This window comes from Methylobacterium mesophilicum, from assembly GCF_022179445.1.
In the GTDB taxonomy this organism is placed as follows: domain Bacteria; phylum Pseudomonadota; class Alphaproteobacteria; order Rhizobiales; family Beijerinckiaceae; genus Methylobacterium; species Methylobacterium mesophilicum.
In genome coordinates, this window is record NZ_BPQU01000022.1 from 1 (window position 1) to 53,485 (window position 53,485).

Genomic DNA, 53,485 nt, shown 5'->3' on the forward strand with positions numbered 1-53,485 from the left:
TATCCCAAGCGGCCGGACATCCCCAGCTTGGCGTCCTCTTTTCACACAGCCTCCACCCCAAGCTGAAGTTGCCGGAAGGCTGACGAACGTCCGCTTCGGAGAAGCGATGACGGCGGCCTAAGCGTCTGGGTTGGGTCGAAAGCTGTCACCCTAAGCTCAAGCTTATCGGGCGCAGACCCACAAAATGCCGCATCACGGCCAAACGTGGAGCGCCGCCAGATTGCTTCGCTTCGCATAGCCGGGATGGCCCCGAATCGATCAACCCAGCGCCGCGCGCAGGATCGGCCGGATGCGCGGGTCGATGCAGTGGGCGACGTTGAAGCGCATGTAGCCGTTCCAGTCGTCGGAGAGGCTGAAGGCGGTGCCCGGCGCCAGGACCATGCCCTGCGCCAGCGCCCGGCGCGCCACCTCGGCGCCGTCGCGCCCGTCCGGCAGGCGCATCCACAGGAAGAAGCCGCCCCGAGGCTGCGCCCACGGCTCCAGCCCGCAGGCGCCGAGCTCGGCCGAGGCCTGGACCATGGCGCCGGCGAGCCGCCGCTTGGTCTCGGCGAGGTGCCGGCGATAGCAGCCCTCGGTGATCAGGCTGTGCACCAGAGCCGCGGTGACGTGGCCGTTGCCGAGGCTCAGCGCCAGCTTGAGATCGACCAGCGGCTCGACCCAGTCGGCCCGCAGCGCGATCCAGCCGCAGCGCGCCGCCGCCGACAGCGTCTTCGAGAAGCTGCCGATCTGGATCACCCGCTCCAGCCCGTCGAACCCCGCGAGCCGCGGCGCCGGCTCCGGTTCGAGATCGCCAAAAATCTCGTCCTCGACGATCAAGGTGTCGTGCGCCTCGCACAGCTTCAGCAGCCGGTGCGCGATGGCCGGGGCGAGGCTCGCACCGGTCGGGTTCTGGAGCGCCGCGTTGGTGAGATAGAAGCGCGGACGATGCCGCTCGAGCAGCGCTCCGAGGGTGCGCAGGTCCGGCCCCTCCGGGGTCAGCGGCACGCCGACCACCGCGACCCGGTGCGCCCGCAACAGCGCCAGGAAGTTGAAGTAGCAGGGATCGTCCACCAGCACGGTGTCGCCCGGCTGGAGCAGGAAGCGGCAGACGAGATCGAGCGCCTGCGTGGCCGATTCGACCAGCACGATCTGGTCCGGCTCGGCGCCGACGCCCTTCTCGGCGATCTTGCGGGCGATCTGGATCCGCAGGGGCTCGTAGCCGAGCGGGCGGTCGTAATTGGTCATCTCGGCCAGATCGGCCCGGGCCACCCGGCGCAGGCCGCGCCGGATCGCCTCGTGCGGCATCCACGAATCCGGCAGCCAGCCGGCCCCGGGCTTGAGCTGGTCCGCGCCGGCCTGCTGGGCCTGACGGGTGATCCAGAGCGGGTCCACGATCCGGTCGAGCCGGGGGCCCATCGCCTGGAGCGAGAGCGGCCGGGTCTTGCCGGCGACGTAGAAGCCCGAGCCCGGCCGCGCCACCAGGGTGCCCTCGGCGGCCAGCCGGTCATAGGCCTCCACCACGGTCGATTTCGACACGCCCATGGATTCCGCGAACGCCCGCACCGACGGGATCCGGACCCCGGGCACGAGATGGCGCGCCGCGATGCGTTCCCGGATCTCGCCGGCCACGGTCTCCACGCGCGTTCCGGCCGGCTTGCTCGCGATCTGCATCCGTACTGCCTTTCCGACCGGACAATTCTTCGAAACCGTACCGAACTGTTCCTGTCGCCGCCAGTCCCGTGTGGTCAAGATCGCCGGGTTCCGGACAGACGGAGGATCGAATCATGGACCAGTGCCTCACCCGGACCGCCCACGCCCCGGGCAATCCCTCCTGGCTCGCCCGGGCCGCCCGGGCGATCGCCGAGGCCGCCGCCGAGGTGCGGGCGGGCCAGTCCCGCGCGGCGATGAACCGGCGCGTCCTGCACCGGCTCTCGACCCTGTCCGAGCGGGAGCTGAAGGATATCGGCCTGACACCGCAGGACGTCGCCGACGCAGCCGTCCCGGGCCCCCGCGATGCCACCGACCTGCTGATCGGCCGGCGCGACGACCGCCGCCGGGCGCGTGGGGCGGGCCGGCGTTGATGCTGCGACGGTCCGCACGAAATGGGCCTCCACTCGACCACCGCACTCAGGAGGGACCATAAGGTGAGCAGAGTTGCAGTGATTGCACCCGGCGCAACGGCCGTCGGCCCCTACGCGCACGCCGTTCGCGCCTGCGACACCGTCTATTTGTCGGGCCAGACTCCGATCGACGGTGCGACCGGCCGTTTGGTCGAAGGCGGGTTCAAAGAGCAGGTGCACCAGTGTTTTCGAAACCTCGAGGCTGTGCTGACAGCAGCGGGACTTGGCTTCGGGGACGTGGTGAAGTGCAACGTATTTCTGACTGACATGGGCGACTTCGCCGCGATGAACCACGTCTACGCCCAGTACTTCGCGGCCCCCTACCCGGCGCGCACGACGATCGGCGTTGCGGCGCTCCCGCTGGGGGCACACGTGGAGATCGAGATGGTTGCGGCTGTCCCACGATCCTGAGGGCGTACGCATGCCGAGCGGAACACGGGGCCGGCGGTTGGTCGGGTCGGTGCGCGCAAAGTTCAATGAGGGGTGGCTGGGGACACTCGAATGACGCCGCGCGACACGCTGTCGGCCATCCTGGTTGTCACGATCCTTGGTGCCAACTTCGTTGCCATCAAGATCGGCCTCGAGACGACGCCTCCGCTCCTGCTCTGCACCCTGCGCTTCGCCCTGGCGGCCATTCCGGCGGTGCTGGTGATTCGGCCGCCCCGGGCTCCGCCCGCCCTGGTGGTCGTCTTCGGCCTGGCTCTGGGAATCGGTCAGTTCGGGTTGCTGTTCACGGCGATCCGGCTGGGTATGCCGGCCGGTCTTTCGTCGCTGCTGATCCAGGTCCAGGTGCCATTCACGGTCGCGCTGGCCTGGCTGGTCCTCAGGGAACGCCCGCGCCGGCTACAAGTGCTGGGAGGCGTGGTCGCACTTCTGGGGACGGCGATGATCGCCCTTGGTCGAGCCGGCGGCGCGCCCGTGGGGCCACTCCTGTTGGTCGTCGCGGCCGCGTTGGCCTGGGCCTGCGCCAACGTGACCGCGAAGCGGATCGGGCAGGTCGACATGCTTGCCCTGATGGTGTGGGGCAGCCTCGCCACCACGGTGCCGCTGCTGGGCCTGTCGCTGATCGTCGAGGGGCCGGCTGCCCTCACGACCCTGACACATCCGGACTGGACGGCGGTAGCGTCGATCGGCTTCCAGGCCTATCCAACGACGCTGCTGGCCTTCGGCCTGTGGAATCGGCTCCTGACCCGCTATCCCGCGGCCGTGGTGACGCCGTTCGCGCTGCTGGTGCCGGTGGCCGGAATCCTGAGCACGCACCTGACGCTCGGCGAGCCTCTGAACTCCGACATCCTGGCGGGCGCAAGCCTCATCCTGGCCGGAATCGCCCTGAGCATCCGCGGTGGTCGCAGGTGCGCAATGGATCCGATACTCGCGAAGGCCGATGCCCCGTCGCGGGCCGTCAGCTGAGCTGCCCGGACGCGCATCGTGAGAGGCGGCTCGACGGCCACGTTGCCATCGGCATCTCACGTTTGACGGCGCCGATTCGCCGGTCGATCCCGATCCCGACCGCAGCGCAAACGTGAGAACGCCCCCGAAACGATCGGAGGCGCGGTTGGGATCTGAGGATGGGGGATCGTGGAAGTGGCGCGGGCGACGGGACTCGAACCCGCGACCTCCGGCGTGACAGGCCGGCACTCTAACCAACTGAGCTACGCCCGCACGGCGTGGTCGCTTCGAAGGGGGCGTTTCGCCCGGCGACGGGGCGGGGTGTATGGGCCAGGCCGGGGACTGTCAAGCGTGTCCGTGACGGTTTTGTTCGGCGGTGGGCCGGACGGGCTGCGCGCTTGCGTCGTGTTGCAGGCGAGCCGCCCGCGCCCAATCTCTGCACAAGGCAGGACGTGCACTTTGTGCGACGCGACAAGCCATTGTCACGGGTCGGCGGCTCGACTAAGCCTCCGGCCGCGCGCATCCTGGCATAAGAACAATTCCACGGGCGAATCCGGTTCGGCGGCGCACCGCGGTTTCCCACGTCGATACGAGACGCTCTCGCGAGGCCCTGGCATGACCGGATTGTTGGCGGACTATCTTCCGCTCATCGTGTTCATCGGCGTTGCTCTGTTCATCGCCACCGCGCTGCTGGTCGTGCCGTTCCTGGTCGCCTTCAAGAGCCCGGATCCGGAGAAGCTCTCGGCCTACGAGTGCGGCTTCAATGCCTTCGACGATGCCCGCATGAAGTTCGACGTGCGGTTCTACCTCGTGGCGATCCTGTTCATCATCTTCGATCTCGAGGTCGCGTTCCTGTTCCCGTGGGCGATCACCTTCGGAGACCTTGGCTGGTTCGGCTTCTGGTCGATGATCGTCTTCCTGGGCGTGCTGACGGTCGGTTTCGTCTACGAGTGGCGCAAGGGCGCCCTCGAGTGGGATTGATTCGCAACAGCAGCCTGCCCGCACCGCATTCCGAGTCGCCGATGGCCCTGATCACCGACACGACCCACAGCCTGTCCCGCGCCCCCGCGGTCGCGCCCCAGCCGAAGGGGATCATCGATCCCAACACCGGCCGGCCGATCGGCGCCGACGATCCGACCTTCCTGTCGATCAGCGACGAGCTGGCCGACCGGGGCTTCCTGCTCACCACCACGGACGAGCTGATCAACTGGGCCCGCACCGGCTCGCTGATGTGGATGACCTTCGGGCTCGCCTGCTGCGCGGTCGAGATGATGCAGATGTCGATGCCGCGCTACGATTGCGAGCGCTTCGGCTTCGCGCCGCGCGGCTCGCCGCGCCAATCCGACGTGATGATCGTCGCCGGCACCTTGACCAACAAGATGGCTCCGGCCCTGCGCAAGGTCTACGACCAGATGCCGGAGCCGCGCTACGTGATTTCGATGGGCTCCTGCGCCAACGGCGGCGGCTACTACCACTATTCCTATTCGGTGGTGCGCGGCTGCGACCGGGTGGTCCCGGTGGACATCTACGTGCCCGGCTGCCCGCCCACCGCAGAGGCGCTGCTCTACGGCGTTCTGCTTCTCCAGAAGAAGATCCGCCGCACCGGCACGATCGAGCGCTGAGGAGCGGCCATGACCAACGGCATCTCGATCCTGTCGCACACGCAGCCGGAGAGCGGCGCAGCCGCCCTCACGGCGCTGGCGGAGCGCGTCACCGGCGCGCTCGGCCCGGCGGTGGTGTCCCACGCCATCGCGTTCGGCGAGCTGACCCTGGTGGTCCAGGCCTCCGACATCGTCTACGCGCTGACCTACCTGCGCGACGACCCGGCCTGCGCGTTCCGGAGCTTCATCGACATCTGCGGCGCGGACTACCCGCAGCGCGAGAAGCGCTTCGACGTGGTCTACCACCTGCTCTCGCTGCGCCACAACGCGCGCATCCGGGTGAAGGTGCAGACCGACGAGGTGACCCCGGTCCCCTCGGCTATCGAGGTGTTCCCGGCCGCCAACTGGTACGAGCGCGAGACCTACGACCTCTACGGCATCCTGTTCTCGGGGCATCCGGACCTGCGCCGGCTGCTCACCGATTACGGGTTCGAGGGGCACCCCCTGCGCAAGGACTTCCCGCTCACCGGCTTCGTCGAGGTCCGGTACGACCAGGACGAGGCCCGGGTCGTCTACGAGCCCGTCCAGCTCACCCAAGAATTCCGCAACTTCGACTTCCTGTCTCCGTGGGAGGGCACCGACTACGTGCTGCCCGGAGACGAGAAGAAGACGTCGGCCTGAACAGCGGAGACTGTCCATGACAGAACACAACATCCGCAACTTCGCGATCAATTTCGGCCCGCAGCACCCGGCGGCGCACGGCGTGCTGCGCCTCGTGCTGGAACTGGACGGCGAGGTGGTCGAGCGGGTTGATCCGCATATCGGGCTGCTGCACCGCGGCACCGAGAAGCTGATCGAGCACAAGACCTATCTGCAGGCGACGCCCTATTTCGACCGGCTCGACTACGTGTCGCCGATGAACCAGGAGCACGCCTTCTGCCTGGCGATCGAGAAGCTCGCGGGCATCGAGGTGCCCCGGCGCGCGCAGCTGATCCGCGTGCTGTTCTGCGAGATCGGCCGCCTGCTGTCGCACCTGCTCAACGTCACCACGCAGGCGATGGATGTCGGCGCCCTCACGCCACCGCTCTGGGGCTTCGAGGAGCGCGAGAAGCTGATGATCTTCTACGAGCGCGCTTCGGGCGCTCGGCTCCACGCCAACTACTTCCGGCCGGGCGGCGTCCACCAGGACCTCCCGCCCAAGCTGATCGACGACATCGAGGCGTTCTGCGACCCGTTCCTGCAGGTCGTGCAGGATCTCGACGACCTCGTCATGGCCAACCGCATCTTCAAGCAGCGCAACGTCGATATCGGCATCGTGTCGGTGGACGAGTGCATGGAGTGGGGTTTCTCCGGCGTCATGCTGCGCGGCTCGGGCATCCCGTGGGACCTGCGCAAGGCGCAGCCCTACGAGTGCTACGAGGAGATGGAGTTCGACGTGCCGGTGGGCCGGAACGGCGACACCTACGACCGGCAGGTGATCCGCATGGAGGAGATGCGGGAATCGGCCAAGATCATGAAGCAGTGCTGCGGCAAGCTGCGCGAGCCGGCCGGGCAGGGCCCGATCGCCGCCATCGACGGCAAGTTCGCGCCGCCGCCGCGCCGGGAGATGAAGCGCTCGATGGAAGCGCTGATCCACCACTTCAAGCTCTACACCGAGGGTTTCCACGTGCCGGAGGGCGAAGTCTACGCCTCCGTGGAAGCGCCCAAGGGCGAGTTCGGCGTCTATCTCGTGTCCGACGGGACCAACAAGCCGTACCGCTGCAAGATCCGCGCGCCGGGCTTCGCGCATCTTCAGGCGATGGATTGGATGTGCCGGGGGCACCTTCTGGCCGACGTGTCGTGCGTGCTGGGCACCCTCGACATCGTGTTCGGCGAAGTGGATCGGTAAGGCTTTAGCAGGATGGCAAACCGCAGACTCGCGCCGGCCTCTGAGCAGCCTGAGAGCTTCGCGTTCTCCCCCGAGAATGCCGCCTGGGCGAAGACCCAGATCGCCAAGTACCCGGAGGGCCGCCAGGCCTCCGCGGTGATCTCGCTGCTCTGGAAGGCGCAGGAGCAGAACGGCGGCTGGCTGCCGCGGGCGGCCATCGAGGCGGTGGCGGCCGAGCTCGGCATGCCCAACATTCGCGTGCTGGAGGTGGCGACCTTCTACACGATGTTCGCCCTGGAGCCGGTGGGCCGCTTCTGGATCCAGGTCTGCGGCACGGTGCCGTGCGATTCCTGCGGCGCCCGGGGCCTGAAGGAAATGCTCGAGGCGCGCCTCGGCCCCTCCGGCCACGTCTCGGCCGACGGCAATTTCTCCTGGCTCGAAGTCGAGTGCCTGGGCGCCTGCTGCAACGCCCCGATGGTCCAGATCAACCAGGATTATTACGAGGACCTGACGCCCGAATCGCTCGGCACCCTGATGGACGACCTCGCCGCCGGCCGGCCGGTCAAGGTCGGCTCGCAGGTCGAGCGTCAGGCGTCCGAGCCGCTCGGCGGCCCCGACACGCTCACCGATCCGGCCCTGTTCGACGGCTCGCGGGTCGGCGCCTGGCGCAAGCGCTTCGAGGACACCGCGAAGTCCGGCGTCGAGGAGGCCGCGAAGGCCGAAGAGGCCAAATCGAGCGAGCAGCGGGCGGCGTCGCAGCCCAAGCCCGCCCGGCCCGACGCCGGACGCGCAGCCGAGCGCCCCGTCACCGACGCGCCGGCCCAGCGCGCGGCCAACGGCGAGACGCCGGTCAAGGAATCCGACCGGGCCGACGCGGCCGAGACCGGCCGCTCGACGGCCAAGGGGGGCGCCCCCCGAGAGGGCGACGCGGATGTGCCCGAGGCGCCGGCCAAGGCGGTCTCCGAAGACGAGCGGGCCGGGGGCGACCAGGGGAGCCAGGCTGTGCCGGATCGCGGCACGGTCCCGCCGCAGCCGGAGGCGTCCGGCGCCAGCGAGGGCGAAGTCGCGGCGGAAGCCGAGGACGCGCGCGTCTCGGATGCCCTGGCGGCCCTGCCGACGGACGCCACCCCTGAGCAGAAGGCGAACGCGGTCGGCACCCGTCCGCCCGGCCTCGATGCCGCCCGCGCCGGCCAGCCGGACGACCTCACCCGGATCAAGGGCATCGGCCCGGGCAACAGCCAGCGCCTGAACGGGCTCGGCATCTACCATTTCGACCAGATCGCCGCCTGGACCCGCGACGAGATCACCTGGGTTGGCACCTACCTCGCGTTCCCAGGTCGCATCGACCGGGAGAACTGGGTCGGGCAGGCTCAGACTCTGTCGGCCACCGGGAACTGACCGCGATGGCCGAAGTCACGAACGAACTGATCTACGAGGTGCTGAAGGCGATGCAGGCGCGCCTTGGCAATATCGAGGAGGGTGTGTGCGAGGTGCGTGGCGAGATCCGGGCGCTTCGGACCCCCGTCCACGGTGTCCAGAGCGATCTGCACAACCTCTACGAAGCGTACAGCGCACTCGATATGCGCGTCGGCCGCATCGAGCGCCGCCTCGACATCGTCGACGCTCCGGTCAGCTGAGGAACAAAGAACATGCTGTCGGATCAGGATCGCATCTTCACCAACCTCTACGGCCTGCATTCGCCGGGCCTGGAGGCTGCCAAGCAGCGCGGCGCGTGGGACGGGACCAAGTTCCTCCTGGAGCAGGGCCGCGACTGGATCATCGAGGAGATGAAGGCGTCGGGCCTGCGCGGTCGCGGCGGCGCGGGCTTCCCCACCGGCCTCAAGTGGTCGTTCATGCCCAAGAAGTCCGACGGGCGCCCGCACTACCTCGTGGTCAACGCCGACGAGTCGGAGCCCGGCACCTGCAAGGACCGGGAGATCATGCGGCACGATCCGCACCTCCTGATCGAGGGCTGCATGCTGGCCTGCTTCGCCATGGGCGCGCATGCCTGCTACATCTACATCCGCGGCGAGTACGTGGCCGAGAAGCACGCGCTCCAGAAGGCCGTGGACGAGGCCTACGAGGCCCGTCTCGTCGGCCAGTCCAACGTGCACGACTTCCCCTTCGACATCTACGTCCACCACGGCGCCGGCGCGTATATCTGCGGCGAGGAGACGGCGCTGATCGAGAGCCTCGAGGGCAAGAAGGGGATGCCGCGGCTCAAGCCGCCGTTCCCGGCCAATATGGGCCTCTACGGCTGCCCCACGACGGTCAACAACGTCGAGTCGATCGCGGTCGCCGGCACGATCCTGCGCCGGGGCGGCGCGTGGTTCGCCGGCCTCGGCGGCAAGAACAACACCGGCACCAAGCTGTTCTGCGTCTCGGGGCACGTCAACAAGCCGTGCAACGTCGAGGCGGAGCTGGGCATCACCTTCCGCGAGCTGGTGGACCGGCATTGCGGCGGCATGCGTGGCGGCTGGGACAACCTGCTGTGCTCGATCCCGGGCGGCTCCTCGGTGCCGCTGGTGCCGGCCGACCAGATCATCGACGCCAAGATGGACTTCGACACCCTGCGCAACCTCGGCTCCGGCCTGGGGACCGCGGCGGTGATCGTGCTCGACCGGTCCACCGACATCGTCGCGGCGATCACCCGCATCTCGTACTTCTACAAGCATGAGTCGTGCGGCCAGTGCACGCCCTGCCGCGAGGGCACCGGCTGGATGTGGCGCGTGATGCAGCGCATGACCGAGGGCCGCGCGCAGAAGCGCGAGATCGACATGCTGTTCGAGGTCACCAAGCAGATCGAGGGTCACACGATCTGCGCGCTCGGCGACGCGGCGGCCTGGCCGATCCAGGGCCTGATCAAGCACTTCCGGCCCGAGATCGAGAAGCGGATCGACCGCTATACGGCCAACCCGCATTCCGATCCCATCCCGATGGCGGCCGAGTAGGCCGATGACGGGTCAGCCGGACAGCCCGATTCTCGTCGATCCGCGGCGCATCGACCACGCGGTCGATCGCCGGGGCGACGATGTCCGCGCGTGGAAGGGCCGCCTGGCCGCGGTCGAGGACAACCTTGCCGGCGTTCACCGGCGGATCGACAGGATCGAGCGTCGCCTCGATCTCGCCGACGCCCCGCACTGAGATTGCACCGATGACAAAGATCCTCGTCGACGGCACCGAGGTCGAGGTACCGGCCGAATACACCCTGCTCCAGGCCTGCGAGGCCGCCGGGGCCGAGATCCCGCGCTTCTGCTTCCACGAGCGCCTGTCGATCGCCGGCAATTGCCGGATGTGCCTGGTCGAGCTGAAGGGCGCGCCCAAGCCGGTGGCGAGCTGCGCCTACGCGGTGAAGGATTGCCGCCCCGGCCCGAACGGCGAGCCGCCCGAGGTCCTCACCCGCTCCGGCCTGACCAAGAAGGCCCGGGAAGGGGTGATGGAGTTCCTCCTGATCAACCACCCGCTCGATTGCCCGATCTGCGACCAGGGCGGCCATTGCGACCTGCAGGACCAGGCGATGGCCTACGGGGTCGATTCGACCCGCTATCAGGAGAACAAGCGCGCGGTCGAGGAGAAGCATATCGGCCCGCTGGTGCGGACCGCGATGAACCGCTGCATCCACTGCACCCGCTGCGTGCGCTTCCTGGCGGAGGTGGCGGGCGTGCCCGACCTCGGCGCCATCGGCCGCGGCGAGGACATGGAGATCACCAGCTACCTCGAGCAATCCATGGCGTCGGAGCTCCAGGGCAACGTCGCCGACCTATGCCCGGTGGGCGCCCTGGTCCACCGCCCGCAGAGCTACAACGTCCGGCCCTGGGAGCTGAACAAGACCGAATCGGTCGACGTGATGGATGCGGTCGGCTCGTCGATCCGCGTCGACACCCGCGGCCGCGAGGTGATGCAGATCGAGCCGCGGGTCAGCGAAGAGATCAACGAGGAGTGGATCTCGGACAAGACCCGCTACCACGTCGACGGCTTGCGGATGCAGCGCCTCGACCGTCCGTACCTGCGCGAGAACGGCCGGCTGCGGCCCGCCTCCTGGGGCGAGGCGTTCCAGGCCATCGCCGCCAAGGTGAAGGCGACCGATCCCAAGCGCATCGGCGCGGTGGTCGGCGACCTCGCGGGCGTCGAGGAGATATTCGCCCTGGGCGAGCTGATGCGCGCGCTCGGCACGCCCAACCTCGATTGCCGGCAGACCGAGACCGGGCTCGATCCGGCGCTCGGCCGCGCCTCCTACCTGTTCAACCCGACGATCCCCGGCATCGAGGCCGCGGACGCGATCCTGATCGTCGGCGCCAACCCGCGCACCGAGGCCTCGCTCCTCAACGTCCGGATCCGCAAGCGCTGGCGCATGGCGCCGCTCGCGGTCGCGGTGATCGGCGAGCCGGTCGATCTGACCTATCCCAGCCACTACATCGGCGCCGGCCCCGAGTCGCTCGCGGGCCTCGCCCGCGGCGAGCACAGTTTTCTTGCCACTCTCAAGGAAGCGAAAGCGCCGCTGGTCATCGTCGGCGCCAACGTCCAGCCGGGCATCCTGGCGGCGGCGGCAGCCCTCGCCAAGGAGATTGGCGCGATCGGCCCGGAGTGGAACGGCTTCGCCGTCCTACACACGGCCGCCGCCCGGGTCGGCGCCCTCGATCTCGGCTTCGTGCCGGGGGAGGGCGGCCTCGACTTCCCGGCCATGCTGGCTTCCGGCGGCGTCGACGTGCTGTTCAACCTCGGTGCCGACGAGCGCGACGTCGCCCCGGGCGCCTTCGTGGTCTACCAGGGCACCCACGGCGACCGCGGCGCATCACGGGCGGACGTGATCCTGCCGGGGGCGGCCTACACCGAGAAGTCGGCGACCTGGGTCAACACGGAAGGGCGGGTCCAGATGGGCAACCGCGCCGGCTTCCCGCCGGGGGATGCCCGCGAGGATTGGGCGATCCTGCGCGCCCTGTCGGACGTGCTGGGCCAGCGCCTGCCGTTCGATTCGCTCACCGCGCTCCGCCGGGCGCTCTACGCCGCCCACCCGCATTTCGCGGCGGTCGGGACCGTGGAGGCCGGCGATGTCGCGGCGGCCGTGGATCGGCTGGCGGGCCTCGGCGGCGCCGCGGGCGGCCCCGCCTTCGCTTCGCCGGTGACCGACTTCTACCTCACCAATCCGATCGCCCGCGCCTCGCGGGTGCTTGCCGAGTGCTCGCGCCTGGCCCGCGAGCGTGCCGCCGAAGCGCGGCCGCTTGCGGCGGCGGAGTAGGGATCTCACGATGACCTCGCTCGAAATCCTCGGGACCGTGCTCCTGATCGTGCTGAAGAGCTTCGTGCTGCTCTCGGCGCTGCTCGTCTTCATCGCCTACGCGCTGCTCGCCGACCGCAAGATCTGGGCGGCGGTGCAGCTCCGGCGCGGGCCCAACGTGGTCGGCCCGTTCGGGCTGCTGCAATCCTTCGCCGACCTGCTCAAGTTCGTGCTGAAGGAGCCGGTGATCCCGGCGGGGGCCAACAAGGCGATCTACCTGCTGGCGCCGCTGGTCTTCGCGATGCTGGCCCTGTCGAGCTGGGCGGTGATCCCGCTGGCCGACGGCTGGGCGATCGCCGACATCAACGTCGGCATCACCTACATCTTCGCGATCTCGTCGCTCGGCGTCTACGGCGTCATCATGGGCGGCTGGGCCTCGAACTCGAAATACGCGTTCCTGGGCGCGCTCCGGTCGGCGGCGCAGATGATCTCCTACGAGGTCTCGCTGGGCTTCGTGATCATCTGCGTGCTGCTCTGCGCCGGCTCCCTGAACCTCTCGCGCATCGTGATGGCGCAGGACACCAGCCTCGGCCTGTTCGGCTGGTACTGGCTGTGGCTGTTCCCGATGTTCGTGGTGTTCTTCATCTCGGCGCTCGCCGAGACCAACCGCCCCCCCTTCGACCTGCCGGAGGCCGAGTCGGAGCTGGTGGCCGGCTACATGGTGGAATATTCCTCGACGCCCTATCTGCTGTTCATGCTCGGCGAGTACGTCGCCATCATGAGCATGTGCGCGCTCGGCACCGTGCTGTTCCTGGGCGGCTGGCTGTCGCCGATCCCGTTCGCGCCGTTCACCTGGGTGCCGGGCGTGATCTGGTTCATCCTGAAGGCCAGCTTCCTGTTCTTCCTGTTCGCGATGGTGAAGTCCATCGTGCCGCGCTACCGCTACGATCAGCTCATGCGCCTCGGCTGGAAGGTTTTTCTGCCGATCTCGCTGGTCTCGGTCGTCGTCGTCGCCTTCGTGCTCAAGCTGACCGGCCTCGCGCCGGGCGCCTGAGCCCACCCGCCGAATCGGAGATCCGGGCCATGAAGCTCGATCAGGTCGCAAAGAGCCTGCTGCTGAAGGAATTCGTGTCGGGGATGATCCTCGGCATGCGCTACTTCTTCAAGCCGAAGGCGACGATCAACTATCCCTTCGAGATGGGCCATCGCGGCCCGCGGTTCCGGGGGGAGCATGCGCTGCGCCGCTATCCCAACGGCGAGGAGCGCTGCATCGCCTGCAAGCTCTGCGAGGCGATCTGCCCGGCCCAGGCCATCACCATCGAGGCCGGGCCGCGCCGCAACGACGGCACCCGCCGCACCACCCGCTACGACATCGACATGGTGAAGTGCATCTATTGCGGCATGTGCCAGGAGGCCTGCCCGGTGGACGCCATCGTGGAGGGGCCGAACTTCGAGTTCTCGGTCGAGACCCGCGAGGAACTGCTCTACGACAAGCAGAAGCTCCTGCTGAACGGCGATCGCTGGGAGCGCGAGATCGCGCGCAACATCGCGATGGATGCGCCGTACCGCTAGGGCATCATCCCGAAAGGCGGTCGCCGCCTTCTGGGAAAAAGATGATGCGCTAGAGCCATGTCGGGGGTGCTGTTGTGCCACCGACGACCGGGTTCTATAGACGGGCCGCCCGCTGCGGCCCGTTTCCACGCAAGGCAGAAGGGGCCGCTCCGGCGGCCGATCCCGACGAGCGCATGACTGCAGCAGCCGCCTTCTTCTACCTGTTCGCGAGCGTCACGGTCGCGTCGGGCTTCATGGTGATCGCCTCGCGCAATCCCGTCGCCTCGGTGCTGTTCCTGATTCTCGCCTTCGTGAACGCCGCCGGGCTGTTCGTCCTGATGGGCGCCGAGTTCCTGGCGATGATCCTGGTCGTCGTCTACGTCGGCGCGGTCGCGGTGCTGTTCCTGTTCGTCGTGATGATGCTCGACGTGGACTTCGCCGCGCTGCGGCAGGGCTTCCAGCAATACCTGCCGGTCGGCGGCCTGATCGGGGCGATCTTCCTGGTGGAGCTGCTCCTGGTGGTGGGCTCCTGGACCATCGACCCGAACCTGGTCCAGGCGCCGCTCAGCAACGTCGCGGCGTCCGAGAACCTCACCAACGCCCAGGCGCTGGGCCGGGTGCTCTACACGGACTACGTCTACTTCTTCCAGCTTGCGGGCCTGATCCTGCTGGTGGCGATGATCGGCGCGATCGTGCTCACCCTGCGCGACCGCCCGGGCGTCAAGCGCCAGAACATCGCGGTCCAGAACGCCCGCACCCAGAGCATGGCGGTGGAGACCCGCAAGGTGCCCTCCCGCCAGGGCGTCGAGGTCTGATGCGCGATTTGATGCAAGGCGGGGGATTCGAACGATGATCGGCCTGAGCCACTACCTCACCGTCGCGGCGATCCTGTTCACGCTCGGCGTGCTCGGGATCTTCATCAACCGCAAGAACATCATCGTCATCCTGATGTCGATCGAGCTGATCCTGCTCGCGGTGAACATCAACCTGGTCGCCTTCTCGACGCAGCTGAACGACATCACCGGACAGGTCTTCGCCCTGTTCGTGCTGACCGTCGCGGCCGCCGAATCGGCGATCGGCCTCGCCATCCTCGTGGTCTTCTTCCGCAACCGCGGCACCATCGCGGTCGAGGACGTGAGCATGATGAAGGGCTAGGGCGCCCTTCTCCACGCGACCCGATTTCGCGGCCCCGCGTCGACGGGCCCCGAGTGACAATCCGGACGCCGCCCCGCGGCCGGCCCGGATGACGGACTGCAAGAGAGCGATGTATCACGCGATCGTCTTCTTCCCGCTGATCGGCTTCCTGATCGCCGGCCTGTTCGGCCGCATCATCGGGGCCCGGGCCTGCGAGTACATCACCACGGCGTTCCTGGCCTTCACGGCCCTGATCGCCTGGGGCGTGTTCCTCGACGGCGGCCACGCCGAACGGGTGCAGGTCGCGTCCTGGTTCTCCGCCGGCGACCTCCAGGTCGACTGGGCCTTCAAGGTCGATGCGCTGACCCGGGTGATGCTCGTCGTCGTGACCACGGTCTCGACCCTCGTCCACCTCTACTCCGTCGGCTACATGCACGAGGATCCGCACCGGCCGCGGTTCTTCGCCTACCTGTCGCTGTTCACCTTCGCCATGCTGATGCTGGTGACGGCCGACAACCTCGTGCAGATGTTCTTCGGCTGGGAGGGCGTCGGCCTCGCCTCCTACCTGCTGATCGGCTTCTGGTACGAGAAGCCGTCGGCCAACGCCGCCGCCATGAAGGCGTTCATCGTCAACCGGGTCGGCGATTTCGGCTTCTCGCTGGGCATCTTCCTGGTCTTCGTGCTGACCGGTTCGGTGGCGTTCGACGCGATCTTTTCCAAGGTCGACGCGATCAAGACCCTGAGCTTCCACTTCCTCGGCTATGACTGGAACGCCCTGACGCTGGCGTGCCTGCTGCTGTTCATGGGCGCCATGGGCAAGTCGGCGCAGTTCCTGCTGCACACCTGGCTGCCGGACGCCATGGAGGGCCCGACCCCGGTCTCCGCGCTGATCCACGCCGCCACGATGGTGACCGCCGGCGTGTTCATGGTCGCCCGGCTGTCGCCGCTGTTCGAGGAGGCGCCGAACGCCCTGATCGTCGTCACGGTGATCGGCGGCATCACGGCCTTCTTCGCCGCCACGATTGGCCTGGTGCAGAACGACATCAAGCGGGTGATCGCCTATTCGACCTGCTCGCAGCTCGGCTACATGTTCGTGGCGCTCGGCGTCGGCGCCTACTCGGCCGGCGTGTTCCACCTGTTCACCCACGCCTTCTTCAAGGCGCTGCTGTTCCTCGGGGCCGGCTCGGTCATCCACGCGATGCACCACGAGCAGGACATGCGGAACATGGGCGGCCTGCGCTCCCACATCCCGTTCACCTGCGCCATGATGGCGATCGGCTCCCTCGCGCTGATCGGCTTCCCGTACACGGCGGGCTACTATTCCAAGGACGCGATCATCGAGGCCGCCTACGCATCGACCCGGCCCGGGCACACGCTCGCCTTCCTGTGCACCGTCGTGGCGGCGTTCTTCACGTCGTTCTACTCCTGGCGCCTGTTCTTCATGACCTTCGAGGGCCCGGCCCGCTGGGGCATCCATGCGGCACATGATGACCACGCCGCCCCGGCAGTCGCGCATGCGGGCACCGCCCATGCCGCGATGGCCCACGAGGCCGACGGCGCCCCGGGCCATACCGAGGGCGTGGCCCACGACGACCACGGCCACGACGTCGAGCCGGCCCACAAGAGCGACCTCGTCGCGGACGACCATCACGGGCACGGCCATCACGGCGACCACACGCCCCACGAGAGCCCGCTGGTGATGACGATCCCGCTGGCGATCCTCGCCTTCGGCGCCCTGTTCGCCGGGATCATCTTCCACGACCGCTTCATCGGGTCCGGGATGGACGCGTTCTGGGGCCATGCCCTGGCGCACGGCCCCGACAACCACATCATGCACGAGATCCACGAGGTCCCGGCGCTCGTCTCCTACGCGCCGCTGATCATGCTGATCCTCGGCTTCGTCCTGGCGTTCTGGATGTACATCCGCCGTCCGGAACTGCCGGGCGCGCTCGCGGCGCAGCAGCCGTCGCTGTACCGGTTCCTGCTCAACAAGTGGTACTTCGACGAGCTCTACGACCGGATCTTCGTGCGTCCGGCCAAGGATTTCGGCCTGTTCCTCTGGAAGCAGGGCGACGGGAGGATCATCGACGGGCTCGGTCCCAACGGCATCGCGGCGCGCGTCGTCGACGTGACCCGCGGCGTCGTGCGCCTGCAGACCGGCTACGTCTACCACTATGCCTTCGTCATGCTCATCGGCGTGGCCGGCCTGATCAGCTGGTACCTGATGGCCGGCCTGCCCAAGGGTGTTCACTGACATGCTCGGCCTCGGCATCCTCTCCGGCCTGCTGATCGTCCCGCTCTGCGGCGCGGCCTTCATCCTCACCCTGAAGGGCGACGAGGACTCGGTCGCGCGCAACACCCGCTGGGCCGCGCTCGCCACCACGATCGTCACCTTCGTGCTCTCCCTGGTGGCCTGGGGCCGCTACGACGCCACGTCGTCGAGCTTCCAGCTCGTCGAGTCGCATCCGTGGCTCGCCGAGACGATCCGGTTCAAGCTGGGCGTCGACGGCTTCTCGATGCCGCTGATCCTGCTCACCACGTTCCTGATGCCGTTCTGCATCGGCGCGTCGTGGACCTCGATCCACGTCCGGGTGAAGGAATACTTCGTCGCGTTCCTCGTCCTCGAGACGACGATGATCGGCGTGTTCGCCTCCCTCGACCTGGTGCTGTTCTACCTGTTCTTCGAGGCCGGCCTGATCCCGATGTTCCTGATCATCGGGATCTGGGGCGGCCAGCGCCGGATCTACGCCAGCTTCAAGTTCTTCCTCTACACCCTGCTCGGCTCGGTGCTGATGCTGCTCGCCGTGATGGCGATGTACTGGCAGGCCGGCACCACCGACATCCCGACCCTGCTGCAGTACCGCTTCCCGGCGAACATGCAGACCTGGCTGTGGCTGGCCTTCTTCGCCTCGTTCGCGGTGAAGATGCCGATGTGGCCGGTCCATACCTGGCTGCCCGATGCCCACGTCGAGGCGCCCACGGCCGGCTCGGTGATCCTGGCAGGCATCCTGCTGAAGATGGGCGGCTACGGCTTCATCCGGATCTCCCTGCCGATGCTGCCGGTGGCGAGCCACGACTTCGCCCCCCTGGTCTTCGCCCTCTCGGTGATCGCGATCATCTTCACGTCGCTCACCGCGCTGATGCAGACCGACATCAAGAAGCTGATCGCCTACTCGTCGGTGGCCCATATGGGCTTCGTGACGCTCGGGCTGTTCACCCTGAACGAGCAGGGCATCCAGGGCGCCCTGTTCCTGATGATCTCGCACGGCATCGTGGCGGCGGCGCTCTTCCTCTGCGTCGGCGTGGTCTACGACCGGATGCACACCCGCGAGATCGCGGCCTATGGCGGCCTGGTGAAGCGGATGCCGCTCTACGCGGTGGCCATGATGGTGTTCACCATGGCCAATGTCGGCCTGCCCGGCACCTCCGGCTTCGTCGGCGAGTTCCTGTCGATGCTGGGCGCGTTCAAGGCGAACCCGACCGTCGCGTTCTTCTCGACCTTCGGCATCATCCTGTCGGCGGCCTACGCCCTGTGGCTGTTCGCCCGGGTGATCTACGGCAAGCTCGAGAAGCCCAATCTCCAGGGCATCCTCGATCTCGACACCCGCGAGAAGATCATCCTGGCGCCGCTGGTGGTGCTGACGATCTATTACGGCGTGCACCCGGCCCCCGTGCTCGACGTCTTCGCGCCCTCCACGGAGGCGCTGATGACCGGCATGAAGGCCGCCCTCGCCAACACCCAGACCGCGGCCGCCGCGCTGCCGCTCCCACGCTGAGACGGAACAGATGCCCACCGTCCACTCCGTGCTGCCCTCGCTGGCGCCGCTCCTGCCCGAGCTGATCCTCAGCGTCGGCGTGCTGCTCATGATCCTGTACGGCGCCTGGCGCGGCGACCGGTCCGCCGAGTCTGTCAGCATCGGCGCCCTGGTGCTGCTGCTGTTCGCCCTGTTCGTGGTCCTCTCGGCGCCGACGCACGGCCGGGTCACCACCCTGTCGGGGGCGTTCGTCTCCGACGCGTTCTCCAAGGTGATGAAGTCGCTGGTGCTGCTCGGCTCCGCGTCGACGATCCTGCTGGCGCACGACTTCTTCAAGCGCGAGCGGATCGACCGGTTCGAGTTCCCGGTGCTGATCGTGCTCTGCACCATCGGCATGATGGTGATGGTCTCGGCCAACGACCTGATCGCGCTCTATCTCGGGCTGGAACTGCAGTCGCTCGCCGCCTACGTGATCGCCGCGTTCCACCGGGACGACGCCCGCTCCACCGAGGCCGGCCTCAAGTACTTCGTGCTCGGCGCGCTCTCCTCCGGGATGCTGCTCTACGGCGCCTCGCTGATCTACGGCTTCACCGGCACGGTCTCGTTCCCCGGCATCGTCTCGGCGCTGAACGAGAATGCGGGCCTGGGCATCGTGCTCGGCATCGTGTTCGTGGCCGCGGGCGTCTGCTTCAAGATGTCGGCGGTGCCGTTCCACATGTGGACGCCCGACGTGTACGAGGGCTCGCCCACCCCGGTGACCGCCTTCTTCGCCACCGCGCCCAAGATGGCGGCCGTCTCCATGACGGTGCGGGTGTTCATCGGCGCCATGCCGGACGTGACGGCGATCTGGCAGCAGATCTTCATCTTCGTCTCGGTGGTCTCGATGGCGCTGGGCTCGTTCGCGGCCATCGGCCAGCGCTCGATCAAGCGCCTGATGGCCTACTCGTCGATCGCCAACATCGGCTACGCGCTGATCGGGCTCGCCTGCGGCTCCGAGGAGGGGATCAGCGGGCTCGTCACCTACATGATCATCTACCTGGCGATGACTTTGGGGACCTTCGCGATCATCCTGTCGCTCCGGCGCCGGGACGTGATGTTCGAGTCGATCGAGGACCTGTCGGGCCTGTCGCGCACCCATCCCTGGCTGGCCTTCTGCCTCGCCGCGATGATGTTCTCGCTGGCCGGCATCCCGCCGCTGGCCGGGTTCTTCGCCAAGTTCTACGTGTTCGCGGCCGCCATCAAGGCCGGCCTCGTGACCCTGGCGGTGATCGGCGTTGTGACCAGCGTGGTCGGCGCCTACTACTACCTGCGCCTGGTCAAGATCATGTATTTCGACGAGCCGAAGGAGCCCTACGAGGCGATGGCGCCCGGCCTGCGGGTGGTGCTGGCCCTGTCGAGCGTGGTCGTGGTGCTGTTCTTCCTGCTTCCCGGACCGCTGGTCGGCGTCGCCGGCCGGGCGGCCCGGTCGCTGTTCTAGGCCCGGCGGCCTTCCGGCGCTCCCGATGAGAATGCGGCCCGATCAGAAAAGAACGCCTTGAGCTACCGTCTCGGGCCCGAGGCGCGCGCCCAGGGCCACCGCCTGCACGTTCACGACAGGTTGGATTCGACCAACACGGAGGCCATGGTCCAGGCACGGTCGGGCGAGACCGGTCCGCTCTGGGTGGTGACCCACCGGCAGGACGCGGGCCGGGGGCGACGCGGAAACGCCTGGGCGTCGCTGCCCGGCAACCTCGCGGCGAGCGTGCTCTGGCCGGTGGCCGGGGTGGCGGCCGAGCACCTGGCCGAACTCGGCTTCGTCGCCGGCCTCGCCCTGATCGAGGCGCTGGCGGCGACCTGCGGCACCCTGCCGGATACCCGGGGCGCGGCTTGCGCACGATCTCTGGCGTTGAAGTGGCCGAACGACGTGCTGCTCGGCGGCGGCAAGCTGGCGGGTCTGCTGCTGGAAGCGGAGACGCTGCCGGGGGGGCGCAGGGCCGCGGTGATCGGCTTCGGCGTCAACGTCGCGGCGGCCCCGGAGGGACTCGGCGCAACGAGCTTGGCCGCGACGGGTTACGCGGGCGGCTCCGAAGCGCTACTGGAACATCTCTCGGACCGGATGGCCGTGCGAGCACGCGCCTGGGACCGAGGCCGGAATTTCGCTCCCCTGCGCGAGGATTGGCTCGCGCGGGCCGCGGGTCTTGGGTCGGAGATCGCGGTGCGCAGCGGCGGACACATCCTGCGGGGCGTGTTCGAGACCATCGACGAGGGGGGGCGGCTCGTGATCCTCGCCCCCGACGGAAAACGGCATACCGTGACGGCGGGCGAGGTGCATTTTGGAACGGCCGCGACGGCGGCATGACGTTGGACGACGACAGATGGTGATGGGACAGGAGGAGCTGGTCTTCCTGCCGCTCGGCGGCGTGGGCGAGATCGGGATGAATGCGGCCCTCTACGGGTTCGGTCCGGAGAAGGGCCGGAAGTGGATCATGGTCGATTGCGGCATGGGCTTCGCCGGCGAAGAGCAGATGCCGGGGATCGACCTGATGTTCCCCGACCTCTCCTTCATCGAGGAGCGGCGGAAGGACCTGCTGGGGATCTTCATCACCCACGCGCACGAGGACCATATCGGGGCGATCTCGGAGCTGTGGCCGCGCCTCAAGGTGCCGGTCTACGCGACCCGCTTCGCCAAGAACCTGCTGGAGACCCGCCGCCTCTCGGAGCCCGGCGCCCCGAAGGTGGAGCTGCGCGAGGTGAAGCCCGGCCGCCGGGTGACGGTCGGCCCGTTCGAACTCGAATACGTGCCGGTCTCGCACTCGATCCCCGAGTCGAACGCCATCGCGATCCGCACCGCCGCGGGCCTCGTGGTCCATACCGGCGACTGGAAGATCGACCCGACCCCCGTGGCCGGCGAGATCACCTCGCCCGAGGCGTTCACGGCGCTCGGCGACGAGGGCATCCTGGCGCTCGTCTGCGACTCCACCAACGTGGTGCGCGAGGGCTTCTCGCCGAGCGAGCGGGAGGTCGCCGCCACCCTTAAGACGCTGATCGCGGATTCGCCCCACCGGGTCGCGGTCACGACCTTCGCGTCGAACGTGGCCCGCATCCGGGCCGTGGCCGAGGCGGCCGTGGCCTGCGGCCGCGAGATCGTGGCGGTCGGCCGGGCCATGGACCGGGTGATCGATGTGGCCCGCGAATGCGGCTACCTCGACGGCCTGCCCGAGTTCCGCCGCTCGGATTCCTGGAAGAACCTGCCCCGCGAGCGGGTCGTGGCCCTGCTCACCGGCTCGCAGGGCGAGCCGCGGGCGGCGCTCGCCCGGGTCTCCCGCAAGGACCATCCGGATATCAGCCTGGCTGCCGGCGACCGGGTGATCTTCTCGTCGCGGGCGATCCCCGGCAACGAGCGCGACGTCGGCTCGATCATCAACGACCTGATCGAGCAGGGCGTCGAGGTGATCACCGACCGGACCGAGCTGGTCCACGTCTCCGGCCACCCGAGGCGGGACGAGATGGTCGAGATGTACAAGTGGACCCGGCCGGGCACGTCCATTCCGGTCCACGGCGAGGCGCTGCACCTCGACGAGCACGCCCGCTTCGCCCGGGCCCAGGGTGTCCAGAACGTCGTCAAGGCCCGCAACGGCAGCCTCGTCCGCCTGAGCCCCGGCAAGCCCGAGGTGATCGACCACGTGAAGGCCGGCCGCCTGTTCAAGGACGGCAACGTCCTGATCGACGAGAAGGACCGGGCGATCCCCGAGCGGCGCAAGCTCATGCAGGCCGGCCTGGTCTCGGTGGCCATCGCCATCGACGAGGACGGCGTCGTGCTGGGTGACCCGGCGGTGGACATCATCGGCCTGCCCAATCGCGGCCGCGCCGGCGAGCCCTTGATCGAGACGGTGGTCGATGCGGTCTCGCGAACCCTCTCGGGGATGTCGCGCGGCAAGCTCAAGGACTCGGAGGGCGTCGAGAAGGCGGTCGACCGGGCCGTGCGCACCGCCGTCAACGAGGTCTGGGGCAAGAAGCCGGCCTGCCACGTGCAGGTGGTGGAAGTCTGAGCGGTCATCCCGAAAGGCCGGTTCCGGCTTTCGGAAAACGATGACGCGCAACCAAAGACCGAGCGCATCGTCCGGGTTCTGATATCCAGGACGACGCGCTAGGATAAAAGAACGAGACGACGGACCACGGCAGGTCCCACCCAATCCCCTCATCCTGAGGTGCCCGGCGATCGGAGATCGCTGGGCCTCGAAGGAGCCCTCCAGCCGGCCGCGCGATCCCTGGAGGTCTCCTTCGAGGTTGCTGCGCAGCACCTCAGGATGAGGTCGGCATGAGGGAGACGCGGGACCTACCGATCGGAGCGTCAACGGGAGGAACCAAACAATGATCGGTCGGCTCAATCACGTGGCCATCGCCGTGCAGGATCTCGAGGCGGCCTGCGCCGTGTACCGCGACACCCTGGGCGCGACGATCACGCCGCCCCTGCCGCAGCCCGAGCACGGGGTCACGGTGGTGTTCGTCGAGCTTCCCAACAGCAAGATCGAGCTGATGGCGCCCCTGGGCGAGGGATCCCCGATCGAGGCCTTCGTGGCCCGCAACCCGGGCGGCGGCGTCCACCATGTCTGCTACGAGGTCGACGACATCCTGGCCGCCCGCGACCGGCTGAAGGCTCAGGGCGCCCGGGTGCTCGGCACCGGCGAGCCGCGGATCGGCGCCCATGGCAAGCCGGTCCTGTTCCTGCACCCCAAGGACTTCCTCGGCACCCTCGTCGAGCTGGAGCAGGTGTGAACCGGATCCTGACCGCGCTGACCCGCTCCACCCCGGCGACCATGGCCGCCGTCGCGGTGCTGGTGGCCGCCTTCGTGACCGTGGCCGTGAGCCAGTTCCGGCTCACGATCGGCGGGGCGATCGCGCTCTACTTCGTGGTGTGGTGGACACTGCTCTTCGCGGTCCTGCCCCTGCGCAACCAGCCGGAGACCCGGCCCGGGCACGTGGTGCCGGGCCAGGATCTCGGCGCCCCGGCCCGTCCCCGGCTGCGCGAGAAGGCGATCTGGACGACGCTGGTGGCCGGCGTCGCCTTCCTCGCCGCCCTGGCCATATTCCCGCTGACGGGGCTGTAGGGGGCGCGCCGCGGACGCGGCGACCGGTTCGGCGGCAGAGCGCGTTCCGGCGAACATTTCGAGCGTACGGGCAGCGGCCCCGAACCTCCGGACCTCCCTGTCCGCCGAGAGGCGGCGACGTCACGCATCGCCTTCCGCGAAGTGCACCCTCGCGGCTCCGGCCTAGGCAGGTCGGAGGCAGCGCGCGCTCGTGCGGGAGAACGGACCCGCGCAGATCTCGGCCGGCGCCTGGGTCCCCGCGTCCCGTGTGGCTGGAGCGTCCTGGGCCATGCCCCCGGCTCCGCGGGCGCATGAGGACCAGGACACGCGTGCGGACGCGGCACGACGAACGTAGCGACGGACAAAGGCCCGCAAGCACCGGCGGCCGGCGGATCCGGCCACCGGCGTAAAACAACGGTGATCGGGCAGCACACGCCCTGGGCCGATCCCTCGCCAAGGAATAAAAAAACGTCTACACGGCCGCTCCCCGAACACGCCGACATGACGACGCTTACCTGCCGCGTATGCAGGACTGAGCCCGGAGAGCCTGAACCATGCCGATTCTCACCTTCCCCGACGGCAACACGCGGGAGGTCGCCGCCGGCACCACCGGCCGCAGCGTGGTCGAGGGCATTGCCAAGTCGCTGGCCAAGCGGACCGTCGCCATGGCGCTCGACGGCACGGTCGCCGACCTCGACGATCCGATCGCCCGGGATGCCCGCATCGAGTTCCTGGACCGGACCGACCCGCGCAGCCTTGAGCTGATCCGCCACGATTGCGCGCACGTGCTGGCCGAGGCCGTCCAGAGCCTCTGGCCGGAGACGCAGGTGACGATCGGCCCGGTGATCGAGAACGGGTTCTACTACGACTTCTACCGCGAGACCCCGTTCACGCCGGAGGACTTCCCGAAGATCGAGGCGAAGATGCGCGAGATCATTTCGCGCGATGCGCCCTTCACCAAGGAAGTCTGGAAACGCGAGGACGTGCGCGCGCTGTTCGAGGGCAAGCAGGAGAAATTCAAGGTCGAGCTGGTCGACGCGATCCCGCCGGGCGAGGACCTGAAGATCTACCGGCAGGGCGATTGGTTCGACCTGTGCCGCGGCCCGCACATGACCTCGACCGCCAAGGTCGGCACCGCCTTCAAGCTGATGAAGGTCGCGGGCGCCTACTGGCGGGGCGATTCGAACAACCCGATGCTGACGCGCATCTACGGGACCGCCTGGGCCGCCCAAGCCGACCTCGACGACTACCTGCACCGCCTCGAGGAGGCCGAGCGCCGCGACCACCGCCGCCTCGGCCGGGAGATGGACCTGTTCCACTTCCAGGAGGAGGGGCCGGGCGTCGTGTTCTGGCACGCCAAGGGCTGGACGATCTTCCAGGAGCTGATCGCCTACATGCGCCGCCGGCTGCGGGGCGACTACGCCGAGGTCAACGCCCCGCAGATCCTCGACAAGGCGCTGTGGGAGACCTCCGGTCACTGGGGCTGGTACCGGGAGAACATGTTCGCCGCGCAGTCGGCGGGCGACGAGGCCGAGGACAAGCGCTGGTTCGCCCTCAAGCCGATGAACTGTCCGGGCCACGTGCAGATCTTCAAGCACGGGTTGAAATCCTACCGGGACCTGCCCCTGCGGCTCGCCGAGTTCGGCGTGGTCCACCGCTACGAGCCGTCGGGCGCCATGCACGGGCTGATGCGCGTGCGCGGCTTCACGCAGGACGACGCCCACGTGTTCTGCACCGAGGACCAGCTCGCCGACGAGTGCCTGAAGATCAACGACCTGATCCTCTCGACCTACGCGGATTTCGGCTTCGACCAGATCGTCGTGAAGCTCTCGACCCGGCCCGAGAAGCGCGTCGGCTCCGACGCGCTCTGGGACCACGCCGAGGACGTGATGACCCGGGTTCTGACGCAGATCGAGGCGCAGTCGGCCGGCCGGATCCGCACGGAGGTCAACCCGGGGGAGGGCGCGTTCTACGGGCCGAAATTCGAGTACGTGCTCCGCGACGCCATCGGGCGCGACTGGCAATGCGGCACCACCCAGGTGGACTTCAACCTGCCCGAGCGGTTCGGCGCCTTCTACATCGACGCCGACGGCGCCCGGAAGCCGCCCGTGATGGTGCACCGGGCGATCTGCGGCTCGATGGAGCGCTTCACCGGCATCCTGATCGAGCACTTCGCCGGGCACTTCCCGCTCTGGCTGTCCCCGGTCCAGGTGGTGGTGGCGACGATCACGGGCGAGGCCGACGCCTACGCGCATGAGGTGGTGCGCGCCCTGGACCGTGCCGGCCTGCGGGTCGAGGCGGATCTGCGCAACGAGAAGATCAACTACAAGGTCCGGGAGCACTCGCTCGCCAAGGTGCCGGTGCTGCTCGCGCTCGGAAAGCGCGAGGCCGAGGAGCGCACGGTCTCGATCCGCCGGCTCGGCAGCCAGCAGACCCGCTCGCTGCCCCTGACGGAGGCGGTGGCGGCCTTCGTGGCGGAGGCGACCGCCCCGGACCAGCGCCGGGCGCAAGCCGTGGCCGACACGGTCCCGACCAGCGACACCGTCCTCGACGGGCATCACGGCGTCCACGCGACGCCCTGACGTTTGGGGGCGGATGATCGTCGGCCCGCCAAGTTTCGGCCTGCCAAGTTGAAGCGGTGCAGACGGAAGTCCCCACCGATCCCCGCAGCGGGCACCCGCGGGGATCGATCGAGGCCTGCGCAGGCTTGCTCGACCGAGCCGGGCAACTCTAAGTGATCGATGCTGATCGGCCGCAGGCGTCAACGCGTGCGGCTTCCGGAGGGATCGACGCCCCTGTCGCGGAGTTTCGATGCGGATTCCGTTTCGTCAAGGTAGGCGAAAGGAATCCCATTCTAAGTCGCCCCGGTAGCAGTCTTCGGCGGAGCCTCCGGCCATCGAGCGGGAGCCCGGATCCCGCCGGGTGCTTGAAGGGGGTCGCCATGAAGGCGCGGGCGGGCAGGGTTTCGGCGCGGCTGGAACGGCATGAGCGGGCGCCGATCGCCGCCTCCGGGGGCTACGGGTTCCGTCGCGACCGGCGGCTCGGGGCCCGGATCGTCCGGGCCCTGGACAGCCTGCCGCACGGCTTCTGCCTGTTCGATGCCGGCGACTGCCTGGTCTTCGCCAATGCCGGCTACCGGCGGATCTTCGGACAGACGGAAGGGCAGGCGCGGCCCGGCATGCATGCCCGGACCCTCATCGCGCTCAACACGGCCCGGGGCCTCAAGGCCGAGCGGGACCCGGCGCGGATCTGGGCGGAGCGGCGCCGGATCCTGGCCCGGCGCGATCCCGAAACCGTGCTGCAGACGCTCTCGGACGGGCGCCAGCTCGCCCTCACGCTCCAGCCGCAGCCGGATGGCGGCTGGGTCGCCCTCTACGAGGACGTGACCGAGCGCCGGCGGACGGAGGCGCTGCTGCGCCACAGGGCCGATCACGACCCGCTCACCGGCCTGCCCAACCGCTCCCTGTTCGAGACCCGCCTCGACCGGGCGGCGGCCGGGCCGGGCGGCTGCGCCCTGCTGTGCATCGACCTCGACGGCTTCAAGCCGGTCAACGACGTCTACGGCCACGCCGCGGGCGACGCGCTGCTGCGGCAGGTGGCCGAACGGCTCCGGGAAGGTCTCGGCGACCGGGATACCGCGTCCCGCCTCGGCGGCGACGAGTTCGCCCTGCTGCTGGACGACGCCCCGCTCGCGACCGTGCTCGACTCGGCCCACCGCATCCACCGGCGGCTCACCGAACCCTACGATGTCGGGGCCGACCGGCCGGTCCTGATCGGGGCCGCCATCGGCATCGCCTGCGCACCGGTCCACGCCGCCCAGGGGCAAATCCTCGTCACGCAGGCCGACGCGGCGATGTACCAGGCCAAGCGGCTCGGCCATCCCTGCCTGTGGGACGCTTCGCTGCGCCTCGGCTCCGCACCGGCCTCGTGACGCCCGGCGGCCCGGCTCACCGGGCCTTGTCGTGCTCCGCGAGGCCGACGGCCTTGTAATCGTAGGTCGGATAGAATTCGGTGCGGTACGCGCCCCAGGCGGTATCCTCCAGGACGCGGTTGATTTCGCGCAGCCGGGTCGCGGGCAGCCGCAGGACGATGATCTGCCCGATGCCCATGACGACGTTCCAGGACACGACCTCGATGCCGGGCGGCGGGAAGGCCTTGTAGAAGCCCTGCTGGGCCAGCTGCGCGTTCAGTTCGGAAAGCGGACGCGACTGGTCGTGCCGCAAAAAGACCGTGAGCAGGATGGCGTTGTCCGGCGTCGCCGGGGTCGAGCCTGCCTGCGGCGGCGGCGGCGTCTGAGCCATGGCCGGCAGCGCCGTCGTGCCTATCAGCAGCGCAAGCGCCGCCAGACCCGGCCGGATCGCGATCCTCGAGCGTCTCATGCGTTCTCCCCGCCCATCCGAACCGGCGCGAGACCAACGCGGCAGGCCCGCTTTCGTCGCAGCACGGTCGGCCGGCGGCCCGGGCGTTCAGTCCGGCTCGACATCGTAGGACAGGCGCAGCCGCAGGCGGACGGCGCCCTGCTCGTCCCGGACGGCGATCACGTAATCCTGCCGCACCTGCGGGTCCGAGAGCCCCTGCGCGATCCGGGTCATCATGCGCACCGCCTGGGCCTGCGCGGCGGCGAGATCGGGCAGGTCGAAGCCCGTCTGGTCGCGAACCAGGTTCGCACCATCGTGGAGATCGATGAAGTATCGGGGCACGGATATAGGCTCTGAAGACGCGATCGCGCGCCATCATCGTGCTACGTTGTTTCTACGTAGTGTCCAGGGGGCGAAAGATGCATTTCGCGTCCGTCGTATACCTGCCGTGGTTCAGGCCTCGGCGACGCGCCTCAACCGCCCTGGAGGCTCTCGGCGAAGTCTTCCGGCACCTCGCCGAACTGGCCGAGGATCGTTACGCCCTCGAGTTCGCCGGTCTCGTCGTCGGCGACCACCTTCAGCGCCGCCGCACCGGGCATCCGGGCGGCCAGCGCCTCGGCCTTCTTGAGCGCGCCGAACTCGCTCTGGGCGGGCTCCTGCCGGGCCGGCCTCAGCCGCTTCCGATGCAGCTCGAACGGCTGCACCACGAATGTCGTCTTCATCGCCATCCACCACCTTTGAAGCACGCGGCGCGGTTGCGATAGGGCGTCCACCCGAAAGATGGCCGCGGGCGTGCCCGGGCGACGACGCGTCCGGCGATCCCCGGTCAGAGGCTGCGGGTCGTGACGCCGAGCGCCAGCAGCAGGTAGGCCCCGATGAAGAACCATTGCCGGTGCGCCACCACCGTCCGCCCGACCATCGGGATGCGGGTGTAGAGGCTGGCGACGGCAAGGCCGATCAGCACGGCCGAGACCAGGAAGGTGAGCAGGCGCGGGGCGGACAGCGTGGGCATGGCCCATGCTCGCGCCGGGACGGTTACCGGCCCGTTACCGGTCGAGCCCCGGAATGCGGGGCCGGTCCGGCGTGAGCGGGCCGGTGGAGCCCGGCAGCAGCCCGACCTGGGCCAGCCACAGCGCCATGATCGCCCCCGCGATCAGGGTCGCCAGCGAGGCCAGCCGGCCGGTCCAGCGCCGGGTGATGATCATGACGGCCAGGACGACCAGAAGGGCGAGGAGGAGAGCGAGCAGGAGCATGGCTGGCCCATGCCACGGCCGCGCCCGCGCGTCACCGCGGCGACCACCGCCTTTCGAAGACTAATCGCCTTGAAGTTGAGAATATCGTGGCGTCCCGATCATGAAAGGTGCGGAGTCGGGGAGGGGGTGCGCTGATATTTCCGGGTGATCGCGGCTTTGCCCCGACCATGACGCCCGATCCCCCCGCGCGCCATCGTACAGGTCCAGGCTTGGTCGCAGCGTCGGAAGCACAATCCTCCTCACACACACGCCGTGTCGCGCCCCTCGCCGGCAGGCCATCGCCGAGATGCTGCGGAGGCCTGACAACTTCCCCTGGTCCAACGATCACTGTGTTCAAGCAAGAAAGTCCACGCCTGCGTCGACAAAGCATGCGATGCTACGCTCGGGTCGGCGGACGCATCATCGGGTCTTCGCCCAAACGGCGCGAATCACGGGACGGACCCGGAATCCGTATAATCTCAGACGCGGCAAACGATTGGGCGCGGGCCGGAAACACTGGTGCAATGATTTTCGAAATCTGCAGACCGTCAGGATAGTTCACCTGACGGTTGTGCCAGAATTCCCTACCCGGGGGCGCGAGCATGCACAGCGATCATGTCCGTTACGCACCCAGCAGAACAATTTTGTAACTTGCATTCGGGTGGAAGAAGTAGCAAATCGCGTGTGAGGGGTACATCGGGAACCATGAAGTGACAGAAGAAGCGATTGTGCACACGCCTGACCTTATCGGCTTGGCGGGCGACGTCGTCGCCGCCTACGTGTCGAACAACCCAGTTCCGGCGAGCGAGCTGCCGGCCCTGATCGCCCGGGTGCACGGCGCGATCGCAGGTCTCGCCTCCGGGACGAGCGCGGCCGCAGCCGGCGCCGAGGCGCCCGTGGCCGTCGACAAGCCGAGCGCGGCCCAGATCCGCAAGTCGGTCCAGCATGACGGGATCGTCAGCTTCATCGACGGCAAGACCTACAAGACGCTGAAGCGCCACCTGACCGCCAACGGCCTCAGCCCGCAGAGCTACCGCGAGCGCTACGGCCTGCCCACGGACTACCCGATGGTCGCCCCGAGCTACGCCGAGCAGCGCTCCGCCCTCGCCAAGGCGATCGGCCTGGGCCAGCCCGGTGCCATGGCCGACCGCGAGCGCAAGGGTCGCAAGGCGGCCTGATCGACAGCGACCTCGACGCCTCCGGCGGCGGATGCCGCCGAGGTCGTCCCGGCCACGTACGACCGGTGCGCACGCCCTCCGGATCCCTCATCCGTCGACCGCGTGCCACCTTCGACGATCCCGGACTGCCACGTCGAACGGTCCGGCCCGTGATCGTTGCCCCGCAGCCACACATGTCTGCGACGTGGCCCGACACGGACAAGCTGCCACACTCTGCACAAAGCTGATGCCCACCCCGGTTCCTGAGAAGAACGGGTGCGGGGTCGAAGCATGATGAAGCGTGAGCAGACGAACTCCGTGGTGGCCTTCCCGGCGCATATCGCGCCGACCGTGGCCGACGAGGACACCGCTTCGGTGATCGCCGTGCTGCAGGAGCAGCTCGCCCTCGCCCGCGAGGGGCGGCTGCGCTCGGTGGCGGTCGTCTCGGTCTCGACCGATGGCGAGGCGATCGGCACGCAATGGTCGTGCAAGGGCGCCGACATCTCCAGCCTGATCGGCAAGCTGACCGTGCTGACCCACGACATGATGTCGGCCCGGAAATAATCGGCCCGCTATTTTTTGGCCCGCAGGCAGTTGGCCAGACAGTCGCTGGCCGGAAAGTCTTCGGTTCGCACGCGGTCGGCGCATCGAGGCGTGGGGTCTATCCGGTCTTCCCGGGGGCCGGCCCGCCGGGGACGTACAGGTCCGCTCGCGCGCGCCATCGAGCACGGCATAGGAAGAACCGGGCCTGCGTGCCCGCGATCCGATGCCGCTTCGCCGAGTCTCGGGCCCGGGGGGCATCCGGGAGCGGCAGCCCTATCTCTGTGTCGCGGGGTCGGCGCAGCATGCGCTACGTCGTTCCCCAGCCCACAGAGGATCCACCCGCCGATGAGACGCGTTCTGCTCGCCGCCGTGCTGGCCGCGTGGACCCTGCCGTCCGCACCCGCGATGGCCGAGGACGACAAGCGCACCGAGACCATCGAGGGCCTGGTGCGGATCATCGGCGCCCAGGCCGGCATCGTCCTGTATTGCCGCAAGATCTACACCGTGGACGACACGGTGTCCGAGGGCCTGTCCCGGACGGTCCGGAGGGCCCTCGACGCGGCCCTCGGCCGTCGAAAGGCTCAGACCGCCATCGCGGAGGAAGGCCAACGCGTCGCCAAGACCATCGCGGAGGTCGGAGCGGACCAATGGTGCGCCGACCAGCGGGACATCCTCAACACGGACGGCGTCCGGGTCTTCGTCGACTGAGCTGCCCGGCCCGCCTCCGTCACGGAAAGGAGCTTCCACGTTTTCCCCTGGCCTATCCGCCGCGGGTGTCAGATGAGGCAGCGCGATCCTCCGTCGTTCTGCAGTGCAGAACAGATTCCGGCCTTGTTCCCACTTGGAACGTCTGTCATGTTTCGACGGTGGACGTCCCGAAAGCAGATCACGCCGGCTGCGGACGTCCTGACAAGAGCCCAAAGGGCCAGCAAGCCGGCGTCGGAGGAACACGCCATGTCCACACCGATCACCATCGCCGTCGCCCTCATCGTGTGCGGCGTCGCGGTCACCGCCTTCGCCTTCACCCGCGCCCCCCGGTCGAAGGACTTCGCGGGCTGGGACGTGATGTTCATGAGCGGGATCGGCGCCGTCGCGCTCGGGTTCCTGGCGACGCTGGTCGGGGTGGTCACCGGATAGTGAGGCCACGCGCCGTCCTTTGAGGGCGGACGCGGACAATCCGATGCATTTCCGGAACCGGTTCTGAACCCGGCGCGCCGATCGTGCGCGCTTCGCAGTTCACGAGACGGCAATGCTTGATCGACGGCGCGCCCCGCGCACGATGCTGAACGAGACCGGCAGCATCTCCATCGACGAGCATCGCAGCCTGCCGTGCATCGTCTACGATCGCTCGCTGAGCGGCGTCCGCGTCGCCCTTCCGGACGCCGAGATCGTTCCGGAGCGCTTCGTGCTCAACATCGACGCGAGCAACGAGATCCTCGTCTGCCGCTCCGTGTGGCGCAAGGCGGAGGAGATCGGCGCGACGACCAACGAGCCGGAGCCCGAGCGGCCGAGCCTCCGTCGGACGCCGGCCTGAGCGTCCTCCGGCCGGCGCGCGTCAGCCGGAGCGCCGCGCGTTCCAACGGCCGCTGCAGGTGACGATCCCGCCGGTCGACCGCCACGTGCCGCTGCCGGCGCCCTGCGTGTCGAGGCTGCCGTCGATCGGCACCGTGTTCGAGCCGCTGATGATCGTGGCCGAGACGCGACCGCTCGACGAGACGCCGCCGTCGATGTCGACGTCGTCCCCCGGGATCGAGGCGTCGCTGTCCTTGATCTTGACCTGATAGCTCGTCGAGGCCGCGCAGGGCCCTTCGGAGGTCGTCGCCACGATGGTCCAGGCGCCGTCGTAGCGGTTCGGTATCTTGATCTTCTTCGTGCCCGCGAGGGCGGGCGTCAGGACGCCGACGATCAGGGTCGCGGTCAGGATCGGGACAAGGCAACGGGGCACGGGGTCACTCTCGCTCGCGCCGCCGGGACCGACCACGCGGAGACAGAACCGTGAGAGGCCGAAACGGTTGCCTTGGCCCTTCGGCGGGCACCTTCGCGCGTGACGACCGTTCTGTCCGTGCCGGGCCCGCCGCACGCGGGGCGCGGCATCGCCTCCGGGGGACCCGCCATGCCTGATCCGAGATCGCCCAGCGCCGACGAGGCGCCCGAGCCCGCGCTGCCGCAGGGCCTGCCGATGCCGCCGAATACCGGCGACATGCCGCCGCCGCGGCTGCCGCCGGCCCCGGAGGACGATCCTGCGCCGCCGGCACGGGAGCCGGCGCCGGACATCGACGACGTGACGGGCCTGTGAAGACCGCCGGCCTCGCGCGGGGACCGCGGTCGCTGCGCGTGTGCCTGGGTCTGATCGCTTCGCTGGCGTCGGTGATGGGGGCCGACGCGGCCGAGCCGCTCACCGTCGAACGGCTCAGCGCCGACGGCTGGGAGATCGCCGGCTACACCGGCACCTTCGACAACCGGTCGTCCCTGATCCTGTTTCGGAAGAAGGACACGCAGTACCTAGTTCAGTGCTCGATCCTGTACGACGTGACCCGCAATCCGCGCGTGATCACCAACTGCTACGAGCTGCACTGAGCGGGTCGCGCCGGATCGGGTCGAACTTCGGCGGCCCGCACCCGTTGGCGTCCGACCGCAAGGAACGGACGAACCCATGACCCGTACGACGTTGACGCTCTCGGGCGCCCTGACCCTCCTGCTGGCCGGACCGGCCGCCGCGCAGGTGACCACCGGGGGCGCCGGCAATACCGGAGTCACCGCCCCGCCCACCACGGGCGGCGTCGGAGCCGGCACCGTGGGCAGCGGACCGGGCGCCCCGATCACCACGGGCACGACCGCCAATCCCAGCAACTCCTCCGTCCCGGGCACGACACCGGGGGTGAACATCGGCGGCACGCCGACGAGCGGCCCGCCCGGCACCGGCGGCACCGCGGGCGGCCCGGCCCTCGGCAACCGCTAGATCGTCCCGGGGGGCGGGGCCGGCCTTCCGCCGACGGCGCCGCGAATCGACCCTCGCGCGCCGGGCCGGCTCACTCGCCCCAGTCGATATCCAGGGACCGCTCGAACGCGGCCGCCGACATCTCCTTACCCTTGGGATCGGCGACCACGATCTCCCGGAACCCGCGCCGGACGAGTTCCCAGGTCTTCTCCATGGCCTGCTCGTCGGTCCCGCACGCGAAGGTCATGACGCGGCCGGACGGATCGATCCCCTTGACGGTGAACACGACGCTCTCCTCAAATCCCCCGCCCGCATATAGCGCGGTGCACGCGATACTGCCCACCGACACCGGCGCTCCGGGACCCGTGAGGCCCCGGCGACGTTTCTCCGGACCAGGGAAGCCATGCATGACTGATTCGCGAGAGCCCGCGCGCGTACCGGATCGGACGTTGCCGCCGGCCGACCCGGACTCGGAGACCGGCCCCGCGGAAGTCGAGCCGGGCGCCTCCAACAAGCCCCTGCCGATCAGCGACGACGCGCCCGAGGTCGGGCTGTCGCAGAAGGGCGGCGGCGAGGACGCGATCATCCGGCGCGAGACGGAGATCTGACAGAATCCGGGGTCCCGTCACTCGCCGATCCCTGGACCTTCTCGCTTGTGCAGTGCACAACAGCCATGGCCGCGGCCAGACGTGCGGCCGAAGGAGACCAGTCATGGCGAATATTCCCAGCTTCGAGGTCCCGCCGCAAATGCGCGATCTGGCCGAAACCAGTGTCGAGCAGGCCCGCAAGGCGTTCGGAACGTTCATCGGTTCGGCGCGCCGTGCCACCGATACCCTTCAGGGCTCGACGGACCTGACCCGGACCAATGCGTCCGACATCTACGCCCGCAGCCTCGACTATGCCGAGCAGAACGTCCGTGCGGCGTTCGACCTCGCGCAGAAGCTCGCGGCCGCCAAGTCCTTCCCGGAAGCGATGCAACTCCAGGCCGAATACGTCCGCGAGCGATTCGCCGCGATGCAGTCCCAGGCCAAGGAACTCGGCGGCCTCACGCAGGGCGCGATGCAGCAGGGGGCGGAGCGCGCCAAGGCTGCGATGCAGCAGGGTGTCGACGAGACCCGCAAGGCAGTGAAGCAGGGTCAGGATGCGGCCCAGCAGATGGGCCACGAGACGCAGAACGCCGTCGACCAGGCGTCGCACTAAGCGCACACACCGGGGGACCCGGCCCTTCGGGGCCGTTGCCTCCGGGGCGGGCCGACGATGTTTCCTGTGCCGGCGGCCATCCCGGACGTGGAGTTGCCGATGATGTACGGGGAGGTGGGCCGCCTGACGGACGAGGCCGTCCGGCTCGGCATCCGCCAGGCGGAGAACGCGGCCCTTCTCGCGGTCGCGATACACTATGCCTGGCTCGACCTGTGGCTCGACAGCTACCGTGCGACGGGCGCTGCACTGAATACAGGACCGGAGCAGCGCGCCCGGACCCGTCGCCTGATCGAGCGCGGCGTCTCACCGAGTCTCGCCGCGCAGGACCTGCACCTCGTCTGATAGCCGATCCGCCGAACCGGATCCCGGACCGGCGGATCGCGGCGCGACGACCGAGACGTGCTCAGCGGGCCGTTTCGGCCGAGGCCTGGACCATCGGCCGGACGACGGCCGCCACCGGGCTGCGGCCGGTCTGCATGGCCGACACGGGCTGGGGCGTGGTGGTCAGATCGTGAGCCGAGCGCACCTGCGTGGTCGCGCGGGCCTGGTCGCGATACAGCGGCGGCGTCAGGTGAAGGTCGTCCTGCGCGAAGGCCGGGACGGTGAAGAGGGCGGCAGAGGTGAGCGCCGCCGACGCGAGGATGAGGATCGTGCGCATGGTGCGACTCCGGTTCGATCGCGGGATGCAATCGTTGAGTGCATGAGACCACGGATTTGTGCGTTGCGGTATGCTCATTCCGCATTGCAACATAACGCAGGGCCGGCATGGTTTTGCAGTTTTCGCACCGCCGCCCGAGCGATATCCGTGTTCCGGCGCAGAACGCGCCATGCATTCGGGACAATTGAACTAAATTGCCATCCATAAACTCGAAAATATAAATTGATCACGCGCGAAATTTTATTTCACCGCGCGGGTCCCGGCGGGGGAAGCCTGCAGATCCTTCGGGCAGCCCTGTCGTCCTCGACCGTTCGCGGGCCTCGATCGCCCAACCTGGGACGCGTGCGCTGGCGCGCGCCGGCACCGCGCCGGCCGGGAGTGGGACGAAGAAACTTGAAGCTCCGCCCGGCGGCGTAGAAAAAAGTTCTCCCACTCTTTGGAGTCTCCCCCTTGTGCGCGGTCGGAGACGCGCGACATCTCCTGACGCTGCGTCGGTTCGGAGCCGGATGCTCCGGACCATGATGGGCCGGCCAGGGCGCCGCGTCGCTCGGATCGCGGCGGCGGGCGGACCGCGCAGCGTTCGCGACACGAATCGGCAACACGAACGCCAGGCTCACGTCACATGAGCCGGTTAGACAGGGTTCAATTCTGACGTCATCCGGAGCGCGCCCATGACGCCCGCAGACCTCGACAAGCGTGCCGAGTTGACCGTGTGGCCGAACCGCTCGCTCGGGCGGTCCGCCGAAGGGCGCCCCTACGCGACCCTGCGTGAGGCGCTTGCGGCGGCGGCCGAGGCGATCGCCGTGGGGGACGCACAGCCCTGGATCATCACCGAGGAGGGCGACGTGCTCTCACCGGGCTGGATCCGCGCCAACACCCGATCAAGCGCCCTGCAATGATGCCGGGCGTCAGCTGGCGGACGGTGAGCGGACCCGCTCAGCACCCGATGCAGATGTCGTGCACCACATGGGCCCGGCGGGGACCGGTCCGCTGGTTCGGCAACGGTCCATCCGTCGCGGGAAAGCCGCTGCCGAGCGCCTGAAACCGTCTGCGGCCGCCGGCCGGGTCGGCGGTCGCGGGTTGCGCCGGCGCCGGGGTGCCCGCATCGGCCGGTGGAGCCTGGCTCGGCGCGCTGTTTGCCATGCCGGGATCCGGAAGGGGCATCATCATCCCCTGCGCGGGCGCCGTCGGCGCGAATTCGCCCGCCCGCGCGGCGACGGGCGCGCAGACCAGGGCGATCAGGATCAGCCGAGACCGCACCGGCATGACGCTCTCTCCGCTTCTCCCGCAGGACGATGACCGGCACGCCAGGGCGCGCCGGTCGGGTGAATCTCAGTAAGCCCGGCCGTAGAACGGCTTGGAGACCGGATGATATCGGTCACTCACCGGCCACGTATAGGGCTGGTCTTTAGAGGTACGGATATCGGAGCCGAATTTAGAGGCGTTGAACCCGATGCCGTGGAGGGCGCCGGTCCGGCCCTTGGCACCCGGGGTCGCGGACGCGGCATCGCGTGCCAGCGCCGCGCTCGACAGCCCCACGACGAGAATGGCCGCACACGAAACGCGGCCCCGCATAACGGCTCTCCTGACCTCTTGCATCGTCGCCTCCCTTCCCGGCCGAGGTGCCGGACTTCAAGCAACGGCAGCGCTTCCGCGGGGGTTCCGCCCGTCCGCGCCGCGGCGTCAGAACGCGTTCGCGCCGCCGAGGCAGGCCACCGCGAGCGGTCCGTTGCAGGCCGTATCGGTCTGGCCGGTCCCGGCCGCGATGCCGGCGCCGCCGACCGCTCCGCCGCCGCCACGGGCCACGGTGTCGGTCCCGTCGAGGCCCTGGACCGGCGCCGCGTTCGCAGCGCCCGCGATGCCGGCGCCACCGAACGCGCCGCCCCCGGTGGCGGTGGTGGACGCCGCGGTCGCGGCCGGGTCGACGACGGCCAGCCCCGTCGAGCTGGCGCCGATCCCGGCTCCGGCCCCGAATCCGCCGGCCCCGGAGGCCACCGCCGAGGCCGAGGTCGCGTCGGTGTTCAGGCTCGTGCCGACGGCGGAGCCGCCGCCGAATCCCCCCGTCCCGAAATTCGAGAGCGCGTTGCCCGAGATCGACCCGATCGCCGAACGCGTCGACGTGTTGAAGCCGTTGCGCGTGCCGGTCGCGCCGATCGTGCTCCCGGTTCCGCTCGACCGGGACGGCGTTCCGGTGACGCCGGCGCCACCGGTCGATCCGGATCCCGAGAGGCTGAGCCGGGCCGTGCCGGCGCTGGTGGCGCCGGTCGGCGGCGCGATGCTGCCGCCCCCGGAACCGCCGCCGCCGAAGCTCAGCTGTCCGGCATTCACGAGGCCGCCGCCCTGCGCCGAGAGGGTCGGGAACGGACCGGAGGTGGAGCCGCCGCCGAGGCTGAGCTGCCCCGGGTTGGCGATCGCCGTCAGCGGCTCCAGGGAGGCCGCCGCGGGGACCGTCGCGGTGGCGGACAGGTTCTGGGCCCAGGCCGGAGCGGCGAACGGGACCAGCAGGGCGGCGGCGAGGATGACCCGCATGGCTGTCGGATTCCACGAGACGGTGTGTCCGGGGCCAACACAACCGATTCGGACGGGTTCCGACGGTCTCCTCGCACGTCCCGGATCGAACGCCCCGCGCCGGGTCCGTGATCAGGCCGCCCGCACCCACACCGCGGTGTCGTGGAACGTGGCGCCGTCGTTGGGGGCGGCCGGCGTGTCGCCGATCAGCGCGTTGATGCCGCGCCCGCCCGAGAACGAGGCCGCCGGCCACAGGCTCTCGACCACCACGATCCCGGGCGGCTGCCCCTCCGCGAGGCGGGCGTGCAGCCGCACTTGGCCGCGGGTGTTGCCGATCTCCACCGCGTCCCCGGTGGCGATCCCGAGGCGGGCGCCGTCCGCCGGATGGAGCAGGCAGGTCGGGCGGCCCTCGCGCCGGATCGATTCGGGGCTGTTGGAGAAGGTCGTGTTGAGGAACTGGCGGGCCGGCGGCGCCACCATCCGGAACGGGCGCTCGGCGTCGGCCGGCTCCGACACCGCCCAATGGTCGGGCAGGGCCGGCATGCCGGCGGCGCGCGGACCGAGCGCCGACCAGTCCGGCCCGAACCGGAAGCGCCCGTCCGGGTGGCCGAAGCCGGTGAGGAAGTGGCTCTCGGTGAAGTCCGGCTGCGCGTCGATCCAGCGCTCCCGCTCCAGCCGGTCGAGGCCGCCCCAGCCGGAGCGGGCCAGGGTCGCGTCGGCGAGATCCCGGGCGTTCAGGTCGAAGCCCGGGTGTTCGGCCCCCAGCCGGCCGGCGAGGGCGGCGATCAGGTCGTGGTTGGAGCGGCATTCCCCCGGCGGCGGCAGGAGCGCCGGCCCGGATTGGATGTGGCTGTGCCCGCCGGCCCCGTAGATGTCGTCGTGCTCCAGGAAGGTGGTGGCCGGCAGCACGAGGTCGGCGAGCGCCGCCGTCTCGGTCATGAACTGCTCGTGCACGGCCACGAACACGTCCGGGCGCAGCAGCCCGGCGCGCACCCGGTTGCTGTCGGGGGCCGAGGCCGCAGGGTTCGCCGACTGGATCAGCATCGCGCGCACCGGCGGGCCGCCCTGCAGGGCGTCCGCATCGTCGGCCAGGATCGCGCCGATCCGGCTCATGTCGAGGTCGCGCACCCCCGGGGCCTTGGCGTCGAGGCCCTCGGTCAGGGTCTTGTCCCAGTTGAAGATCGCGGCGTTCTGCCAGAGCGCGCCGCCGCCCTCGTGCTGCCAGGCGCCGGTCACGGTGGGCAGGCAGGTCACCGCGTGCAGGTTGACCGCGCCGTTATGCGTCCGGGTGAAGCCGAAGCCGCAGCGGATGTAGCTGCGCGGCGTCGAACCGTAGAGCGCCGCGAAGGCCTCGATCTCGGCGACCGTGAGGCCGGTGATCGCGGCCGCCCAGGCCGGGTCGCGCGTGGCGAGATGCGCCTCCAGCGCCGCCGTATCCTCGGCATGGGCCGCCAGGTAGGCCCGGTCGGCGTGGCCATCGCGGAACAGCACGTGGAGCACCGCGCAGGCCAGCGCCCCGTCGGTACCGGGCCGGGGGGCGAGGTGGAGGTCGGCCGCCGCGGCGGTGCCGGTGCGGTAGGGGTCGATCACCACCAGCTTGGCGCCGCGCGTCTTGCGGGCCCGGCTGATGTGGCTCATCGCGTTGACCTGGGTGCTCACCGGGTTGCCGCCCCAGACCACGATCAGGTCGGAGAGCGCCATCTCCCGCGGGTCCGGACCCGCGATGCGGCCGACACCGGCGCTCCAGCCGGCGATGGCGATGGCGGTGCAGATGGTGCGTTTGCGCCGGGAATAGCCCATCACGTGGGTCAACCGGTGGATGCCGTCGCGCTGGACGAGGCCCATCGTGCCGCCGGAATTGTACGGCCAGACCGCCTCCGGGCCGTGGCGCCCGGCGGTCTCGCGGAAGGCCGCGGCCAGCCGGTCGAGGGCCGCGTCCCAGGAGATCGGCCGCCACCGGCCGCCGCCCTTGGCGCCGACCCGTTCCAGCGGCTGGAGGATCCGGTCCGGGTGGTGGACCCGCTCGCCGTAGCGGCTGACCTTCGCGCAGATCACCCCGGCGGTGTAGGGGTTGTCGCCCCCCTTCACCGAGACGACGCGGCCCTCCGCCACCTGCACGTCCAGGCTGCAGGCCGAAGGGCAATCGTGCGGGCAGACGGTCCGGGCCAAGCGACGCACTCCGTGGTGGTGTCTCGCGGTGATGGCCGGGATGATGCAAGCGCCGTGCTTTTTTGAGGCGGCCGCACGCGAAGGCCACGCGCAGTCTGCGATCCGTCCCCGCGGCTTCCCCGCCGTCCGTCGAAGAATCCGGCCCGGTCCTTCGCAGGAACGGCCTTCATCCTGCCGGATTGCCGGTATGGTCTCGCAGCCCGGATCCGCTTTAACCCACGATTGTGCCGTTGCCCGAAGAGTTCGCTCAAGGCTTGCGCCGCGCCGGCTGGCTCGCCGGCCTGCCCGCGCTCGCGCTGATCTGGGCCGGCGCGACGCTGTTCGCGACCCCGCAGATCGCCGACGCCCTCGAGGCGGCGGGGGCGCAGGTCGCGTCCGGCACCGCCACGGCCACCGGCGAGCCCTGGCTGCGGCTGGAGGCGCGCGGACGCGACCTGGCGGCGGAGGGCGAGGCGCCGGATGTCGGCGAGCGCGAGACCGTGCTGGCCCGGCTCGCCGCCCTGGACGGGCCCCGGCGGATCGTCTCGGAGGTCGGGCTGGTGGAGACCGCCGCGCCGTTCCTGTGGGCGGCGATCCGCACCGGCTCGGCCCGGGTCGCGCTGGAGGGCAGCCGCCCGGCGGAGATCGGACGGCGGGCCCTGGAGGCGCGGATCACCGGGGCGCTGGCGCCCGGCACCTATCTCGACGACACCGCCCGGGCGGCGCGGGGGGCGCCCCCGGACTTCGCCGGCGCGGCGGCGTTCCTGGCGGCGCGGCTGTCCGGGCTCGCCAAGGGTGGCCGGGCCGCGCTCAGCGACACGGTGCTCAGCCTGTCCGGCGAGGCCCTGGACGTGCCGGCCTACGAGGCGCTGCGGACGGCCCTGGCGAACCCGCCGGCGGGTTTCAGCGTCGGGCGGATCGAGATCGTGCCGCCCGCGGTGGCGCAGTTCCGGTTCTCGGTGGCGAAGTCGGCCCGGGGGATCGTGCTCGACGGGTTCGCGCCCTCCGCGGCGGACCGGGCGGCGGCCCTGCGGGCGGCCGCCGAGGCGGTGCCGGGGGGCAGCGTGCAGGACCGGCTGCTCACCGCCCGGGGGCTCGACCCGGCGATCGACCCGAAGACCCTGATCGGCTTCGCGTTCCGGCTGGCCGAGCTGATCCAGTCCGGCACCGTCGCCTTCGCGGAGGATTCCATCTCGGTCACCGGCGACGCGATCGACGCCCAGGCGATCCCCGACGCCGCCGCGCTGATGCGCGAGGCCCGGCCGGCCGGCGTGAAGCCCGGCCCGGTGACGCTGGCGGCGCGGCCGCTCTCGCCCTACCGGGTCGCGATCCGCCGGACCCCGGAGGCGGTCACGCTCACCGGCCACCTGCCCGACGACGCCACCCGGGAGCGGGTGCTGGCGGCCCTGCGCCCGCGCCTGTTCCGCGAGCCGGTGATCGACCGGACGCGGCTCGCCGACGGCGCCCCGCCGGACCTCGGCGCCGCGCTGGCGGCGGCCGCCCCCCTGGTGGCCAACCTCGCGGCCGGGGAGGTGGCCGTCTCGGACCGGGCGCTGACGCTCACCGGCGAGAGCCTCTACCGCGAAGCCGCGTCTCGGACGCCGGAGCGCCTGGCCGAGGCGCTGCCCCCCGGCTGGACCGGGCAGGCCGCCGTCACGGCCCGCCAGCCCGCCGAGACCCGCGACCCGGCCGCCTGCCGGGCGGAGGCGGGCGCGACGATCGCCGGGGCGTCCCTGCGCTTCCCGGCCGGCGGCGCGACCCTCGGGCCGACCTTCTACCCGGTGCTCGACGCCCTGGCGGTCCTGGCCAAGGCCTGCCCGGCCCTGCGCATCGCGGTCTCGGCGCCGGCCGACCCGGCCAAGGCGAAACCGGCCCAGGGGGCTGGGGCGGGGGAGGGCGCCGGGGAGGGCGCCGCACCCACCGAGACCCCGCCGACCCCGATGGCCGCCCAGCCGGCGGCGACCGGTGCGGTCAAGGATGCGCCGAAGGAGCCGGCGAAGCCCGCCCCGAAGGCGCAGGCCGAGACCCACGCGGCCCCGAAGAACCCCGAGGCCGCCAAGAAGACGGATGGCAAGAAGACGGATGCCAAGAGTTCGGATGCCAAGAGTTCGGATGGCAAGACTTCGGATGGCAAGTCGGCCGCGTCCAAGCCCGCATCGTCTCAGAAAACAGCAAAACAACCGCCCAAGGAGGCTACGGACGACCCGCCCCTCGACCTGCCGCGCCTGCGCGCCCAGGCCGTGATCGAGTATCTGCTCCAGGCCGGGGTCCGGCCGGACCAGGTCGGCGCCGGGCCGGATGCGCCGGCCGGCCCCGTCATCCTCGCGCTGCTGCCGTGAGGGAAGGACCGCGCGCCCGCCCCGGTTTGCGCCTATGATCGCCGCCGCATGACGTTCGTGACCGACCCATATCCCGACCCGATCCGTCATTCTGAGATGCCGCGAGGCGGCCTCGAAGGCGGGCGCCGGGGATCGCCGCGGCATTCGGGGGCCTCCTGCGAGGCGGCCGCGGCGCGGCGGCCCGTGGGGGGCTGTGAGCTGCTCGATTCATCGCGCGGGGCAGGCGATGACGAGGCCGCGTTTCTCGGAAGGGCCATCCCGCCGCGCGAGCCGCGGTGGGACGTCTCCCGCAGGTTTGGGGCCGAGGTCGATGACGGAACGCGACGGGCGCCCTGTCCCGAGGCGCAAGCGCGTTCGGCGCCCGGGAGACCGAAGGGCGATCGATCGAGGGCCTCAGGGCCTCTCCGGATGAGGGAGCGGGGCGGGCGGCCCTGCCGGAGCGCCGGGAAGGCCGGACGGCCGTGACGCTGCTGATCGCCGGCTTCTGGCCCGGACTCGCCGGGGCGGCCGCGCTCGGCCTGCTGGTCGGAGCGCTCGCGGGCTGGCCGGCCCGGCCGGGCGTGCCGCTCGCCCTGTGCGGGCTGGCCGTGCTGCTGGCGGGGATCGCGCTCGCCGGGATCGTGCCGGGCCTGCCCGGCCTGTGGCTGGAGGGCGCCGCCCTGATGCTGCCGCCCTACCTCGCCGGCTGCGCGCTCGGCGCCCTCGGCCGCCGCCTGGCCGCGCGGTCCTGAGGCCGCGGCGTCGAACGGCACGGGAACCGGTCCGCCCCCCGACGACGTTGCTTCTGCGAGAATGGCCCTGAGGGCCTACAACCGGAAGAGGCGATCCGATGCCGAACCTGACGCGCTCCGCCCGACGCTACGCCCTCCGTCTGCCGCGCCCCCGGGCCGGCGCCGCCGCCACCGGCCTGTTCCTGGCCGCCCTGGCGCTCTCGGCCGCCACGGTCCCGCTGGTCGAGCCGACGAACGCCAGCACCGCCCAGGCCTCGCTGGCCCGCTGAGGCTCGACGAGGGGCGGCGTTCCAAAGAAGGTTCGCCCCGCCGACGACGCGCGCGCTCCCTCCCCCCGCAGAGGGGGGAGGGTGGGCCGGCGCAACATCCGCTCCGGCCTGCAACCCCCACCCCTCCGACGCCGTTGTCAGCCCGGGCGGACCCCGCCCCGGAGGGACGCTTATGGGTTTGCTCGAATCGGCGATCGGCGGCGTGCTCGGTCAGGTGTTCGGCGGCCAGAAGCAGGGGGCCGGGGGGATGTCGCCCCTGGTGAAGGCCCTGCTGATGCTGCTGCTCGCCAAGGGCGCCAGCGGCGGCTTCGGCGACATCTTCGGGCGCGGCCATCAAGGTGAGCCGGGGCCCGAGGCCGACCGGTCCGGCGGCGCCGGCCCCTACGGGCGCGATCCGGGCCAGCACCCCGCCGATGCCGGCGGACGCGGCGACCCGGGCGATATCGGCGGCTGGGACCAGTCCGGCCAGCGCCGGGAGGCCGGCCCCGCCGACCCGTCCCTGCCGCCCGGCGATTTTTCCGACCTGTCCGGCATGCTCGACGGCCCGGGCGAGTCCGGCCCGGCCCGGACCGGCGCCGCCCCGGCCCCACGCGGCGGTTTCGGACAGGATGACGGACAGGGCGACCTGGGCGGCCTCGACGGCCTGGTCGACCGCTTCCGCCAGGGCGGCCTCGGCGACGTGATCGAATCCTGGATCGGCCACGGCAGCAACCGCCCGGTGGCCCCGGCCCAGCTCGCCCAGGCGCTCGGCCCCGACACCCTCGACACCCTCCAGAGCCAGACCGGGATGGACCGCGAGGCGCTGCTCTCGCAACTGGCCCAGGCGCTGCCGGAGGTGGTGCACGCGCTCACGCCCCAGGGGCGAGTGCCGGGGGCGGAGGAGCGTCGGGGGTGGTGAGGGTTGCGGTCACCCGCGTGCAGGAAAGCCGGAATGACTTGGTGGGTCGTAAGCAACCCAAAGCTTCGATCTCCTGAAGCATAAGAACTTAAGTGATCACCGACTGCCACAAGCGGATTTTCCGATCTCTCCCTCATCCTGCGGTGCTGCGCAGCAGCCTAGAAAGAGCCCGCCAGGGATCACCGTGACCTCTGGAGATCTCCTTCGAGGCCTACTCTGTGGCACCGCAGGATGAGGGGGAGGTTGGGACGATCAGCAAACATATTCGGCGCGTCGCCGACGTCCTCCTCCAGCGGAGACCGAATCGCCCGTCAGGACTTCCAAGGGTAAGCGGTGAGGAACCGCCCCTGCGTAGCGCTGGTGACTTCCCAAACGCTGCGGAGCGACATGACACGTCCATCCGGCGCTTCCAGAGGGCCTTCGAACACGTGGCGCGGCAAGCCGAGGGGAAGCACCACGGCACGCCCCGGCCAATGATCGACCGCATGTTTCACCAGATCACCGGCGAGCCGTTCGGGCTCCTCCGCGGCATAGCCGAAGGCCAGCAGATACTTGGCTTTGGAGGCGCCATCGGTATGCAGAGGGTTGAGCAGGTAGCTGACGATCTTGGGCCATTCGACGGTCCAGACGATCGCTTCGACGTCGGCGGTCACACCGGGGCGCGCTCGACGAGTCTGATGTCCCCGGGCCGAACCGTCGCAAGCGCGCCGACGGGTGTCGGAAACTCGACCACGTAGGCCTCACCGTCGCGATAGACGCCGACGATGGTTCCCTCCGTGCCCGGTGCCAGCACATCGCCATCGTCGCTGGTCGCAGCCGTCATCAATGCAACCCGGTCGAGATCCCGAAGATCCGACCGCGATGCGTCCTGCCGAAACTGGTAGGCGAATTCCAGCGTCATGGCAGCATGATAGGCGCGCGCCGGGATTGCGCAAGCACCGTTTCCGAAGACCAAGCTGAAGACTATCGGTCTCCCGAGAGCCGGTGTCACTAGTCTTTCCCCCCCGCAGCCTCATCCTGAGGCGCCGAAGCGAAGCAGAGGCCTCGAAGGAGGCCTCCAGCCAGCAACGCAATCCCTGGAGGCCTCCTTCAAGTCTGCTGCGCAGCACCTCAGGATGAGGTTGAGGTTTGGGATCGCACAGTCAGAAACGCAGCTGAGACCCGCGACCCTGCTTTTAATCGCGCAAGACTAAGTAGCTTCGGCCGTCAGGCGACCCGCCGCATCACCAAACTCGCATTCGTCCCACCAAACCCAAACGAGTTCGACAGCACCACGTCCACCTGCTTGCGCTTCGCCTCGAACGGCACGAGGTCGATCTTGGTCTGGACGGAGGGGTTGTCGAGGTTGAGCGTCGGCGGGATCACGCCGTCGCGCAGGACGAGGATCGAAAAGATCGCCTCGACCGAGCCGGCGGCGCCGAGCAGGTGGCCGACCGAGCTCTTGGTGGAGGACATCGTCGCGTTGGCGGCGGCATCCCCCAAAAGACGCTCCACGGCCTTCAGCTCCAGCTCGTCGCCCATGGGCGTCGAGGTGCCGTGGGCATTGATGTAGCCGATCTCGGCGGGCGAGATGCCGGCGCGCTTCACGGCCGCGGTCATGCAGCGGAAGGCGCCGTCGCCGTCCGGGGACGGGGAGGTGATGTGGTAGGCGTCGCCCGAGAGGCCGTAGCCGACCACCTCGGCGTAGATCTTGGCGCCCCGGGCCTTGGCGTGCTCGTACTCCTCGAGCACGACGATGCCGGCGCCCTCGCCCATGAGGAAGCCGTCCCGGTCGCGGTCGTAGGGGCGGGAGGCCTTCTCCGGGGTGTCGTTGAAGCCGGTGGTCAGCGCCCGGCAGGCCGAGAAGCCGGCGATCGACAGGCGGTTGACCGGCGATTCGGCCCCGCCCGCCACCATCACGTCGGCGTCGCCGAGCGCCACCAGGCGGCTCGCGTCGCCGATGGCGTGGGCGCCGGTGGAGCAGGCCGTGACCACGGCGTTGTTCGGGCCCTTGAGCCCGTAGGCGATCGAGACCTGGCCGGAGGCGAGGTTGATGATCCGGCCCGGGATGAAGAACGGCGAGATCCGGCGCGGGCCCTTCTCGTGGAGGGTGATCGCGGCGTCGTAGATGCCGCCGATGCCGCCGATGCCGGAGCCGATCAGCACGCCGGTGGCGCACTGGTCCTCGTGGCTCTTGGGGTGCCAGTTGGCGTCCTTCAGGGCCTCGTCGGCCGCCGCCATCGCGTAGACGATGAACGGATCGACCTTGCGCTGCTCCTTGGGCTCCATCACCGCGTCGGGGTTGAAGGTGCCGTCGGTGCCGTCGCCGAACGGGACCTGCGCGGCGACCCGGCAGGGCAGGTCGGCGGATTCGAAGCCGCGGATCGGGCCGGCGCCGCTGTCGCCCGCGATCAGCCGGCTCCAGGTGTGCTGCACCCCGCTGCCGAGCGGCGTGACCATCCCCAGACCCGTGACCACCACCCGCCGCATGCTACCTGTCCCGTCTCAAGAACCGTCTTGGGACGCGCTCCCCCCGCCGCCATCGACGCCGGCCCGGTGCCGGAGCGCATCTCGAACAACCGATCGCGGCCGGATCGGTGCCACCGAACCGCGAAACGCAGAACGGCGCGGGGGCTGCTTCGCCTCACCCGCGCCGCGTGAAACCGAATCCGGCGCCTCAGGCGGCCGAGTTCTTTTCCAGGAACTTCACCGCGTCGCCGACCGTCTGGATGGTCTCAGCGGCGTCGTCCGGGATCTCGACGTTGAATTCTTCCTCGAAGGCCATGACCAGCTCGACGGTGTCGAGGCTGTCGGCACCGAGGTCGTCGATGAAGTTGGCGCTCTCGACCACCTTCTCGGGCTCGACGCCCAGATGCTCGACGACGATCTTCTTCACGCGCTCAGCGATATCGCTCATCGGTCTTCCGTCCTCGTCCTTTTGGTCTGTCAGTCTTCTCGGGGTGCCGTGGCCGCGCCGCGCCCCTTCGGGCTTGTTGGCGAGCCGGTGTCGATCGCGCGTGTTTCGAGGTGAACTGGGAGGGCCCCGCCGGGGGGCCTTGGACTGAAAACCCGCTGAACCGTCAACCCCCTGTACGGCTGCGGGGCGTGGTAGCACAGGGTTCCCGCCCTGGCGAGAGCCGTTCAGAATCCCTTCATCGGTGTGGCCCGCGCGTGTCTAAGACATCGCTTCGGGCCTAGAACATCGCCATGCCGCCGTTCACGTGCAGGGTGTGGCCGGTGACGTAGGCCGCTTCCGCGGACGACAGGTAGATGCAGGCGGCGGCGACCTCCGCGCCCTCGCCCAGCCGCCCGGCCGGCACCCGGGCGAGGATGCCCTCGCGCTGCTTCTCGTTGAGCGCGTCGGTCATCGGCGAGCTGATGAAGCCCGGCGCGATGCAGTTGACCGTGATCCCGCGCGAGGCGACCTCGGCGGCGAGCGCCTTGGTCATGCCGACCAGGCCGGCCTTGGCGGCGGCGTAGTTGCCCTGGCCGGGATTGCCGGTCGAGCCCACCACCGAGCCGATGTTGACGATCCGTCCGGAGCGGCGGCGCATCATGCCCTTCACCGCCGCGCGCGAGAGCCGGAAGGCCGCGGTGAGGTTGACGGCGAGCACCTGCTCCCACTCGTCGTCCTTCATCCGCATGAACAGGTTGTCCCGGGTGATGCCGGCATTGTTGACCAGGATGTCGAGGGGCCCGATCGCCGCCTCGGCCGCCGGCACCAGGCCCTCCACCGAGTCCTTGTCGGAGAGGTCGGCCGCCACCGGACTCGCCCGCTCGCCGAGTTCCGCGGCCAGGGCCTCCAGCGCCGCGGGCCTCGTGCCGGACAGCGCCACGGTGGCGCCCTGGGCGTGCAGCCCCCGGGCGATCGCCTGGCCGAGGCCGCCGGTGGCGCCGGTCACGAGGGCTTTCCGGCCGGTGAGATCGAACATGCGGGACTCCCTTTGTCCTAGAGCGTGAACGCCGCCACGTCCGCGGGCGTGCCGACGGCCGCGGCGCGGGCCTGGGGCGCGATGCGCTTGACCAGGCCGGTGAGCACCTTGCCGGCGCCGAGCTCGTAGAACTGGTCGGCCCCCGCGGCCGCCATGGCGGCGACGCTCTCGCGCCAGCGCACCGTGCCGGTGACCTGCTCGACCAGGGCGGCCCGGATCGCGTCCGGCTCCGCGACCGGGGCCGCGGTCACGTTGGCGTAGAGCGGCACCCGGGGGGCGTTCAGGGTCACGGCGGACAGCGCCTGCGCCATCGCGGCGGCGGCGGGCGCCATCAGGCGGCAGTGGAACGGGGCGGAGACGTTGAGCATCACGGCGCGCTTGACCCCGCGCTCCGTGGCGATGCCGACGGCGCGCTCCACGGCCGCCCGGTCGCCCGACAGCACCACCTGGCCGCCGCCGTTGTCGTTGGCGACGTCGCAGGCCGCGCCGTCCGATTCGAGCGAGGCCGCCTCGGCGATGCCGCGGGCCGCCTCGACATCGGTGCCGATCAGGGCCGCCATCGCGCCCACGCCCGGCGCCACCGCCGCCTGCATGGCCTCGCCGCGCAGGCGCAGCAGCCGGGCCGCATCCGCGATCGACAGGCTGCCGGCGGCCGCGAGCGCCGCGTACTCGCCGAGCGAATGCCCGGCCACGCAGGCGACGTCCCGGGCGAGGTCGAGGCCGCGCTCGGCCTCCAGCACGCGCAGGACCGCGAGGCTCGCCGCCATCAGGGCCGGCTGGGCGTTGGTGGTGAGGGTCAGGTCCTCGACGGGCCCGTCGAACATCAGCCGGGAGAGCGGCTGGGACAGGGCGTCGTCGACTTCGTCGAGCACGGCCCGCGCCTGCGGGAACGCGTCGGCCAGCGCCTTCGCCATGCCGACCGCCTGGCTGCCCTGGCCGGGAAAGATGAGTGCGCGCATGGCTTGTCTTGATCGCTCTCGCCGGGCGGCGCGCGAACGCCGCCCGTGTCGGCCGAAACTCTCGAATGGGGCGCGCACTCGCACCCGGGGCAGCGGGTGTCAACAATGCGTCGCACAATCCGCCACCCGCCCGGACCCTGCCCGCCGCGAAGCCCCGCAGCCGCCCCCGTCCCGCCCCCCGTGCCACGCCCCCGTCCCCGCGCCCGCCAGACGCGCGCCGGGCGCAACCCGCTGTGCTTGTTGCACAACGGCATTCCGTGTAGAGTGCGGCCACACCCGACATCACCCGTCGCTTAAGCTGAGGAGCCGCCCCGCATGGCGCGCGTCACCGTCGAAGACTGCATCGAGAAGGTCGAGAACCGGTTCGAGCTGGTGCTCCTGGCGAGCCACCGGGCGCGCCTCCTGGCCGCCGGCGCCCCGCTCACCATCGACCGCGACCGCGACAAGAACCCCGTCGTGGCTCTGCGCGAGATCGGCGACGAGACGATCACGGCCGACGACCTCAAGGAACAGCTGATCCACTCGATGCAGAAATACGTCGAGGTCGACGAGCCGGAGGCCGAGACCGTGCCGCTGCTGTCGAGTTCGCCGGCCGCCGCCGCCGTGGCCCCGCAATCCTCCAGCGACGATGGGGCGGTCCAGTTCGACCGCATGAGCGAGGAGGACCTGCTGCGCGGCCTCGAGAACCTCGCCCCGCCGGTCGAGACCGACGACGAGGGCGAGTGAGCCCGAGCATCGAGTAGGGGCGTGTAAGCCTCGGAAAGCGAGCCGCACCACGTGGGTCTGGATGATCACGACCTGACCGCGACCGGACCCGGCGGAGACGCCGGGTTCTTGCGTTCGGACGGCGAAACCGTCGCAACCGGCGCTTTTCCCCCGCCGGGGGCTGGCGCCGGCACGCCCGTTGCGGGAGAGTCGGCCGTGATCCCGACCCCGCGTGCCACCCAGGAACCGACGACGTCCCGGCGGATGATGCGCCAGTACGAACTCGTCGAGCGGGTGAAGCGCTACAACCCGGCCGCCGACGAGGCGCTGCTCAACCGCGCCTACGTGTACGCCATGCAGGCGCACGGCACGCAGAAGCGCGCGTCCGGCGACCCGTTCTTCGCGCATCCCCTCGAAGTCGCCGGGATCCTCACCGACCTCCACCTCGACGACGCCACCATCGTGGCCGCGGTCCTGCACGACACCGTGGAGGACACCGAGGCGACCCTGGAGGAGATCCGCCGGCTGTTCGGGCCGGAGATCGGCGCGCTGGTCGACGGGCTGACCAAGCTCAAGCGGCTCGACCTGGTCTCCAAGCAGGCCGCCCAGGGCGAGAACTTCCGCAAGCTGCTCCTGGCGGTCGCCGCGGACGTGCGCGTGCTGCTGGTCAAGCTCGCCGACCGCCTGCACAACATGCGTACCCTCCACCACATGCGGGAGGACAAGCGCCACCGCATCGCCCAGGAGACCCTGGACATCTACGCGCCGCTCGCCGGCCGGATGGGGATGCAGGAGCTGCGCGAGGAGTTGGAGGACCTGGCCTTCCGCAACATCGAGCCGGAGGTCTACGCCACCATCACGCAGCGGCTCGCCCGCCTCACCGCCAAGTCCGAGCGGGTGGTCGAGACCATCGCGCAGGTGCTGACCGAGAAGCTGTCGGCCCAGGGCATCACCGCCGAGGTCAGCGGCCGGCAGAAGCGGCCGTTCTCGATCTGGTCGAAGATGGAGCGCAAGTCGGTCGCCTTCGAGCAGCTCTCCGACATCTTCGGCTTCCGGGTGATCGTGGACACGGTCCAGGATTGCTACGCGGCGCTCGGGATCGTCCATACCAGCTGGCCGATGGTGCCGGGCCGGTACAAGGACTACATCTCGACCCCGAAGCAGAACGATTACCGGTCGATCCACACCACGGTGATCGGGCCCAAGAGCCAGCGCGTCGAGCTGCAGATCCGCAGCCGCGCCATGGACGACATCGCCGAATACGGCATCGCGGCGCACGCCCATTACAAGGAACTCGGCAAGGACGTGCCCAGGGAGCCGGGCAGCGTCCACCCGAAGCTGGCCGCCGAGAGCGGCGCCTACCAGTGGCTGCGCCGGACCATCGAGCTGCTGGCCGAGGGCGACAGCCCGGAAGAGTTCCTGGAGCACACGAAGCTGGAGCTGTTCCAGGACCAGGTGTTCTGCTTCACCCCGAAGGGCCGGCTGATCGCCCTGCCGCGGGGCGCGACGCCGATCGACTTCGCCTACGCGGTGCACACCGACGTCGGCAACTCGGCGGTGGGCGCCAAGATCAACGGCCGCATGGCGCCGCTGCTGCACGAGCTCGCCAACGGCGACGAGGTCGAGATCAGCCGGTCGGACGGCGCCTCGCCGCCGGCCGCCTGGGAATCCCTGGTGGTGACCGGCAAGGCCCGGGCGGCGATCCGGCGGGCGACCCGGACGGCGGTGCGCCGGCAATATGCCGGGCTCGGCCGCCAGATCCTCGACCGGGCGTTCGAACGCGCGGCCAAGACCTTCTCGGAGGACAAGCTGCGCGGGGCGCTGCCGCGGCTGGCCCGCGCCACCACCGAGGACGTGTTCGCCGCCGTCGGGCGCGGCGAGATGTTTTCCGGCGACGTGGTCCGGGCGGTCTATCCCGACCACCGCGACGAGCGCCGGCCCTCCTCGCAGGGGGCGCTGAACGGGGCCGGCCGGCTCGTGCGCTCGGCCGACCAGACCATGCGGCTGACCTTCCCGGGTAGCGAAGGCCGCAGCGACGCCATCCCGATCCGGGGCCTGGCCGGCGACCTGCCGGTGACCTTCGCGCCGAACGGCGGCGCGGTCCCGGGCGACCGGATCGTCGGCATCCTGACCCCCGGGGTCGGCGTGACCGTCTACCCGATCCAGTCGGCGGCGCTCGCCGCCTTCGACAACGAGCCCGAGCGCTGGCTCGACGTCCGCTGGGACACCGAGGCCTCGGGCAGCGAGCGATTCCCGGCCCGCCTGGCGCTGAAGTCGATCAACGAGCCGGGGGTGTTCGCCCAGATCGCCCAGGTGATCGCCGACCACGACGGCAACATCGACAACATCTCGATGAAGCGCCGCACCCAGGACTTCACCGACATCACCATCGACCTGTCGGTCTGGGACCTCCAGCACCTCACGGCGATCATCGCGGAGCTGCGCGGCAAGCGACCGGTCAACAGCGTCGAACGGGTGAACGGCTGAGACCAGCCGACGCCCCGGCGCGGGGCAGATCTCAGGTTTTCCAGTCCAACCTCGGTAAAGGGCCGTCGTGGCGCGGGCGTATACACCGGGATACGATGAACGCCTTCGCGCGCGCGCGCGATCGGCGCCGCAAGAGGCACATCCCCTGCGATTGACTTGACACAGCTGCGTTTCAACCGAATGGTTGGCCCGCCCGGGTGACGGTCGCCCGGAAGGGGACCGTGCTTACGCGTCCCGGATTTCAATCCGTCTCGGTATTCGATCGCGACGATGCGGCCCCGGGTTTTCAGCCCCGGACCTCGACCAGCCGTTTCAGCACACGATTTCCGACAACCCGTATTCTTCAGGATTCGACCCATCCATGGCAGCACCGCAGCGCAGCGCCCTCTTCATCGACGGCGCGAACCTCTACGCGACCACCAAGGCCCTCGGCTTCGATATCGACTACAAAAAACTGCTCAAGGAATTTCAGGCTCGCGACAACCTGCTGCGCGCGTTCTACTACACCGCGATGATCGAGGATCAGGAATATTCCTCGATCCGGCCGCTGATCGATTGGCTCGACTACAACGGCTACCGCGTCGTGACCAAGCCCGTGAAGGAGTTCACGGACTCGATGGGCCGCCGCAAGTACAAGGGCAACATGGATATCGAGCTGGCGATCGACGCCCTCGAACTCAGCCCGCATATCGACCACATGGTGCTGTTCTCCGGCGACGGCGACTTCCGCTCGCTGGTCGAGGCGATGCAGCGGCGCGGCGTCAAGG

At 69.8% G+C, this 53,485-nt stretch carries 63 protein-coding genes and 1 tRNA gene (1 of these 64 cut by a window edge); 44 read left to right on the forward strand and 20 right to left on the reverse strand.

Annotation, left to right across the window (positions count from 1 at the left end; translation table 11 throughout):
- Positions 1-258 precede the first annotated feature (258 nt).
- The gene (locus tag MFF40_RS19505) at positions 259-1,650 is read right to left on the reverse strand and encodes an aminotransferase-like domain-containing protein (protein ID WP_147897364.1); all 1,392 of its coding nucleotides are present in this window, start codon (positions 1,648-1,650) and stop codon (positions 259-261) included.
- A gap of 113 nt (positions 1,651-1,763) precedes the next feature.
- Between MFF40_RS19505 and MFF40_RS19510 the strand changes: the two genes are divergently transcribed.
- From MFF40_RS19510 to MFF40_RS19520, 3 genes are all read left to right on the forward strand, one after another.
- Entirely contained in the window at positions 1,764-2,060 is a 297-nt protein-coding gene (locus MFF40_RS19510) for a DUF1127 domain-containing protein (protein WP_238261878.1), read from the forward strand.
- Positions 2,061-2,123: 63 nt separating this feature from the next.
- The gene (locus MFF40_RS19515; protein WP_238261880.1) at positions 2,124-2,510 is read left to right on the forward strand and encodes a RidA family protein; all 387 of its coding nucleotides are present in this window, start codon (positions 2,124-2,126) and stop codon (positions 2,508-2,510) included.
- Positions 2,511-2,600: 90 nt separating this feature from the next.
- The gene (locus tag MFF40_RS19520) at positions 2,601-3,509 is read left to right on the forward strand and encodes an EamA family transporter (protein ID WP_238261882.1); all 909 of its coding nucleotides are present in this window, start codon (positions 2,601-2,603) and stop codon (positions 3,507-3,509) included.
- A 175-nt stretch (positions 3,510-3,684) separates the two neighbouring features.
- On the opposite strand, the gene MFF40_RS19525 is transcribed toward MFF40_RS19520, so the two are convergent.
- Positions 3,685-3,761, reverse strand: a tRNA-Asp gene (locus MFF40_RS19525).
- Between the two features lie 342 nt (positions 3,762-4,103).
- Between MFF40_RS19525 and MFF40_RS19530 the strand changes: the two genes are divergently transcribed.
- From MFF40_RS19530 to MFF40_RS19635, 22 genes are all read left to right on the forward strand, one after another.
- On the forward strand, positions 4,104-4,469 hold the full coding sequence (locus MFF40_RS19530) for an NADH-quinone oxidoreductase subunit A (RefSeq protein ID WP_007560754.1): 366 nt from the start codon (positions 4,104-4,106) through the stop codon (positions 4,467-4,469).
- Between the two features lie 41 nt (positions 4,470-4,510).
- Positions 4,511-5,110: a NuoB/complex I 20 kDa subunit family protein gene (locus tag MFF40_RS19535; protein WP_007560753.1), complete on the forward strand. Its 600-nt coding sequence runs from the start codon at positions 4,511-4,513 to the stop codon at positions 5,108-5,110.
- Between the two features lie 9 nt (positions 5,111-5,119).
- Positions 5,120-5,770, forward strand: coding sequence for an NADH-quinone oxidoreductase subunit C (locus MFF40_RS19540; RefSeq protein WP_238261884.1), 651 nt, complete (start codon positions 5,120-5,122; stop codon positions 5,768-5,770).
- Between the two features lie 16 nt (positions 5,771-5,786).
- Positions 5,787-6,977, forward strand: coding sequence for an NADH-quinone oxidoreductase subunit D (locus MFF40_RS19545; RefSeq protein ID WP_238261886.1), 1,191 nt, complete (start codon positions 5,787-5,789; stop codon positions 6,975-6,977).
- A 12-nt stretch (positions 6,978-6,989) separates the two neighbouring features.
- Positions 6,990-8,354, forward strand: a complete 1,365-nt coding sequence (nuoE, locus tag MFF40_RS19550; protein WP_238261888.1) for an NADH-quinone oxidoreductase subunit NuoE — start codon at positions 6,990-6,992, stop codon at positions 8,352-8,354.
- A 5-nt stretch (positions 8,355-8,359) separates the two neighbouring features.
- Entirely contained in the window at positions 8,360-8,593 is a 234-nt protein-coding gene (locus MFF40_RS19555) for a hypothetical protein (RefSeq protein ID WP_147856626.1), read from the forward strand.
- Between the two features lie 12 nt (positions 8,594-8,605).
- Positions 8,606-9,907, forward strand: a complete 1,302-nt coding sequence (gene nuoF, locus MFF40_RS19560; RefSeq protein ID WP_147856627.1) for an NADH-quinone oxidoreductase subunit NuoF — start codon at positions 8,606-8,608, stop codon at positions 9,905-9,907.
- A 4-nt stretch (positions 9,908-9,911) separates the two neighbouring features.
- Positions 9,912-10,100, forward strand: coding sequence for a hypothetical protein (locus MFF40_RS19565; protein ID WP_147856628.1), 189 nt, complete (start codon positions 9,912-9,914; stop codon positions 10,098-10,100).
- Positions 10,101-10,110: 10 nt separating this feature from the next.
- Complete coding sequence (gene nuoG, locus MFF40_RS19570) at positions 10,111-12,192, forward strand: NADH-quinone oxidoreductase subunit NuoG (RefSeq protein WP_238261890.1); 2,082 nt, start codon at positions 10,111-10,113, stop codon at positions 12,190-12,192.
- Between the two features lie 10 nt (positions 12,193-12,202).
- A complete protein-coding gene (nuoH, locus tag MFF40_RS19575; RefSeq protein ID WP_147853845.1) occupies positions 12,203-13,225 on the forward strand; it encodes an NADH-quinone oxidoreductase subunit NuoH in 1,023 nt (340 codons plus the stop codon).
- Positions 13,226-13,254: 29 nt separating this feature from the next.
- Positions 13,255-13,743, forward strand: a complete 489-nt coding sequence (gene nuoI, locus MFF40_RS19580) for an NADH-quinone oxidoreductase subunit NuoI (RefSeq protein WP_007560744.1) — start codon at positions 13,255-13,257, stop codon at positions 13,741-13,743.
- Positions 13,744-13,916: 173 nt separating this feature from the next.
- Positions 13,917-14,537, forward strand: coding sequence for an NADH-quinone oxidoreductase subunit J (locus MFF40_RS19585; RefSeq protein WP_147897372.1), 621 nt, complete (start codon positions 13,917-13,919; stop codon positions 14,535-14,537).
- 34 nt (positions 14,538-14,571) lie between these two features.
- The gene (gene nuoK / locus MFF40_RS19590; RefSeq protein WP_147853847.1) at positions 14,572-14,877 is read left to right on the forward strand and encodes an NADH-quinone oxidoreductase subunit NuoK; all 306 of its coding nucleotides are present in this window, start codon (positions 14,572-14,574) and stop codon (positions 14,875-14,877) included.
- Positions 14,878-14,986: 109 nt separating this feature from the next.
- A complete protein-coding gene (gene nuoL, locus MFF40_RS19595) occupies positions 14,987-17,110 on the forward strand; it encodes an NADH-quinone oxidoreductase subunit L (RefSeq protein ID WP_147897373.1) in 2,124 nt (707 codons plus the stop codon).
- A 1-nt stretch (position 17,111) separates the two neighbouring features.
- Positions 17,112-18,632: an NADH-quinone oxidoreductase subunit M gene (locus tag MFF40_RS19600; RefSeq protein ID WP_147853849.1), complete on the forward strand. Its 1,521-nt coding sequence runs from the start codon at positions 17,112-17,114 to the stop codon at positions 18,630-18,632.
- Between the two features lie 10 nt (positions 18,633-18,642).
- Positions 18,643-20,088 (forward strand): NADH-quinone oxidoreductase subunit NuoN, encoded by a 1,446-nt coding sequence (gene nuoN, locus MFF40_RS19605; protein WP_147853850.1) that lies wholly within the window; start codon positions 18,643-18,645, stop codon positions 20,086-20,088.
- Between the two features lie 57 nt (positions 20,089-20,145).
- A complete protein-coding gene (locus MFF40_RS19610; protein WP_147853851.1) occupies positions 20,146-20,949 on the forward strand; it encodes a biotin--[acetyl-CoA-carboxylase] ligase in 804 nt (267 codons plus the stop codon).
- A gap of 16 nt (positions 20,950-20,965) precedes the next feature.
- The gene (locus tag MFF40_RS19615) at positions 20,966-22,639 is read left to right on the forward strand and encodes a ribonuclease J (RefSeq protein WP_147853852.1); all 1,674 of its coding nucleotides are present in this window, start codon (positions 20,966-20,968) and stop codon (positions 22,637-22,639) included.
- Between the two features lie 322 nt (positions 22,640-22,961).
- A complete protein-coding gene (gene mce, locus MFF40_RS19620; RefSeq protein WP_147897374.1) occupies positions 22,962-23,366 on the forward strand; it encodes a methylmalonyl-CoA epimerase in 405 nt (134 codons plus the stop codon).
- 41 nt (positions 23,367-23,407) lie between these two features.
- Positions 23,408-23,698, forward strand: coding sequence for a DUF1467 family protein (locus MFF40_RS19625; protein WP_147897386.1), 291 nt, complete (start codon positions 23,408-23,410; stop codon positions 23,696-23,698).
- Between the two features lie 533 nt (positions 23,699-24,231).
- Positions 24,232-26,259, forward strand: coding sequence for a threonine--tRNA ligase (gene thrS, locus MFF40_RS19630; protein WP_147853855.1), 2,028 nt, complete (start codon positions 24,232-24,234; stop codon positions 26,257-26,259).
- A gap of 359 nt (positions 26,260-26,618) precedes the next feature.
- Positions 26,619-27,608, forward strand: coding sequence for a diguanylate cyclase domain-containing protein (locus MFF40_RS19635; protein WP_238261895.1), 990 nt, complete (start codon positions 26,619-26,621; stop codon positions 27,606-27,608).
- 16 nt (positions 27,609-27,624) lie between these two features.
- Here MFF40_RS19635 and MFF40_RS19640 read toward each other — a convergent pair whose 3' ends face one another.
- The 5 genes from MFF40_RS19640 to MFF40_RS19660 form a co-directional block, all read right to left on the reverse strand.
- Complete coding sequence (locus MFF40_RS19640) at positions 27,625-28,056, reverse strand: hypothetical protein (RefSeq protein ID WP_238261897.1); 432 nt, start codon at positions 28,054-28,056, stop codon at positions 27,625-27,627.
- A gap of 87 nt (positions 28,057-28,143) precedes the next feature.
- Complete coding sequence (locus tag MFF40_RS19645; RefSeq protein WP_147853857.1) at positions 28,144-28,377, reverse strand: DUF6894 family protein; 234 nt, start codon at positions 28,375-28,377, stop codon at positions 28,144-28,146.
- A 131-nt stretch (positions 28,378-28,508) separates the two neighbouring features.
- On the reverse strand, positions 28,509-28,763 hold the full coding sequence (locus MFF40_RS19650; protein WP_058194295.1) for a hypothetical protein: 255 nt from the start codon (positions 28,761-28,763) through the stop codon (positions 28,509-28,511).
- A 98-nt stretch (positions 28,764-28,861) separates the two neighbouring features.
- Positions 28,862-29,047, reverse strand: a complete 186-nt coding sequence (locus tag MFF40_RS19655) for a hypothetical protein (RefSeq protein WP_147853858.1) — start codon at positions 29,045-29,047, stop codon at positions 28,862-28,864.
- Positions 29,048-29,081: 34 nt separating this feature from the next.
- Positions 29,082-29,288, reverse strand: coding sequence for a hypothetical protein (locus MFF40_RS19660; RefSeq protein ID WP_147853859.1), 207 nt, complete (start codon positions 29,286-29,288; stop codon positions 29,082-29,084).
- A 707-nt stretch (positions 29,289-29,995) separates the two neighbouring features.
- On the opposite strand from MFF40_RS19660, the gene MFF40_RS19665 reads away from it, so the two are divergent.
- The 5 genes from MFF40_RS19665 to MFF40_RS19685 all read left to right on the forward strand — a co-directional run bounded on the left by MFF40_RS19665 (position 29,996) and on the right by MFF40_RS19685 (position 32,501).
- Positions 29,996-30,445, forward strand: a complete 450-nt coding sequence (locus tag MFF40_RS19665; RefSeq protein WP_281407996.1) for a Ros/MucR family transcriptional regulator — start codon at positions 29,996-29,998, stop codon at positions 30,443-30,445.
- Between the two features lie 273 nt (positions 30,446-30,718).
- Positions 30,719-30,988: a hypothetical protein gene (locus tag MFF40_RS19670; RefSeq protein WP_187277899.1), complete on the forward strand. Its 270-nt coding sequence runs from the start codon at positions 30,719-30,721 to the stop codon at positions 30,986-30,988.
- A 324-nt stretch (positions 30,989-31,312) separates the two neighbouring features.
- Entirely contained in the window at positions 31,313-31,675 is a 363-nt protein-coding gene (locus MFF40_RS19675; protein ID WP_147857067.1) for a hypothetical protein, read from the forward strand.
- Positions 31,676-31,921: 246 nt separating this feature from the next.
- Positions 31,922-32,104, forward strand: coding sequence for a hypothetical protein (locus tag MFF40_RS19680; RefSeq protein WP_147857066.1), 183 nt, complete (start codon positions 31,922-31,924; stop codon positions 32,102-32,104).
- A 112-nt stretch (positions 32,105-32,216) separates the two neighbouring features.
- Positions 32,217-32,501, forward strand: a complete 285-nt coding sequence (locus MFF40_RS19685; RefSeq protein ID WP_147857065.1) for a PilZ domain-containing protein — start codon at positions 32,217-32,219, stop codon at positions 32,499-32,501.
- Between the two features lie 21 nt (positions 32,502-32,522).
- Here the strand turns inward: MFF40_RS19685 and MFF40_RS19690 are convergent, their stop codons facing one another.
- Positions 32,523-32,912: a heme utilization protein gene (locus MFF40_RS19690; RefSeq protein WP_147857064.1), complete on the reverse strand. Its 390-nt coding sequence runs from the start codon at positions 32,910-32,912 to the stop codon at positions 32,523-32,525.
- Positions 32,913-33,080: 168 nt separating this feature from the next.
- Here MFF40_RS19690 and MFF40_RS19695 point away from each other — a divergent pair, with 168 nt between their 5' ends.
- The 3 genes from MFF40_RS19695 to MFF40_RS19705 all read left to right on the forward strand — a co-directional run bounded on the left by MFF40_RS19695 (position 33,081) and on the right by MFF40_RS19705 (position 33,926).
- Entirely contained in the window at positions 33,081-33,263 is a 183-nt protein-coding gene (locus MFF40_RS19695) for a hypothetical protein (RefSeq protein ID WP_147897379.1), read from the forward strand.
- Positions 33,260-33,544 (forward strand): hypothetical protein, encoded by a 285-nt coding sequence (locus MFF40_RS19700; protein ID WP_238261899.1) that lies wholly within the window; start codon positions 33,260-33,262, stop codon positions 33,542-33,544. Before MFF40_RS19695 ends, MFF40_RS19700 begins: the two co-directional genes overlap by 4 nt.
- A 76-nt stretch (positions 33,545-33,620) precedes the next feature.
- Positions 33,621-33,926, forward strand: a complete 306-nt coding sequence (locus MFF40_RS19705; protein ID WP_147897380.1) for a hypothetical protein — start codon at positions 33,621-33,623, stop codon at positions 33,924-33,926.
- A 70-nt stretch (positions 33,927-33,996) separates the two neighbouring features.
- Here MFF40_RS19705 and MFF40_RS19710 read toward each other — a convergent pair whose 3' ends face one another.
- The gene (locus MFF40_RS19710; RefSeq protein WP_147857078.1) at positions 33,997-34,191 is read right to left on the reverse strand and encodes a hypothetical protein; all 195 of its coding nucleotides are present in this window, start codon (positions 34,189-34,191) and stop codon (positions 33,997-33,999) included.
- A gap of 121 nt (positions 34,192-34,312) precedes the next feature.
- Here MFF40_RS19710 and MFF40_RS19715 point away from each other — a divergent pair, with 121 nt between their 5' ends.
- The 3 genes from MFF40_RS19715 (at position 34,313) to MFF40_RS19725 (ending at position 35,447) form a co-directional block, all read left to right on the forward strand.
- Positions 34,313-34,513: a hypothetical protein gene (locus MFF40_RS19715; protein WP_147857077.1), complete on the forward strand. Its 201-nt coding sequence runs from the start codon at positions 34,313-34,315 to the stop codon at positions 34,511-34,513.
- Between the two features lie 103 nt (positions 34,514-34,616).
- Positions 34,617-35,105 carry a phasin gene (locus tag MFF40_RS19720; protein WP_147857076.1) on the forward strand — a complete coding sequence of 163 codons (489 nt, stop codon included), beginning with the start codon at positions 34,617-34,619 and terminating at the stop codon, positions 35,103-35,105.
- A 57-nt stretch (positions 35,106-35,162) separates the two neighbouring features.
- The gene (locus MFF40_RS19725; RefSeq protein WP_238261902.1) at positions 35,163-35,447 is read left to right on the forward strand and encodes a hypothetical protein; all 285 of its coding nucleotides are present in this window, start codon (positions 35,163-35,165) and stop codon (positions 35,445-35,447) included.
- Positions 35,448-35,508: 61 nt separating this feature from the next.
- Here MFF40_RS19725 and MFF40_RS19730 read toward each other — a convergent pair whose 3' ends face one another.
- Complete coding sequence (locus tag MFF40_RS19730; protein WP_147857075.1) at positions 35,509-35,763, reverse strand: hypothetical protein; 255 nt, start codon at positions 35,761-35,763, stop codon at positions 35,509-35,511.
- 671 nt (positions 35,764-36,434) lie between these two features.
- On the opposite strand from MFF40_RS19730, the gene MFF40_RS19735 reads away from it, so the two are divergent.
- Complete coding sequence (locus tag MFF40_RS19735) at positions 36,435-36,662, forward strand: hypothetical protein (protein WP_147857074.1); 228 nt, start codon at positions 36,435-36,437, stop codon at positions 36,660-36,662.
- Between the two features lie 37 nt (positions 36,663-36,699).
- On the opposite strand, the gene MFF40_RS19740 is transcribed toward MFF40_RS19735, so the two are convergent.
- The 4 genes from MFF40_RS19740 to MFF40_RS19755 all read right to left on the reverse strand — a co-directional run bounded on the left by MFF40_RS19740 (position 36,700) and on the right by MFF40_RS19755 (position 40,440).
- Positions 36,700-37,029: a hypothetical protein gene (locus MFF40_RS19740; RefSeq protein ID WP_147897381.1), complete on the reverse strand. Its 330-nt coding sequence runs from the start codon at positions 37,027-37,029 to the stop codon at positions 36,700-36,702.
- Between the two features lie 66 nt (positions 37,030-37,095).
- Positions 37,096-37,362: a hypothetical protein gene (locus MFF40_RS19745; protein ID WP_147897382.1), complete on the reverse strand. Its 267-nt coding sequence runs from the start codon at positions 37,360-37,362 to the stop codon at positions 37,096-37,098.
- 84 nt (positions 37,363-37,446) lie between these two features.
- Complete coding sequence (locus MFF40_RS19750) at positions 37,447-38,292, reverse strand: hypothetical protein (protein ID WP_147897383.1); 846 nt, start codon at positions 38,290-38,292, stop codon at positions 37,447-37,449.
- A gap of 111 nt (positions 38,293-38,403) precedes the next feature.
- Entirely contained in the window at positions 38,404-40,440 is a 2,037-nt protein-coding gene (locus MFF40_RS19755) for a molybdopterin oxidoreductase family protein (protein WP_238261905.1), read from the reverse strand.
- Between the two features lie 224 nt (positions 40,441-40,664).
- On the opposite strand from MFF40_RS19755, the gene MFF40_RS19760 reads away from it, so the two are divergent.
- From MFF40_RS19760 to MFF40_RS19775, 4 genes are all read left to right on the forward strand, one after another.
- Entirely contained in the window at positions 40,665-42,758 is a 2,094-nt protein-coding gene (locus MFF40_RS19760) for a hypothetical protein (protein WP_283206114.1), read from the forward strand.
- A gap of 461 nt (positions 42,759-43,219) precedes the next feature.
- Complete coding sequence (locus MFF40_RS19765) at positions 43,220-43,489, forward strand: hypothetical protein (RefSeq protein WP_147899630.1); 270 nt, start codon at positions 43,220-43,222, stop codon at positions 43,487-43,489.
- 98 nt (positions 43,490-43,587) lie between these two features.
- Positions 43,588-43,758 (forward strand): hypothetical protein, encoded by a 171-nt coding sequence (locus tag MFF40_RS19770; RefSeq protein ID WP_187193645.1) that lies wholly within the window; start codon positions 43,588-43,590, stop codon positions 43,756-43,758.
- A 172-nt stretch (positions 43,759-43,930) separates the two neighbouring features.
- A complete protein-coding gene (locus MFF40_RS19775) occupies positions 43,931-44,656 on the forward strand; it encodes a YidB family protein (RefSeq protein ID WP_238261909.1) in 726 nt (241 codons plus the stop codon).
- 311 nt (positions 44,657-44,967) lie between these two features.
- Here the strand turns inward: MFF40_RS19775 and MFF40_RS19780 are convergent, their stop codons facing one another.
- The 6 genes from MFF40_RS19780 to fabD form a co-directional block, all read right to left on the reverse strand.
- Positions 44,968-45,309 (reverse strand): DUF6883 domain-containing protein, encoded by a 342-nt coding sequence (locus tag MFF40_RS19780; protein WP_238261910.1) that lies wholly within the window; start codon positions 45,307-45,309, stop codon positions 44,968-44,970.
- Entirely contained in the window at positions 45,306-45,557 is a 252-nt protein-coding gene (locus tag MFF40_RS19785; RefSeq protein ID WP_147899481.1) for a DUF4926 domain-containing protein, read from the reverse strand. The genes MFF40_RS19780 and MFF40_RS19785 overlap by 4 nt, the downstream gene beginning before the upstream one ends.
- A 305-nt stretch (positions 45,558-45,862) precedes the next feature.
- Positions 45,863-47,125: a beta-ketoacyl-ACP synthase II gene (gene fabF / locus MFF40_RS19790; RefSeq protein WP_147856663.1), complete on the reverse strand. Its 1,263-nt coding sequence runs from the start codon at positions 47,123-47,125 to the stop codon at positions 45,863-45,865.
- A 187-nt stretch (positions 47,126-47,312) separates the two neighbouring features.
- Complete coding sequence (locus tag MFF40_RS19795; RefSeq protein ID WP_007559070.1) at positions 47,313-47,552, reverse strand: acyl carrier protein; 240 nt, start codon at positions 47,550-47,552, stop codon at positions 47,313-47,315.
- A gap of 277 nt (positions 47,553-47,829) precedes the next feature.
- A complete protein-coding gene (fabG, locus tag MFF40_RS19800) occupies positions 47,830-48,567 on the reverse strand; it encodes a 3-oxoacyl-[acyl-carrier-protein] reductase (RefSeq protein WP_147899482.1) in 738 nt (245 codons plus the stop codon).
- Positions 48,568-48,584: 17 nt separating this feature from the next.
- Complete coding sequence (fabD, locus tag MFF40_RS19805) at positions 48,585-49,526, reverse strand: ACP S-malonyltransferase (protein ID WP_147899483.1); 942 nt, start codon at positions 49,524-49,526, stop codon at positions 48,585-48,587.
- Positions 49,527-49,841: 315 nt separating this feature from the next.
- Here fabD and rpoZ point away from each other — a divergent pair, with 315 nt between their 5' ends.
- From rpoZ to MFF40_RS19820, 3 genes are all read left to right on the forward strand, one after another.
- Positions 49,842-50,252 carry a DNA-directed RNA polymerase subunit omega gene (rpoZ, locus tag MFF40_RS19810; protein WP_147855510.1) on the forward strand — a complete coding sequence of 137 codons (411 nt, stop codon included), beginning with the start codon at positions 49,842-49,844 and terminating at the stop codon, positions 50,250-50,252.
- A 243-nt stretch (positions 50,253-50,495) separates the two neighbouring features.
- Positions 50,496-52,718 (forward strand): RelA/SpoT family protein, encoded by a 2,223-nt coding sequence (locus tag MFF40_RS19815; RefSeq protein WP_147855516.1) that lies wholly within the window; start codon positions 50,496-50,498, stop codon positions 52,716-52,718.
- 361 nt (positions 52,719-53,079) lie between these two features.
- Positions 53,080-53,485: the 5' portion of a LabA-like NYN domain-containing protein gene (locus tag MFF40_RS19820; RefSeq protein ID WP_238261912.1), read on the forward strand. The gene runs 236 nt beyond the window's last position; only the first 406 of its 642 coding nucleotides appear in the window; it begins with the start codon at positions 53,080-53,082; the stop codon falls past the right edge of the window.

Excerpts from the sequence above, each read along its gene's own strand:
- MFF40_RS19505 (WP_147897364.1), bottom strand. The coding sequence starts at position 1,650 with ATGCAGATCGCGAGCAAGCCGGCCGGAACGCGCGTGGAGACCGTGGCC.
- MFF40_RS19510 (WP_238261878.1), top strand. The coding sequence starts at position 1,764 with ATGGACCAGTGCCTCACCCGGACCGCCCACGCCCCGGGCAATCCCTCC.
- MFF40_RS19520 (WP_238261882.1), top strand. The coding sequence starts at position 2,601 with ATGACGCCGCGCGACACGCTGTCGGCCATCCTGGTTGTCACGATCCTT.
- MFF40_RS19530 (WP_007560754.1), top strand. The coding sequence starts at position 4,104 with ATGACCGGATTGTTGGCGGACTATCTTCCGCTCATCGTGTTCATCGGC.
- MFF40_RS19535 (WP_007560753.1), top strand. The coding sequence starts at position 4,511 with ATGGCCCTGATCACCGACACGACCCACAGCCTGTCCCGCGCCCCCGCG.
- MFF40_RS19540 (WP_238261884.1), top strand. The coding sequence starts at position 5,120 with ATGACCAACGGCATCTCGATCCTGTCGCACACGCAGCCGGAGAGCGGC.
- MFF40_RS19545 (WP_238261886.1), top strand. The coding sequence starts at position 5,787 with ATGACAGAACACAACATCCGCAACTTCGCGATCAATTTCGGCCCGCAG.
- nuoE (WP_238261888.1), top strand. The coding sequence starts at position 6,990 with ATGGCAAACCGCAGACTCGCGCCGGCCTCTGAGCAGCCTGAGAGCTTC.
- MFF40_RS19555 (WP_147856626.1), top strand. The coding sequence starts at position 8,360 with ATGGCCGAAGTCACGAACGAACTGATCTACGAGGTGCTGAAGGCGATG.
- nuoF (WP_147856627.1), top strand. The coding sequence starts at position 8,606 with ATGCTGTCGGATCAGGATCGCATCTTCACCAACCTCTACGGCCTGCAT.
- MFF40_RS19565 (WP_147856628.1), top strand. The coding sequence starts at position 9,912 with ATGACGGGTCAGCCGGACAGCCCGATTCTCGTCGATCCGCGGCGCATC.
- nuoG (WP_238261890.1), top strand. The coding sequence starts at position 10,111 with ATGACAAAGATCCTCGTCGACGGCACCGAGGTCGAGGTACCGGCCGAA.
- nuoH (WP_147853845.1), top strand. The coding sequence starts at position 12,203 with ATGACCTCGCTCGAAATCCTCGGGACCGTGCTCCTGATCGTGCTGAAG.
- nuoI (WP_007560744.1), top strand. The coding sequence starts at position 13,255 with ATGAAGCTCGATCAGGTCGCAAAGAGCCTGCTGCTGAAGGAATTCGTG.
- MFF40_RS19585 (WP_147897372.1), top strand. The coding sequence starts at position 13,917 with ATGACTGCAGCAGCCGCCTTCTTCTACCTGTTCGCGAGCGTCACGGTC.
- nuoK (WP_147853847.1), top strand. The coding sequence starts at position 14,572 with ATGATCGGCCTGAGCCACTACCTCACCGTCGCGGCGATCCTGTTCACG.
- nuoL (WP_147897373.1), top strand. The coding sequence starts at position 14,987 with ATGTATCACGCGATCGTCTTCTTCCCGCTGATCGGCTTCCTGATCGCC.
- MFF40_RS19600 (WP_147853849.1), top strand. The coding sequence starts at position 17,112 with ATGCTCGGCCTCGGCATCCTCTCCGGCCTGCTGATCGTCCCGCTCTGC.
- nuoN (WP_147853850.1), top strand. The coding sequence starts at position 18,643 with ATGCCCACCGTCCACTCCGTGCTGCCCTCGCTGGCGCCGCTCCTGCCC.
- MFF40_RS19615 (WP_147853852.1), top strand. The coding sequence starts at position 20,966 with ATGGTGATGGGACAGGAGGAGCTGGTCTTCCTGCCGCTCGGCGGCGTG.
- mce (WP_147897374.1), top strand. The coding sequence starts at position 22,962 with ATGATCGGTCGGCTCAATCACGTGGCCATCGCCGTGCAGGATCTCGAG.
- MFF40_RS19625 (WP_147897386.1), top strand. The coding sequence starts at position 23,408 with ATGGCCGCCGTCGCGGTGCTGGTGGCCGCCTTCGTGACCGTGGCCGTG.
- thrS (WP_147853855.1), top strand. The coding sequence starts at position 24,232 with ATGCCGATTCTCACCTTCCCCGACGGCAACACGCGGGAGGTCGCCGCC.
- MFF40_RS19635 (WP_238261895.1), top strand. The coding sequence starts at position 26,619 with ATGAAGGCGCGGGCGGGCAGGGTTTCGGCGCGGCTGGAACGGCATGAG.
- MFF40_RS19640 (WP_238261897.1), bottom strand. The coding sequence starts at position 28,056 with ATGAGACGCTCGAGGATCGCGATCCGGCCGGGTCTGGCGGCGCTTGCG.
- MFF40_RS19650 (WP_058194295.1), bottom strand. The coding sequence starts at position 28,763 with ATGGCGATGAAGACGACATTCGTGGTGCAGCCGTTCGAGCTGCATCGG.
- MFF40_RS19655 (WP_147853858.1), bottom strand. The coding sequence starts at position 29,047 with ATGCCCACGCTGTCCGCCCCGCGCCTGCTCACCTTCCTGGTCTCGGCC.
- MFF40_RS19660 (WP_147853859.1), bottom strand. The coding sequence starts at position 29,288 with ATGCTCCTGCTCGCTCTCCTCCTCGCCCTTCTGGTCGTCCTGGCCGTC.
- MFF40_RS19670 (WP_187277899.1), top strand. The coding sequence starts at position 30,719 with ATGAAGCGTGAGCAGACGAACTCCGTGGTGGCCTTCCCGGCGCATATC.
- MFF40_RS19675 (WP_147857067.1), top strand. The coding sequence starts at position 31,313 with ATGAGACGCGTTCTGCTCGCCGCCGTGCTGGCCGCGTGGACCCTGCCG.
- MFF40_RS19680 (WP_147857066.1), top strand. The coding sequence starts at position 31,922 with ATGTCCACACCGATCACCATCGCCGTCGCCCTCATCGTGTGCGGCGTC.
- MFF40_RS19685 (WP_147857065.1), top strand. The coding sequence starts at position 32,217 with ATGCTTGATCGACGGCGCGCCCCGCGCACGATGCTGAACGAGACCGGC.
- MFF40_RS19695 (WP_147897379.1), top strand. The coding sequence starts at position 33,081 with ATGCCTGATCCGAGATCGCCCAGCGCCGACGAGGCGCCCGAGCCCGCG.
- MFF40_RS19705 (WP_147897380.1), top strand. The coding sequence starts at position 33,621 with ATGACCCGTACGACGTTGACGCTCTCGGGCGCCCTGACCCTCCTGCTG.
- MFF40_RS19715 (WP_147857077.1), top strand. The coding sequence starts at position 34,313 with ATGACTGATTCGCGAGAGCCCGCGCGCGTACCGGATCGGACGTTGCCG.
- MFF40_RS19720 (WP_147857076.1), top strand. The coding sequence starts at position 34,617 with ATGGCGAATATTCCCAGCTTCGAGGTCCCGCCGCAAATGCGCGATCTG.
- MFF40_RS19725 (WP_238261902.1), top strand. The coding sequence starts at position 35,163 with ATGTTTCCTGTGCCGGCGGCCATCCCGGACGTGGAGTTGCCGATGATG.
- MFF40_RS19730 (WP_147857075.1), bottom strand. The coding sequence starts at position 35,763 with ATGCGCACGATCCTCATCCTCGCGTCGGCGGCGCTCACCTCTGCCGCC.
- MFF40_RS19735 (WP_147857074.1), top strand. The coding sequence starts at position 36,435 with ATGACGCCCGCAGACCTCGACAAGCGTGCCGAGTTGACCGTGTGGCCG.
- MFF40_RS19740 (WP_147897381.1), bottom strand. The coding sequence starts at position 37,029 with ATGCCGGTGCGGTCTCGGCTGATCCTGATCGCCCTGGTCTGCGCGCCC.
- MFF40_RS19745 (WP_147897382.1), bottom strand. The coding sequence starts at position 37,362 with ATGCAAGAGGTCAGGAGAGCCGTTATGCGGGGCCGCGTTTCGTGTGCG.
- MFF40_RS19750 (WP_147897383.1), bottom strand. The coding sequence starts at position 38,292 with ATGCGGGTCATCCTCGCCGCCGCCCTGCTGGTCCCGTTCGCCGCTCCG.
- MFF40_RS19770 (WP_187193645.1), top strand. The coding sequence starts at position 43,588 with ATGCCGAACCTGACGCGCTCCGCCCGACGCTACGCCCTCCGTCTGCCG.
- MFF40_RS19775 (WP_238261909.1), top strand. The coding sequence starts at position 43,931 with ATGGGTTTGCTCGAATCGGCGATCGGCGGCGTGCTCGGTCAGGTGTTC.
- MFF40_RS19785 (WP_147899481.1), bottom strand. The coding sequence starts at position 45,557 with ATGACGCTGGAATTCGCCTACCAGTTTCGGCAGGACGCATCGCGGTCG.
- fabF (WP_147856663.1), bottom strand. The coding sequence starts at position 47,125 with ATGCGGCGGGTGGTGGTCACGGGTCTGGGGATGGTCACGCCGCTCGGC.
- MFF40_RS19795 (WP_007559070.1), bottom strand. The coding sequence starts at position 47,552 with ATGAGCGATATCGCTGAGCGCGTGAAGAAGATCGTCGTCGAGCATCTG.
- fabG (WP_147899482.1), bottom strand. The coding sequence starts at position 48,567 with ATGTTCGATCTCACCGGCCGGAAAGCCCTCGTGACCGGCGCCACCGGC.
- fabD (WP_147899483.1), bottom strand. The coding sequence starts at position 49,526 with ATGCGCGCACTCATCTTTCCCGGCCAGGGCAGCCAGGCGGTCGGCATG.
- rpoZ (WP_147855510.1), top strand. The coding sequence starts at position 49,842 with ATGGCGCGCGTCACCGTCGAAGACTGCATCGAGAAGGTCGAGAACCGG.
- MFF40_RS19815 (WP_147855516.1), top strand. The coding sequence starts at position 50,496 with ATGATGCGCCAGTACGAACTCGTCGAGCGGGTGAAGCGCTACAACCCG.